Raw genomic sequence first — 56387 nt, forward strand, 5'->3', positions numbered from 1 at the left:
GCGAAAATGGTCGCGCTGCCGATAAAGTCGCTTTAAGGCGCGGGTGAGAGAAACCCCTGAGGATCAGTGCAAGCATGACTCTTCGCGTCGCGGTCCAGATGGACCCGCTCCATTCGATCAATATCAATGGCGATTCGAGCTTTGCGCTCATGCTGTCAGCGCAGGAGCGGGGGCACGAGGTTTACCACTATGACGTGGGTTCGCTCACGCTGGACGAGGACGACCGGCTGATCGCGCATGCCTCACCAGTGACGGTGCAGCGGGTTGTCGGCGATCACTACAAGGCGGGTGAGAAGCGCCGGCTGGACCTCGGGCGTGACATCGACGTCGTGCTGATGCGGCAGGACCCGCCGTTCGACATGGGATATATCACCGCCACACACCTGCTCGAGCGGATCGAGACCGAGACGCTGGTGGTTAACAACCCGCGAAGCGTGCGCAATGCACCAGAAAAGGTCATGGTGCTCGACTACCGGCGCTTCATGCCGCCGACGATCGTGACACGATCGGTCGAGGAAGTGCGTCTGTTCCAGAAGAAGCATGGTGCCATCGTGATCAAGCCGATCCACGGCAACGGCGGCAAGGCGATCTTCCGGGTGAGCGAGGAGGGCGAGAACCTCGGCGCACTGTTCGAGGTGTTCAACCAGACCTGGCCCGAACCGCACATGGTTCAGGCCTTCCTTCCCGAAGTGGCCAAGGGCGACAAGCGCATCGTGCTGGTCGATGGCGTGATTGCCGGCGCGATCAACCGAAAGCCGGGTGAGGGCGAGTTTCGCTCGAACCTTGCAGTCGGTGGCTATGCCGAGAAGACCGAACTGACGCCTGAGGAGCAGGAAATCTGCGCCGCGCTTGGGCCAGAGCTGAAGCGGCTGGGGCTGATATTCGTCGGCATCGACGTGATCGGCGGCAAGTACCTGACCGAAATCAACGTGACGTCGCCGACCGGGATCGTCGCCATCGACAAGTTCAATGGCACAGATACGCCTGGGATGATCTGGGACGCGATCGAGGGTCGGCTCTAGGTCGCATGAGGCGCGGTGCCTCCGCAAGGGCGGGGGCCTCGGTGTTGTTACGGAACGATAGGTGAATCCGCCTGAGGCCGCCGCCTGCGCGGGGTCGCAGGAGCTTTTGGCTGCTTGGAAGCGTTACCCTTCCCATGAACGACTGGATCATCCACCTCATCGAAGGGGGCGGCTATTGGGGCATCGCTTTCCTGATGGTCATCGAGAACGTCTTCCCGCCGATTCCATCGGAAGTGATCATGGGGCTGGGCGGAATAGCCGTGGCGCGGGGGCGCATGGAGTTCTGGCCGCTTATGCTGGCTGGGACTGTCGGATCCACTCTTGGCAATTACTGCTGGTATCTGCTCGGCCGCGCGCTGGGATATGAGCGCTTGCAACCTTTCGTGAACCGCTTCGGCCGTTGGTTGACGGTCGAGTGGGAAGACATCGAGCGCATCGTCGCGTTCTTCCGCCGCCACGGCCAGTGGGTCGTCTTTGCTGTGCGATTTGCGCCATTCATGCGCACGATGATCTCGCTACCGGCGGGGCTGACTCGCATGGGACACGTGCGTTTCCTCCTGTTCACTTTTGCGGGAGCGGCGATCTGGAACGCAATTCTGGCAGGGGCTGGATACTATCTTGGCCGAAATTTCAGCGATCTGGAGAAGTACACAGGCCCTGTAGCGACGGGCACGCTCGTGATCGTGCTCGTGGCTTATGTCTGGCGCGTGATCGTGTGGAAACCGCGCTCTTGACAGCAGGCTGCCGAGGCGCTGCATGAAACAGGCCCGTTTCGGGCATTTCTGTCAGACTATCAAATTAAGGTTCTATCATGGCTGTCAAAGCGATGTGCATCATTACAAGAAGTGAAGAAGGCCGTGGCGCCTATGCCGTGCGCATGGACAACGACGAGAACGTCTATTTCCCGCTTAGCGTCAGCGAGGCGCTGGAACTGGAGGAATTTGACGAGGTTGAGGCAATTCTCGTGAAGAATGACCGGCCTGAGCCTGCCTGGCGTGCAATCCGGGCAAGATTGCCTTTGGAAGAAGGCGACAGCTGATCCGACCACAAAAAAGCCCCCGCACTGCGGGGGCTTTTCCGTTTGATGTCGTGGAAGTCAGGCGTCTTTTGCCAGCCACTCTTCCAGCCACTTGATCGTATAGTCACCCGAGAGGAAATCCGGCTCGTTCAGCAGGCGCTGGTGGAGCGGGATCGAGGTCTTGGGACCTTCGATGACCATTTCTGCAAGCGCACGCTTGAGCCGCATGATGCAGCCTTCACGGGTGCGGCCATAGACGATCAGCTTGGCGATCATCGAGTCATAGTACGGCGGGATCTTGTATCCGGCGTAGAGCCCGGAATCGACGCGCACATGCATGCCGCCCGCTGCGTGATAGCTTTTCACCAGCCCCGGCGATGGGGCGAAGGTGAAGGGATCTTCCGCGTTGATGCGGCATTCGATCGCGTGGCCCTTGAACTCGATCTCTTCCTGCTTAACCGAGAGCGGCTTGCCATCGGCAATGCGGATCTGTTCGCGCACGAGATCGACGCCTGTGATCGCCTCAGTGACGGGATGCTCCACCTGCAGCCGGGTGTTCATCTCGATGAAGTAGAACTCGCCGTTTTCCCAAAGGAACTCGATCGTGCCCGCGCCGCGATAGCCCATGTCGGCCATCGCCTTGGCGACGATCCCGCCCATGCGATCGCGCTCTTCGGCCGAGATAACCGGCGATGGCGCTTCTTCGAGCACCTTCTGGTGGCGGCGCTGCAGCGAGCAGTCGCGTTCGCCGAGATGGATCGCGTTGCCGTTGCCATCGCCGAAGATCTGGAACTCGATATGGCGCGGGTTGCCGAGGTACTTCTCGATGTAGACCGTGGCATCGCCGAACGCGGCCTTGGCCTCGCTCCCGGCCTGCTGGATCAGCGTTTCGAGCTCTTCCGGCCCGTTGCAGACCTTCATGCCGCGACCGCCGCCGCCAGATGCGGCCTTGATGATCACCGGGTATCCAGCCTTCTCGGCAATGGCCCTGGCTTCGGCGATGTCGGAGACCGCGCCGTCTGATCCAGGGACAAGCGGCAGTCCCAGCGCGCCAGCGGTGCGCTTGGCCTCGATCTTGTCGCCCATCGTGCGGATGTGTTCAGGCTTGGGGCCGATCCAAGTGATGTCGTGCGCTTCGACGATCTCGGCGAACTTGGCGTTCTCCGAGAGGAAGCCGTAGCCGGGGTGGATTGCGTCAGCGTGGGTGATTTCGGCAGCCGAGATGATTGCCGCGACGTTCAGGTAGCTGTCACGCGCAGCGGGCGGACCGATGCAGACCGCGTGGTCGGCAAGACGCACGTGCATCGCGTCGGCATCGGCGGTGGAGTGCACCGCGACCGTCTCGATGCCCATTTCGTGCGCGGCGCGGTGAATGCGCAGCGCGATTTCGCCGCGGTTGGCGATCAGCAGGCGCTTGATGGCCATGTGCGGTCCTTACGCGATCACGACCAGCGGCTGGTCGAATTCGACCGGCTGCGCGTTCTCTACGAGGATCGCTTTCACGACACCGGCGGCAGGGGCGGTGATCGGGTTCATGACCTTCATCGCCTCGATGATCAGCACGGTATCGCCCGCCTTGACCGTCTGGCCGACAGAGACAAAGTTCGCAGCGCCGGGTTCGGCAGCAAGATAGCAGGTGCCGACCATCGGCGACTTGAGCGCGTTGGCGCTGTCATCTGCGGGAGCCGCGGCAGGTGCAGCGGCAGCAGGGGCGGTGACAGGAGCGGGAGCAGCAGCGGCAGGTGCCGGAACGGAAACTTGCGTCACCGGCGCTGCGGTGATCTGGCGGGCGACACGGATCTTGCGTTCGCCATCCTCGACTTCGATTTCGGACAGACCGGTCTCGGCGAGAAGTTCTGCCAGTTCGCGCACCAGCTTGCTGTCAATCGACATGTTTTCGGCCTTGTCGCCGCGTTCGTGACCCATGTGTTTCCTCGCGGGGTATGATTTTCAGGCCCGCGCCATGCCCCCTTGATGGCAGGCTTGCAAGTGTTCGCGGGCGTTGAAGGTGGAAAAACGGCGCGTTCAGAGGCGCGCGGCGGCGTCCAGAGCGACGAGATAGCTGTTCGCGCCGAAACCGCAGACTGTGCCGAGTGCGGCCATGCCGACATAGGAGTGGTGGCGGAAGTCTTCGCGCTTGTGGGGATTGGACAGGTGTACCTCGATCACCGGGACCTTGATCGACTTGATCGCATCATGAAGCGCGACAGACGTGTGGGTATAGGCTCCGGCGTTCAGCAGGACGGCTTTCGCGCCTTCGGCCTGCGCTTCGTGCAGCCAGTCGATCAGATGGCCTTCATGGTTGGACTGGCGCATGTCGATCTCGAAACCGAGTTCGCGGCCGCGATCTTCAAGCATCCCTGCAATGTCATCAAGCGTCTGCGACCCGTAGATCTCGGGCTCGCGCAGGCCGAGCAGGTTCAGGTTGGGGCCATTGAGCACGTAGACCGTCGTGCCTGGCTCGAGTGTTTGCGTCATGTGATCCCCCGATCGCGATTTGCCTGCCGTGATAGACGTTGCAGGCAAACGTGCAAGGGACGAGGGCGTGCGAGGGCGCGTCAGCCGCCCGGTGCGATGGCCGGGCCGGGCGGGGATTCCATGGTGTTGTCATAGATCGCACTGTCGGGGGAATCGTCGGTGACGCCACCATTGTCGGCAGCTTCGCCATAGATCGGCTCGCCACCACCTTCGGGTGCAGGAGCAGGATTGCCGGTCGCAGCCATGCTCAAGGCCTGGCGCGACCGCTGGTCAGCGGCATCGGCTTTGGCTTCAAGCGCGGCAAGACGCGCTTCCAGCTTCTCGTCGGTTGCCTTGCCGCAGCCGCCGAGGATGGCCGAAAGGGCCACGAGAGCGGGAACGGCAGCACGTAGAGTCCGCCTGCCATCGAGCAGCAGTTTCATGGAGGGTGTGGCCGACCTTGTTGTCATGGCCGTCTCAATAGCAGGCGGAAGTTACCAGAAACTAACCAAGAAGACTGGCGATCACCGGTCGCTGCCGCGCACCTTGCCCCACTGGCGGGCAGCGGTGTAGCCGAGGTAGCCGGTGCCGAAGAGGGCATAGAGCGGCTCGGGCAGGCCATTGAGATAGGCGGACATCCCGGCGGAAATGTCCTGCGCAGCCTGCGGGCGGAACGCCGCGATCAGGCCCATCGGCAGGGCCCAGAGAATCATGGCGTACATCACATAGAGAAAGCCGGGGCGGGCCCGACTGGTCCAGCGGTCGGCCGAACCGGCCTCGGCCAGAATTGCCGAAATGCGCGTCTGCAACTGCCTGAGTTCCTGCGTGCCATCGAGCTTGAGGAGTTCGAGCTTTGCCCGGTCGCGGGCGTCCTTGTCGGGGATCACCTTGTCGATGATGCCGGAGATGGGAGAGATCAGTGCTTCGAGAATACCCATTGCGTCGCCCTTTCGCAAAGTTGGACGCGCGATGAGGTAACCATGTCGGCCGATGTAGGAAAACGGTTTTCAGCAAAAAGGCCCGAAACGCGCGAAGCGTCGGGCCTTTTGAAAATTGGTCGGGACGAGAGGATTCGAACCTCCGACCCCCACACCCCCAGTGTGATGCGCTACCAGGCTGCGCTACGTCCCGACCGGAAGCGCGCCTATAGGCAGCACTTTCTTTGATGGCAAGCGCCTGATTGGCGAAAGGTTCGGAGTCCCCGCCGGTCTGTGCGCATGGCCCGCATTGCCGAGGCTCAGATTGCCTAGACTATTCCAAACTGCTAACCGCGCCGCTTGCAGCAGCCGAGGCCGCGTCTTGCAGGATATCTGCAGGCGGTGCGGTTGCAAAACCACTGTCGCGATCCCAGAAACGGACCCATGATGCTGAGCACTCTTTCCGCCGCCGCCGCGAATGCCGGACAACCGCCTGCCTGGATGAGCTTCCTGCCGCTGGTGGCGATGGGCTTCATCTTCTGGTTCCTGATCCTTCGCCCGCAAATGCGCCAGCAGAAGGAGCACAAGGCCAAGATCGCTGCGATGAAGAAGGGCGACATGGTCGTGACGGCCGGTGGCCTGATTGGCAAGGTCATCAAGCTCGACGATCATTATGCGGAACTGGAACTCGGGCCGAACGTCCGGGTGAAGGCCGTGCGCGCGACCATTGGCGACATCGTGCCGCCTGCAGGTTCCGCGCCCGCCAACGACTGATGGCTAACAACTGACTTCTTCCTTTCCTGAAAGCTGACCGCCCATGCTCGATTTTCCGCGCTGGAAGGTGATCTGGCTCTGGTTCATCACGCTGACCTGCGTGGCCGCCGCCATTCCCTCGCTCACCTCCACCATGGGCCTTTCGTGGCCGACCGCACTGCCCGAACCCAAGGTAAACCTCGGGCTCGACCTTGCCGGCGGCAGCCACATCCTGCTCGAGGCTGACCCTGCGCAGGTGCGCCAGCAGCGCATCGAGGGTATGGAGGAATCGGTCCGGAACAAGCTGAAGCAGGATGGAAAAGACATCCGCATCAGCGACATTTCGAACCGCGATGGCGCGCTGACTTTCGTCGTCGCCGATCCCTCGCAGGTCGATGCGGTGCGCGAGGCCGTGCTGCCGCTGACCAACGGGGCAGGGCTTACCGGTCAGCGTGACTGGGACATCAACGTCGTTGACGGCAACCGCTTCGTCCTCGCGCCGACCGAGGCCGGGGTGAATCAGGCCGTCACGCAGGCGATGGACACAGCGGTCGAAGTGGTGCGCAAGCGCATCGACGCGCTCGGCACCAAGGAGCCGACGATCATCCGCTCCGGCCCGACGCGCATCGTCGTGCAGGTGCCGGGCCTGCAGGACCCGCAGGCGCTCAAGAACCTGCTCGGCCAGACCGCCAAGCTCGAATTCAAGCTGGTCGATACATCGGCCCTGCCTTCGGACGTGGCGCGTGGCATCGCTCCTCCGGGCAGCGAGATCGTGCCGTTCATCAGCCCCGCCGAAGGTGGCGGCGTGCCATCGATCGCGGTCAAGCGCCTTGGTGGCATTCGCGGCGACCAGCTGACCAATGCGCAGCAGACGAACAACCAGCAGACCAACGAACCGGTCGTCAACATCACCTTCAACACCGATGGTGGCGCCAAGTTTGCCAAGCTGACCACGCAGAACGTAGGCAAGCAGTTCGCGATCATCCTTGATGGCAAGGTGCTGTCCGCGCCGACGATCAACGAACCCATCATGGGCGGCAGCGCAATCATCTCGGGCCGCTTCACCACCGAAAGCGCCAATGCGCTGGCGATCTCGCTGCGTTCCGGCGCACTGCCGGTGGACCTCAAGGTCGTGGAAGAGCGCACCGTCGGGCCCGATCTTGGCGCGGATTCGATCCGCAAGGGCATGATCGCGATGGGCGTCGGCACGCTCGCTCTCGCCGTGTTCATCCTTGTCACCTATGGCCGCTTCGGCGTCTATGCGAACCTCGCGGTGATCATAAACGTGCTGATGATCCTCGGTATCATGGGCATCATCGGCACCACGCTGACCCTTCCGGGCATCGCGGGTTTCGTGCTGACGATCGGCGCGGCAGTCGACGCCAACGTGCTGATCAACGAGCGTATCCGTGAAGAGCGCCATCGTGGCCGCAAGGTCACGCAGGCGGTCGAGCTCGGCTACAAGGAAGCCAGCCGCGCGATCTTCGATGCCAACATCACCAACGTCATCGCCGCCGTGCTGATGTTCGCGTTCGGCTCTGGCCCAGTGAAGGGCTTTGCGGTCGTTCTGATGATCGGCATCGCCACCTCGGTGTTCACGGCCGTGACGCTGACCCGCATGTGGGTTGCCCAGTGGCTGCGCCGCGCGCGTCCCACCGAAATCGCCCTGTAAGAGGAGGAAGAACCCATGAAACTCCTCAAGCTCGTTCCCGATCACACCAACATCCACTTTCTCAAGTGGCGCGTGCCGTTCTACATCATCAGCCTCGTGCTGATGGCGGCATCGTGGGGGCTGGTGCTGACCAAGGGCCTCAATCTCGGCGTCGATTTCATCGGCGGCCAGATGATCCGCGTCACCTTCGAACGCAGCGCCGAAGCGCCTGTCTCGACGCTGCGCGAGGAAGTTGGCAAGCTCGGCTATGGTGAGCCGATCATCCAGCGCTACGGCAAGCCGAACGAGATCTCGATCCGCATGAAGCTGCCCGAAGGCGCAGACCATGAAGCGGCGCTGGCCGACAAGATGGCGCGCACGATCACGGCTGACATCAAGAAGAACCACGCAGATGCGCGGATCGACGGCGTCGATTCGGTTTCGGGCAAGGTTTCGAAGGAGCTTGGCTGGGACGCGTTCAAGGCGCTGGGCCTCGCCTCGCTGGCAGTGGCGGCCTATATCTGGCTGCGCTTCGAATGGCAGTTCGGCGTGGGCGCGCTGTTCGCGCTGGTTCACGACGTGACGCTGACCCTGGGCCTGTTCGCGCTGACGGGGATGGAGTTCGATCTCAACATCGTCGCTGCGCTGCTGACGCTGATCGGCTATTCGCTGAATGACACCATCGTCGTCTATGACCGCATCCGCGAGAACATGAAGAAGTTCCGCAAGATGCCGATGCCCGAACTGCTCGACCTTTCGGTGAACGAAACGCTGGCCCGTACCATCGTGACCTCGCTCTCAATGCTGATCACGTTAGTGGCCCTGCTGCTGCTCGGCCCCGATGTGATCTTTGGCTTCACCGCGGCGATCACGCTGGGCATCTTCGTCGGTACCTACAGCTCGATCTACATGGCCGCGCCGATCCTGATCTGGCTCAAGGTCAATCCGAACAGCTTCGTGCCGACCGAGACGGCGCTCGAAAAGCAGGAGCGGCTTGCGCGCGACGGCGCCTGATCGTTCTCGAACCTGAAATGCCCGGAGCGGCGGTGGAACTTAGCGTTCTGCCGCCGCTTCGTCGTAGAAGGCCGCGAGCGACGCGGCATTGGCGTCCCAGCTGAACCGTTCGGCATTGGCGGCCACTGCCGCTTGACTCGGCGGATTGGCGAGGACTTCGGCAACGCCCTGCGCAATCGCCTCCGGCGTGCGATCGACGATGCGTCCCGCGCTGTCGTCGAGCACGACTTCGCGCGCGCCGCCAACGTCTGGAATCACCAATGGGGTCCCGCAGGCGAGCGCCTCGATCCATGCATTGGCAAGCCCTTCGCGCTCCGATGGCAGGACCATTGCATCGCCGGCCGAGAGCAGGTCGGGCAGAACGTCGTGCTCCACCGCGCCGAGGAACATCACGCGCGATTCAAGAGCGAGTTCCGTGACCAGTGCCCGCAGCATCGGCTCGTGCTCTCCGGTGCCAACGATTGCCAGCCTCACGTCCTCCGGCAGCAGTAGGAGGGCACGGATCGCCAGCGCCTGTCCCTTGATCGGCAGCAGCGCGCCCACGCAAAGCAGCAGTCGCCCGTCGGGCCAGAGACCCAGCCCGTGCTGTCCGGATACCTTCTGCCGAGCCTCGGCCCGCGCCATCGGATGGAACCGTGCGCGGTCGAGGCCGGTGTAGTGCACCCGGATGCGGTCCTCGGGCATGCCCAGATCGACCATGTCGCGGGCCAGAGCGCAGGAAACCGAGAGCAGCACCGACGATTGCCGTGCCGCTTCCAGCATCTGCCGTCGGGGCAGGGCGCGCATGCCCCACAGATGAATGTCCGAGCCGCGCCCCTTTATGGCGAGAGGCAAGCCCAACGAGCGCGCCACCTTTGCCGCAGCTGGCCCGTCGGGATAGAAAAACTGCGCATCGACCATGTCGAACGGTCGTTCGGCATGGAGCCGTTTTGCAAGCGGCAGGATGCCGTGGGCGATCAGCATCGGGTTGATCGGCCCTGAAAGCCCCGGCACCAGCAGAAATCGCGGATGGTGCACCGTGACCCCGCCCTGCTGCTCCACTTCGGGAATGGCCTTGAGCGCTGCGTAGCGCTTCATCGGGACAGGCGGGAGGCCGACCGGATTGACTACAGTTACGTCCCAGTCGCCACGCGCCGCAAGTGCCTGCATCTGTCGGCCAACGAAACGGCCGAAACCGGGACGGCCAGTGGCAGGATAAAGTGTCGAGATCGAGAGCAGCCGCCTCACGTCAGAGCTTGCGCACGAGCATCTCGGCAAGCCCGAGCCACGCCGGCCGGTCGATCACCACCTGTCTCTGGCCAGGGCCTGGCGGGAGCAGGGCGACGCGGCCGTCGCGCTGGTCGATCAGCCGACCGAAGGTGAAGCGGCCACCGGGACGGGGCGAGAGAACGTCGCGGTTGAAGGCGCGGGCGAAATCGTCCGGATCGATCTGACGAAGCCAGACCTGATCGCCCGCCCGGTATTCGCCCGCACTGGCATCGACCGCCATGGCCATGAGCCGTGCCGAGCCATCGAGTGCCACGGGCAGGATCGCATCCATCGGCTTGGCCAGCGCCTCTGCCCCCTGCGCCCCAAGTCGCGCGACGAGCCGTGCCGGGCTTTCCTCGTCGGCCTTGACCAGAAGTTGCGGTTCCACACCAAGCGCTGCGCCGATGCGGTTCATCCACACCAGCGACAGGCTGCGCGTGCCGGTTTCGAGACGGCCGATTGTCTGCGCCGTCGTCGGCGGATCGCAACGCGCGGCAACGTCGGCGAGCGTCATGCCTTTCTGGCGGCGGATATCGCGAATTCGGTTGATCATGATGCGACCTGAGCAAGCTCCGTGCTTAACCGCAACGGTGATTTTTGCTTACCTGTAAAGCTTGCGGCGTGGCAAGGCCTTTGCGCAGGTCCTAGGGCTAACCTTCCACCATCTCCGCCAGTTCCAGCCAGCGCTCCTCCGCCGCATCCTTGTCGGCGCGGACCTTTTCGAGCGCGGCCATCAGCGAATCGAACTTCTTCGGGTCCTTGGCGTATAGGTCCGGATCGGCCAACTGCGCCTCGCCGCGCGCGATGGCCGCGTCGAGTTCCTCGATCCGCTTGGGGAGCAATTCGTAGTCACGCTGGTCCTTGTAGGACAGCTTGCCCTTCCTGGGCAGCGCAGGTGGTGGAGATGATGCGGTGGCTTCGGCCTTCTCGCCGCCCCTTGCCACTGGCTTGCCCGCGAGACGCGCCTTGCGCATCTTTTCCCAGTCGGCATAGCCGCCCGCGACGATGTCCACGCGGCCCGATCCGTCCATGCCCAGCGTTATCGTCACCGTGCGATCAAGGAAGTCGCGGTCGTGGCTTACGATCAGGACGGTGCCGTCGTAGTCCGAGATCACTTCCTGCAGCAGATCGAGCGTTTCGAGATCGAGGTCGTTGGTCGGCTCGTCGAGCACCAGCAGGTTGGAAAACCGTGCGAATTCGCGCGCAAGCAGCAGGCGCGATCGCTCCCCGCCCGAAAGCGTGCCAACGCGCGCTTCGACCAGCCCCGGATCGAACAGGAAGTCCTTGAGATAGCCCTGGATGTGCTTGCGCACGCCGCGCACATCGATCCAGTCACTGCCGTCTGCCAGCACGTCGCGCACGCGCTTGTCGGGTGCCATCAGGCTGCGCTGCTGGTCGATCATCACGCCCTGGAGCGTCTTGGCGAGCGTGATCGTCCCGCTGTCGGGCTCAAGTTCTCCGGTCAGCAGCTTGAGCAGCGTCGTCTTGCCCGCCCCATTCGATCCGACCACGCCGATGCGGTCCTTGCGCGTGATGCGCAGGGTGAAGTCCTTCACGATCGGCCGCTCGCCAAACGACTTGTTCACGTGATCCGCCACGATCACCGCCTTGCTCTTGGCATCGTCGCTGGCGATGGCGAGCTTGGCCGTCCCCTGCGGGCTGAGCATGGCCGCGCGTTGCGCCCGCATTTCCCACAGCTTCTCGAGCCGCCCCTGGTTGCGCTTGCGCCGCGCGGTCACGCCGCGCTCCAGCCAGTGCGCCTCGATCTTCAGCTTGGCGTCGAGCTTGTCCGCCGCGCGGGCTTCCTCGGCATAGACCTGCTCCATCCAAGCCTCGTACCCGCCAAAGCCGATGTCCTTGCGGCGCAGGCTGCCCCGGTCGAGCCACAGCGTCGCCTTGGTCAGGCGCTCAAGGAATGTACGGTCGTGGCTGATCACCACAAAGGCACCCCGGTAGCGCTGCAGCCAGTCCTCAAGCCAGTCGATCGCGGCAAGATCAAGGTGGTTGGTCGGCTCGTCGAGCAGCAGGAGATCGGGCTCGCTCGCCAGCGCACGGGCCAGCGCGGCACGGCGACGCTCGCCCCCGCTGGCGCTGTCGGCCTTTCGCGTGAGGTCAATGCCGAGCTGCCCGGCGATGGCTTCCACTTCGTGCCGGGGCGGGGCGTCCTTGCCCGAAAGCGCGAAGTCCATCAGCGTGTCGTAGCCGGTGAAGAACGGGTCCTGCTCCAGGGTCACGATCTTCGTGCCGGGCTGGATCGAGCGGGTGCCCTTGTCCGCATCGACCTGACCGCCCAGCAACTTGAGCAGCGTCGTCTTGCCAGCGCCATTGCGTCCGATCAGCGCGAGCCGGTCGCGCTGCTGGATGTGGATGTCGAGGTCCTGAAAGAGCCAGCCATTGCCCTGGATCAGGCCAAGGCCTTCCCAGCTGAGTATCGGTGCCGCCATGTCGAGCCGCTTAGCCCCACCGTTGCGCAGGCGCAACGCCTGAGGCTGAACGATAGCGCCGCTTCGCATTCACGGCTTGTTCAATGCGCAAGTCTTATGCATGCGGACATCATGAACCGTGTCATTGCCATCATCGCCGCTTCGCTGGCTGTCCTGCCTGTATCGTCCCACGCGCAACAGCGCCCCGACGAGCAGAACGAGGCCCGCCGCGACCTGCGCGCGGGCAATGTTCGGTCGCTTCGGGACATCGAACGCCGCGTCCTGCCGACCAAGCCGGGGATGCAATACCTCGGCCCGGAGTACGATCCCTCGGCCATGGTCTATCGCCTCAAGTTCATCCGTGATGGCCGTGTATCGTTCGTCGATGTCGATGCGCGCACTGGTCAGGTGCTGGGCGAGAGTCGCTGAGCAGACGATCGGTGAACACAGGCTTTCTTGCCAGTTCCTTGACCGTTCAGGTTTCGCGCCCCATCTAGCCGTTCAGGTTATCGCGCCGCAAAAGCGCGCAGCAAGGGGCAAGTGATGCGCATTCTGATCGTCGAGGACGAACCCACGCTCGGCAAGCAGCTCAAGAACACGCTCGAACAGAACGGTTATGCGGTCGATCTTTCGGTCGATGGCGAGGACGGGCACTTCATGGGCTCGACCGAAGAATACGACGCGGTGATACTCGATCTCGGCCTGCCCGAGATCGATGGCCTGACCGTACTGGGCATGTGGCGCAAGGAAGGCCGCAAGTTCCCCGTTCTGGTTCTGACCGCGCGTGACAGCTGGTCCGATAAGGTCGCCGGCCTCGATGCCGGTGCCGACGATTACCTCGCCAAGCCTTTCCAGACCGAAGAACTGATCGCCCGCCTGCGTGCGCTGATCCGCCGTGCTTCGGGCAACTCCTCGTCGGAACTGATCGCTGGCGATGTCCGCCTCGATACGCGCTCAGGCCGTGTCACGCTCAACGGCGAGCCGGTGAAGTTGACGGCGCAGGAATACAAGCTCCTGTCCTACCTGCTGCACCACAAGGGCAAGGTCGTCAGCCGCACCGAGCTGATCGAGCACATCTATGATCAGGATTTTGATCGCGATTCGAACACGATCGAAGTCTTCGTCACGCGCATCCGCAAGAAGCTCGGGCCCGACGTGATCACCACGATCCGCGGCCTTGGCTATAGTCTCGACGATCCGGCCGAACCTGGCCGCGGCTGATAGGTGCCGGAGAAGGGCAGCAACGAAACGCCGCAGCCAGCGCCGCACACCGGCTCGCTGGCGCGGCGCATGCTGCTCATCGCGGCAGGCTGGATCACCGTCCTGCTGCTCGGCGGCGGCCTCGCTCTAGACCAGACGCTGACCGGGCTCGTCACCCGCAATTTTGACGAACAGCTCGGCTACATGCTGACCGCGATGGTCGCCTCGGCCGAGATTGGTCCCGATGGCGAAGTGTTCTTCAATCGCCCCTTGGGCGACCAGCGCTTCCTTGAACCCAACAGCGGCCTCTACTGGCAGATTTCGGGGCAGGGCCACGAGGACTTCCCCTCACGCTCCCTGTGGGATCGCTCGCTGCGCACCAATCCTGACAAAAATTATGTCGACCCGGTTATCGAGGACAGCGATCAGTTCGATGGCGAGCGTCTGCGCATCATCCAGCGCTCGGTGATCCTGCCCGGCAGCAATACGCTTTGGGAATTCCAGGTCGCCGCCAGCCGAGGCGAGATCGACGCGCAGATCCGCCGCATTCGCTCGATCCTGCTATGGTCGTTCCTCGCACTTGGCCTTGGCCTGTTCACCATGGCAGGGCTGCAGACGTTCTACGGTCTTGGCCCCTTGCGCCGTGTGCGCCTTGCGATCGCCCGAATGCGCGAGGGCGGGGCAAGCCGGGTGACCGATCCGCTGCCGCTTGAAGTCCAACCGCTTGTTGTCGAACTCAATGGGCTGCTCGAGCATTCCGAACGGCAGGCAGAGGAGGCGCGCACGCACGCAGGCAATCTTGCCCACGCGCTCAAGACGCCGCTGACCGTGGTGATGAACGCAGCCACCGCCAAGGCCGACGATCTTGCCGATACGGTGATCCGCGAAGCTGCGGTGATGCGCCGTCAGGTCGACCATCACCTCGCCCGCGCCCGCGCCGTCGGCCGTCGCGCGGTCGGCATGTCGCGCGCGCAGGTCTGGGACAGTGCCGAGGCGGTGGAGCGCGCGGTGGTCCGGCTCTACCCGCAGGTTCGCCTCGACATGGATGGCAACCGCACTGCCGAAGTCTCGATCGAACGACAGGACCTCGACGAAATCCTCGGCAACCTGATCGAGAATGCCGCCAAGTACGGTGGCGGTTCGGTGTTCATCACCATCGATGCCGTGCCGACCGACCCGAAGTTCTGTGAGATATGGGTCGAGGACGACGGCATGGGCATCCCCGAAGAAGCCCGCACCCGCATCTTCGATCGCGGTGCCCGCCTCGATACCGGCAAGCCCGGCACGGGCCTCGGCCTCGCCATTGTCCGCGATGTCGCGGAAATCTACGGCGGCAACGTGGAACTCAGGGAAAGCGAGGATCTAGGCGGCTTGCAGTCGGTCCTGCGCTTGCCTCGTTCCGTGACTGCCAAGTAGTAACCACACTGCTCCATCGGTCTTGCCAACCGCTCTGGAATCTCCGATCCAGACGCGGGAACAGATGGTCACGTAGCAAGCGTGGCCACCAACTTGGGTGGGGACTTATGAAGGCAGGATTGTATATCGGGATCGCGGCGCTGTGTCTTGGGCAGACGGGGCAAGCGATGGCGCAGGAGCAGGCCGCGCCGCCTGCTGCACCTGCGGCCTCGGCTGGGTCCACGTGCGAATTGCACGTCTTTCCGACCGAAAACTACATTGGCTTCAACAGCGGGCTGCTTTCAGGGTTCGGCATTGTCGGCGCGGTGGCCGATCAGGAAGCGCACAAGGGCAGGGTCGCCACGGTCAAGGACCTGATGAAGGACTACCTCGGCCCCGACATCCAGCTCGCCGAACTCGAGAAGATCAACTACCGCACGCGACTTGGCGTGCAGGATTGGCAGGTCATCATCGAGCCGCCGACGCCTTCGAACGAGGCGGTCAAGGCCGATCCCGTGCTCAAGGCCAAGATCAAGGCGCTCAACGCCGATCTCAAGGCAGGCAAGCGTATCACCTCGTCGACCAATCCCTGCTACGCCGAGTTCCTTCTCGTCAGCGTGTTCTATTTCAAGGCGATGATGTACGGCAGCAACCTGCTGGTCGGCACGCAATTCCGCGATTTCAGCAAGGGCGGCGCGCCGATCATCTCCATCGGCGCGGTAAAGAATCCTCTTGAAGTCTTCCCGCCGAAGACGCCGGACATGGTCGAACCAGCCAAGGCCGAACTGCGCGACGCCTTTGCCAAGGACTTCATCGAGTGGACCGAGAAGAAGCTCAAGGATGACAAGGCGGCCAGGAAGTAGTCACGCCGGCTCAGGCGCGCGGATGGGCGTTGCGATAGACATCGAGCAGCGTTGCCGCATCGACACGGGTGTAGATCTGCGTCGATGACAGGCTCGCGTGGCCAAGCAGTTCCTGCAGAGAGCGCAGATCCGCGCCTGCGCTGAGCAGGTGCGTTGCGAAGGAATGGCGCAGGGCGTGGGGCGTTGCCGTGGCGGGCAAGCCCAGCGCTATGCGCGCGCGGGCCACTGCGCGCTGGACCATGCCTTGTGCCAGGGGACCACCCTTGGCGCCGCGAAACAGAGGTTCGTTCCGGTCGAGTGGCCAGGGGCAAAGCCGGGCATATTCCGCCACGGCCTCGCGCACGATCGGCAGCAGCGGGACGACGCGCTGGCGTCCGCCCTTGCCGGTGATCACCACGCTTTCGCCAAGCGGCAGAGCAGACGCAGGCAGCGCCAGCGCTTCGGCAATGCGCATGCCCGCACCATAAAGCAGCAGCAGCACCGCCCGGTCGCGCGCGGCGATCCATGGCACGCTTGCGTCGTCGGCCACCGTTTCAGCGAGATTGACAGCTTCATCCGGCGTTACCGGGCGCGGCAGGCCTTTCTTGACGCGGGGCCCACGCAGGCGCGGGCGGCTGGTGTCGGCCTCGCCGGCCTGTTCGCGCGCAAAGGCGATGAACGTCTTGAGCGCCGATAGTTCACGCGCTGCCGAGACATTGCCGAGGCCATCGGCGCGGCGTTCAGCCAGATGGGTGCGCAAGGTTGCAGCATCGATCCGCGCTAGCGAGGTCCAGGATTGCCCCTCGGGCAGGGCATGCAGCAGGCGCGCTACCGTTGCGGCATAGGCGCGGACGGTGTGGGGTGAGCGGCGCCGTCCAAGGGCAAGGTAACTGTTCCACGCCTCAAGGATTTCTGCCGTGATCATGCGCTTACCAGCGCGTCGGGCACCAATTCGGCCAACAGCGCCTCAAGCATGGGCGCGCCCTGTTCGGTCACGCGCAGCAGGTCGCCCTCTTGTGCCAGATGGCCCAGATTCCGGTAGAACTCGCGCTTTGCCGGATCGATCACATCGTCTGCCGCGAAGCCGAAGCGCGCGGCGAGCGCGGCGGGTTCAATCCCTTCGCTAAGGCGCAGGCCCATCAATACAGCTTCCATGGCTTGGTCGGCTGGAGCGAGCGCTTTTTCCTCGGCAATGCCGTGGCCCTGCTCGTCCACCGAGCGCAGGAAGTTCTCCGGCTTCTTGTGCCGTACCGTCGCCGCACCCAGCCTGCGGCCATGCGCACCCGGGCCGATGCCGACATAGTCCTGATAGCGCCAGTACGTCAGGTTGTGGCGGCTTTCCTCGCCGGGGCGTGCGTGGTTGCTGGTCTCGTAGGCGGGGAGGCCGGCAGCGGCGGTCAGCTCACGAGTAAGAGTGAACAGGTCGGCCGCCTGATCGTCGTCGAGTGGGTGCAGCCTGCCTTCGCGGACCAGCGTGGCGAAGCGGGTGCCGGGTTCGATGGTCAGTTGGTAGAGCGAGAGGTGTCCGGTGCCGAAACCAAGAGCGCGCTTTAGCTCGGCCTCCCACAGTTCCGGCGTGTGATCGGGGCGCGCATAAATCAGATCGAAGCTCACCCGTCCGAAATGCGCTTGCGCAAGCTCCAGCGCGACAAGGCTTTCGCTGACGTCATGCAGTCGGCCAAGGAACTTCAGGGTTTTGTCGTCAAGCGCCTGAAGCCCGAGCGAGACGCGGTTGATCCCGGACCTGGCGAGCGCGGCGAAATTCGCGGCCTCGACCGAACTGGGATTGGCCTCCAGCGTGATCTCGATCCCCGGCGCAAAGCCCCACAGCGCCTCGGCCTCGCGCAGCAGCCGCTCGACCAGCGCAGGCGGCATCAGCGAGGGCGTCCCGCCGCCAAAGAAGATCGAGGACAGCGGCCTGCCGGGCGTCACCTGAGCTTCATGGCGCATGTCGGCCAGCAGCGCGGTTTCCCACGCGGTGATGTCTGTCCTCTCACGGACGTGGCTGTTGAAGTCGCAATAGGGGCACTTTGCGAGACAGAATGGCCAGTGGATGTAGAGGGCTAGCGCCATGGCCTGAGCCTTAGGCGGAAAACTGGTCCGCTACCAGCTTGGCGAAGGCATCGGCGCGGTGGCTGATCGCGTGCTTTTCGGCCGGATCGAGTTCGGCGAAAGTGCGCGTGTCGCCCAGAGGCACGAATACCGGGTCATAGCCAAAGCCCATTGTTCCGCGCGGCGGCCATGTCAGAGTGCCGTGGGCGCGGCCCTCATAGACCGCGTGGGCGCCGTCCGGCCAGGCGATAGCGAGCACGCAGGCGAAGTGGCAGGCTCTTTCCAACTCTCGCGGACTCTCCCCGGACTCTACCGCAACTCTCGCGAACTCTGCGGCAACTCCGGCGAGCTTACCCTCAACCTTGCCCATCGCCATGTACCAGTCACGACCTGGACCGCCCTCGAACACATCCGCCTCGGCCCAGTCCGCCGTGTAGACCCCAGGGGCGCCGCCGAGGGCATCGACACACAGGCCTGAATCGTCGGCCAGCGCCGGAATTTGGGAAGCCTCCGCCGCCGCCCGCGCCTTGATCAGCGCGTTCTCGATGAAGGTCGTCCCCGTCTCGGCAGGCTCAGGCAGGCCGAGCGCGCCTGCTGACAGGCACTCGATCCCATAGGGAGCAAGAAGAGCCTGAATTTCCTTGAGCTTTCCGGCGTTGTGTGTGGCGATCACCAGCTTGCCGGTGCCGAGACGGGGCGAAGCCATCAGCCTCGAACCGCCTTTTCCTGCGCCGCGAAGATCTCGTTGCAGCCGATGCGGGCGAGGCGGAGGAGGCGCAGGAGGCCTTCTTCGTCGTAGGTCGCGCCTTCAGCGGTGGCCTGTGCCTCGGCAATCTTGCCGCCTTCGATCAGGACGAAGTTCGCGTCGGCATCGGCCGAGGAATCCTCGATGTAATCAAGGTCGAGCACCGGCTGGCCATTGACGATGCCGCAGGAGATCGCGGCGACCTTTTCGGTCAGCGGGTCTTCCTTGATCGCGCCGCTGTCGAGCAGCTTCTGCACGGCAAGGCGCAGGGCGACCCATGCGCCCGAGATCGAGGCGGTGCGGGTGCCGCCATCGGCCTGAATCACGTCGCAGTCCAGGGTGATCTGGCGCTCGCCCAGCTTCTTGAGATCAGTGACGGCGCGCAGGGAGCGGCCGATCAGGCGCTGGATTTCCTGGGTGCGGCCCGACTGCTTGCCCTTGGCCGCCTCGCGGCTGCCGCGGGTGTGGGTGGCGCGGGGGAGCATCGAGTATTCCGCCGTGACCCAGCCTTCGCCCTTGCCGCGAAGGAACGGCGGCACGCGCTCTTCAACCGAGGCGGTGACGAGCACCTTGGTATCGCCGAAGCAGATCAGGACCGAACCTTCGGCATGCTTGGTAAAGGCGGTTTCGATGACGATTGGGCGCATTTCATCGGGCGCACGGCCGGAAGGTCTCATGGAATTTCCCTCGCAAGTTTGCATGGCCTCTGGCGCATTGGCCTTGAGCCTGCAAGAGCAGTAAATAGAATGGTGATGATGGATGCAAAATGGTAACTGGCCCCACCCTTACCGATCTGACCGACCGCGCTCGCGAGATTTTTCGTCTCGTGGTGGAGGGCTACATTGCCAGCGGGCAGCCGATGGGGTCGAAGGCGCTTGCCGGATCGGGGGGCGTGAACCTTTCGCCAGCGTCGATCCGCTCGGTGTTGCAGGAACTGCAGGACGCAGGACTTCTGGCCGCACCGCATACCAGCGCTGGGCGGATGCCGACCGAAGTGGGCCTCAGGCTTTTCGTTGACGGGATCATGCAGGTGGCCGAGCCCACCGTGGCCGAGCGCGCGCAGATCGAGCGCGGGCTGTCGCATGGCGGCACGATCGAGAATGCGCTTGCGGCAGCGAGTTCGGCGCTGTCGGAGCTTTCGGCGGGCGCGGCGGTGGTGATGGTGCCCAAGCGCGAGCCTAGGCTGGTGCAGATCAATTTCGTGCCGCTGTCTCCCGTTCGCGCGCTGGCCGTGCTGGTCAGTGAGGATGGCGGGATCGAGAACCGGGTGATCGATCTGCCCGAGCCTGTGGGTGCGAGCGTGCTGGAGCAGGCGGGCAATTATCTGACGAGCCGCTTGCAGGGGCGCACCTTGGGCGAGGCTTCCGGTGTGGTGCGCGCGGAAATCGCGGGCGGGCGCTCGGCGCTTGATGCTGCCAGCACCGATCTGGTGCAGCGCGGACTGGTGGTGTGGACGCAGGACGCGGCGGCGCGGCCGGTGATGGTTGTGCGCGGGCAGGCCAACCTGCTGGATGAGGCGGCGCTGAGCGACATCGAGCGTGTGCGCCAGTTGCTGGAAGAACTGGAGAGCGCCGAGGCGATTGCCCGCGTGCTCGACGCCGCGCGCGAGGCGCAGGCGACGCGGATTTTCATCGGTAGCGAGAACCGGCTGTTCTCGCTCTCGGGCTCCTCGGTGATCGCCTCGCCATGGCGTGACAGCGAGGGGCGGGTCGTCGGCGTGGTCGGCGTGATCGGGCCAACGCGGTTGAATTATGCGCGCGTCGTCCCCATGGTTGATTTCACCGCCCAGACGCTGGGCAGATTCATCGGACAAGACGGGTTTTCGAGAAAATGAGCGATAACGACACGCGCCCCACGGATGCAGAAGTTGAGGCGGAACTGAAGGGCGTGCCAGAGGACATGATCGATCAGCGTTCCGATAACGATGAACTGGCGAGGCTTCGCGAGGAGCTGGAGACCGCCAAGCAGGACGTGCTCTACGCCAAGGCGGAGACGCAGAACGTGCGCCGCCGCATGGAAAAGGACATCGCCGACGCCCGCGCCTATGCCGCGACCGGATTTGCCCGCGACATCCTTTCAGTGGCCGACAACCTTGCCCGCGCGCTCGAGACGATCCCCGCTGATCTGCGCGAGGACGACAAGTTCAAGAATCTCGTTGCGGGCCTTGAAGCTACGGGCCGCGAGATCGAGAAGGTGTTCGGCAGCCATGGCATCACCCGCATCGCGGCGATGGGCCTGCCGCTCGATCCGCACCAGCATCAGGCGATGATCGAAATGCCCTCGGCCGATGCAGAGCCGGGCACGGTGATTTCGGAATTGCAGGCCGGCTACATGATCAAGGACCGCCTGCTGCGGCCCGCGATGGTGGCGGTGGCGAAGAAGCCGGATTGATTTCTTCAAACGCTGTTGCGTCCCCGCGAAAGCGGGGACCTCAGGCCGGTTTTTGTGATGATCCGTTAGGACGCCGAGGCCCCTGCCTTCGCCGGGGGGGCAGGTGCTCTTCTTGTATTTGCGATAAACCGTCTGTCGCAAAATCAGGAACTTACGCGTGGTTAATTCGTCAGTCCCGGAAACGGAGACAGACTATGCGCAAGTTCATCATTGCATCGCTTATCATGGGTTCCGCCGTCACGTTGGGCGGCTGTGCACGCAACTACGCGGGCGAAGGTGCGGCGGTTGGTGCCGCTGTCGGCGCGGGCATCGGGGCGGCAACGGGCGGGGATATCGCGACGGGCGCTGCTATCGGCGGTGCCGTCGGCGCAGCCGGTGGTTCACAGATCAGGAAGCGTGACAATCGCTGCTATCAGGTCGACCGCTATGGCCGAGAGTACGAAGTGCGCTGCTGATCAGGCAAACGGCACCAGCGCTTCGAGCGCTGGCAACGACGGGGCGGCCGGTGACGGCGCGCCCCGTTTTGCCATGAACAGGTGGCGGACAAGTTCAGCCTGTTGTTCGATGCCGTAGCGGTTGAACGGACGGGCAGGGTCGTAGGTGTAGCTGTATCGGCAGAACGGGTGGCGCATCAGCGGGAGCCACCACTTGCCGCGCGTCTGGGTTTGCCAGACATGTGCCATTTCATGGACGAAGAGTGCCTGCGCACCGAGCGGGGCGGTGGCGAAATCGTCGCAATAAAGCGGGCTGGCCGGAGCGAAGTGGATGTGGCCCATTGGGGCCATGACGGTGCCGGTCGGCTGGAAGGGAAACCAGCGGCGACGACGGATGCGGACCGGTTCGCAATCGACCGCCGGGCCGAAAACTTCAGCGACCAGCGCACATTCGCCGGGCGTCAGGGGGCGCTCCCCGCCGGGGGGGCAGGGAGCGTCGTAAGACTTCACATCTTGCTCATGTCGTGGCCAGACATATCATGGCCTGAATGATCCATGCCCTCCATGGCATCGCTGCCGCCTCCGCCGATGGTTTCGATCCGGGCGGGCACGCTGACCTTGTCGCCATTGTCGAGCGTGATGGTCAGTTCGGTGGTGCTGCCAGCCTTGAGCGTGTCACCCACATCGAACAGCATCACGTGAAGGCCACCAGGCTTGAACTGGACGCTCTTGCCGGATTCGATCGGCACGTCCTTGACCTGCTCCATCTTCGAGACGCCGTTCACGTCCTTCGTCTCGTGCATTTCGGCGCGTTCGGCACCCTCGACATAGACCGACACGATCCTGCGCGGTGCGCCGGTGCCTTGCGAGACGGTGAAATAGGCTGCGCCCGGAGTTCCGGGAACGGCGGGCAAGCGGACCATCGCATCGGTCACCACCACGCCGGGGGCGGCGTCTGGCCCTGCCTGCGCGCTTTCGCTGGCGCCTGCGCCGGGGTTTTCCGTCTTTTGCCCACATGCGGCGAGCGAGATGGCGATTGCGGAAAGTCCAATGATTGCAAGCTTGCGCATCGGGGGCGACTCCTGTTGCCGTAATGTGTCCCGACCTAAGCATGTGGGGGCCTTGTGCCAAGAAGAACCCTACCTATATCGCCCTCAATCGAGCCGCACATGGCGGTCTGCCCGGCAGGGGGACCATCAATCCTCGCGGTGTCTTGAATGGAAGGAACTGGGGAACTCATGGCTAAAGTTATCGGTATCGACCTTGGCACGACCAACAGCTGCGTCGCAGTGATGGACGGGGGTACGCCCAAGGTCATTGAAAACTCGGAAGGTGCGCGCACCACGCCGTCGATCGTCGCTTTCACCAAGGACGGTGAGCGCCTGATCGGCCAGCCGGCCAAGCGCCAGGCTGTCACCAACCCGGACAACACGATTTTCGCGGTGAAGCGCCTTATCGGCCGCCGCTTTGACGATCCGCTGACCCAGAAGGACACGGAACTCGTCCCCTACACCATCACCAAGGGCAAGAACGGCGATGCCTGGGTCAAGGCCGGTGGGCAGGACTACAGCCCGTCGCAGATCTCGGCCTTCACCCTGCAGAAGATGAAGGAAACCGCCGAGGCCTATCTTGGCGAGACCGTGACGCAGGCGGTGATCACCGTTCCCGCTTACTTCAACGACGCGCAGCGCCAGGCGACCAAGGACGCCGGGCAGATCGCGGGCCTCGAAGTGCTGCGCATCATCAACGAGCCGACTGCTGCGGCGCTGGCCTATGGCCTCGACAAGCAGGACGGCAAGACGATCGCGGTCTATGACCTTGGCGGCGGCACGTTCGACATCTCGGTGCTGGAAATCGGCGACGGCGTGTTCGAGGTGAAGTCGACCAACGGCGACACGTTCCTCGGTGGCGAAGACTTTGACACGGTCGTGGTCGAGTACCTGGCCGACAAGTTCAAGGCCAAGGAAAACATGGACCTGCGCAGCGACAAGCTTGCGCTGCAGCGTCTGAAGGAAGCCGCGGAAAAGGCCAAGATCGAGCTGTCCTCTGCCCAGACGACCGAGATCAACCTGCCGTTCATCACCGCCCGCATGGAAGGTGGCGCAACCACCCCGCTCCATCTGGTGGAGACGATCACCCGCGCTGACCTCGAAAAGCTGGTCGCCGGCCTGATCCAGCGCACGCTCGATCCTTGCAAGAAGGCTCTGGCTGACGCGGGCGTGACCGCCAAGGACATCGACGAGGTCGTCCTCGTCGGCGGCATGACCCGCATGCCCAAGGTCCGCGAAGTGGTGAAGGACTTCTTCGGCAAGGACCCGCACACCGGCGTGAACCCGGACGAAGTCGTGGCCATGGGCGCTGCCATTCAGGCAGGCGTGCTGCAGGGCGACGTCAAGGACGTGCTGCTGCTCGACGTGACCCCGCTTTCGCTGGGCATCGAGACGCTGGGTGGCATCATGACCAAGATGATCGACCGCAACACCACGATCCCGACCAAGAAGAGCCAGGTCTATTCGACTGCCGAAGACAATCAGCAGGCGGTGACGATCCGGGTATTCCAGGGCGAGCGCGAAATGGCGCAGGACAACAAGCTCCTCGGCCAGTTCGACCTTGTCGGCATTCCGCCCGCACGGCGCGGCGTGCCGCAGATCGAGGTGACGTTCGACATCGACGCCAACGGCATCGTGAACGTGAGCGCGAAGGACAAGGGCACCGGCAAGGAGCAGCAGATCCGCATTCAGGCGTCTGGTGGTCTTTCTGATGCCGACATCGACCAGATGGTCCGCGATGCCGAGAAGTTCGCCGAAGAGGACAAGAAGCGTCGTGCCGAGGCGGAAGCCAAGAACAACGCCGAAAGCCTCATCCACGCGACCGAGCGTCAGCTTGAAGAGAACGGCGACAAGATCGACGCTTCGCTGAAGGCTGAGATCGAGGCGGCCATTGCCGAAGCCAAGACGGCTGTCGAAAGCGGCAACGCTGATGACATGACCGCCAAGACGCAGGCTCTGACCGACAAGGCCATGAAGATGGGCCAGGCGATCTACGAGAAGGAGCAGGCTGCTGCGGCTTCTCCGGGCGCCGAAGCCCCGAAGGCCGATGACGACGTGGTCGATGCCGAGTTCTCGGAAGTCGACGACAACAAGTGATGTTGCGATGAAACCGGCCCGCCGCTAGCTACTCGTGCTGGCGGCGGGTCGTCGCGTTAAGGAACCGCGATGTCGGCCGAGATCGATTTCTACGAACTGCTCGAAGTGGAGCGGACTGCGGACGAGAAAGTCCTTAAGTCTGCATACCGCAAACTCGCCATGAAGTTCCATCCGGACAAGAATCCGGGCTGTGCCGATAGCGAGGCCAGGTTCAAGCAGATCAACGAGGCCTATGCCTGCCTCTCCGACCCGCAGAAGCGGGCAGCCTATGACCGGTATGGGCATGCTGCATTCCAGCAAGGTGCCGGCGGCGGGCAGGGTGGCTTTGGCGGCGGGGACTTCGGCGATATCGGCGATATCTTCGAGACGATCTTCGGCGGTGCGTTCGGTGGCGGCGGACGTCAGCAGGCGCGCCGCGGCGCAGACTTGCGCTATGATCTGGAAATCACGCTCGAGGACGCGTTCCACGGCAAGGAAACCGAGATTGAGGTAGAGGTTTCGCAGAAGTGCGAACCTTGCGCCGGATCGGGTGCGACGCCCGGGACCTCGGCGCGGCGCTGCAACCTGTGCGGCGGGCACGGCAAGGTGCGGGCGCAGCAGGGCTTCTTCATGGTCGAGCGGGCTTGCCCGAACTGCCATGGCCGGGGCGAAGTGATCGAAAGCCCGTGCAAGGCGTGTCGTGGCGAAGGCCGCGTCGATGCCGAGCAGCGGCTGCAGGTGAACATCCCGGCTGGCGTCGATACCGGCACGCGCATCCGGCTTGCGGGCAAGGGTGAGGCAGGGCCTTTCGGCGCACCTCCGGGCGACCTTTACCTGTTCCTCCACATCCAGCGCCACAATGTGTTCGAGCGCGAGGGCACGACGCTGCTGACGCGCTGCCCCATCAGCTTTACCACGGCGGCGCTGGGCGGCGAGATCGAGATTCCGGGGCTGGACGGGAAAGTCCACGCCATCGAAATCCCTGCCGGCATCCAGTCGGGCAAGCAGCTGCGCAAGCGCGGGGCTGGCATGCCGGTGCTGCAGGGGCGCGGGATTGGCGATCTGGTCGTGGAAATTCACGTCGAGACGCCGACAAAGCTCTCGGCCCGTCAGAAGGAAATCCTGCGCGAGTTCCAGGCGACGGAAACAGGCGAGGAATGCCCGCAATCCAAGGGCTTCTTCGAACGCATCAAGGATGCCTGGACGGGGATTTAGTTTTCGGTATCACTGCGCCCCCGCGACGGCGGGGGCCGCAATCGTCCTCGCTGACGTTCTGTAACAACACTGAGGCCCCCGCCTGCGCGGGGGCGCATGCTGTGTTATTCGAACGCTTCAACCACCTCTGCGCGGACCCGTTCGATCAGTCCAGGCTCTGCAACCAGACGTCCCTGTTCCTCCTCCAGTATCGCCAAAAACGCATCGCGCTTGAACGCAGCGGTCACATTGCCAGGTAGCGGCTCCTCGACCGTCGAGCAGATCAGGTCGATCATGCGCTCGGCGCCGTGCAGGCGACCCCAGAGGTAGTCGTTCTCGCGATAGGCGCGGCTGAAGAAGGCGCCGAAGTTGAAGAACTCGACCCCGCGCAGGCAGGCGAAAGTGCCGCCCTTGCGGATCGAGGTGGCATCGTCTGGCGAGATGCGGTCGACCTTGACCGGATCAAACTCTCCCATGCCTTCGCCCTGCAGCAATGGCAGCGTGGCGATGTCGTAGAACGGGAAGCCGAGATAGGCGTGGAGGAAGCGGCGGCGCAGCGGCTTGTCCATGCTCTCGAGCGCGGCGACGAGCATGGCATCGACCTGCAGATCCAGCCCGACCAGATCGCGCCGCGTGGCGATGGCGTTGAGCACGGCAGCGGGATCGATGGTGGCAAGTGCGGCCGTTTCCGCAAAGCCGGGACCGAGCCCTTCGACCGTCTCGCGTCCCTGATAGAGCGCCTGTGCCCGATAGACTGCATCGCGCGCGGCTTCACGATCGGCAATGCTGACGCTTTCCCCTGCTTCCCAATCGTGGGTCAGGCGGCGGGCAAGAAGTTTGAGGCGGCGAATTCGGAAAGCCAGATCGTGGGTGCGGAAGAAGATGATGGCACTATCGGTCGCCCCGCCACCGCGCAGGGCCGACAGGCGGTCGAGACCGGCGGCAGTCAGGTGCTCCCACAGCGCAGCTTCGACCTTGGCCGCTGTCGCAGCTTCGGGCGCTGCTTCGTGGATCAGGGCGGCAAGATCCGCGACAATCCCGGCGAGCTTGGTCTGGGCATAGCCGTGGAAGGCAAAGCCTGCACGTTCGGCAGCCGCCTGCTGTGCCTTGTTGCGCCATGCAGTAAGGCGGCGCTGGTTGGGATGATCGAAAAACAGCGTGAGGCCAAACAGTCCCTCTACGGTCTGCTCGATTTCGGGGCGCAGCGCTTCAACGATTGTGCGCAGGCGCCTGCGCTGATCCGACTGGCGTTCGAGCGATTCGAGATTGTCGCGGATTGGCTGCTCGCGCGGGATTGACGAAAGAGAGCCGAAGATTGCCGAAAAAAATCCGATGGTGCGGCCGCCCTTGGGCGCGATGCGCATGTGATCGGGGCTGGGATCAACATAGACGAAGCGGCGATCCACCTCGCGGCGAGCGGGCCGGTCGCGCAATACGCTGATGGCTTGCGCGAAGGGACGGTTTACTAGCACCGCACCATCGACCAGCGCCACGGAATCGACATCGCCGCGCTTCCAATGGCTGGGCATGATGCGCTTAAGGAACTGGGCGCGACCGGGCCACTTCTGGCCACGCTCCGCAACGAGTCTGTCGATCTCGTCAATCAGCAACGGAGGGAATGCGCCGGGGAAGCTGGCGGTCGACCGGGCGGCGAGGACCAGTTCGGGGCAGGGAGCCAGATCGCGGTTGCCGATGCGGCTGGTGGCGCGGCGAAAACCGATGGACAGGCGGTGTTCGCTTTCCACAACCGTTTCCGGGCTATTGAGCCGCAATTCCTCAAGGTGGCCATTGAAGTCCGTCGCGGTGACCAGCAGGTCAATTGGATGGCCCTCGGGCAGAAGCGGATCGCCCATTGGCGTCTTTGCCATGGCATCGAGCGCATCGGCGATCATTCGCGAGAAGCCGATGCCGCTGAACGGTGGCGCAAACCAGCGCGCGCGGATCAGGCGCGACACCTTGCGGCGCACTTCCGAGCGGGTTTCGGGCGCGACGGTGCTGCTGACCACGTTGCCGGGACGCTTGAGCACGAACCACACCAGCGGCTGCGCCCAGAACTTGGCAAAGCGGCTCCAGGGCTTGGCATCGGGATCGAGCAGCACGTCGATGTCGGCGCGTTCGAGCCACATCGCAGTGAGAGGTTCGAGGCTCTGCCCAGTGGCGATGGCCTGGGCGAGGAACACACCGTTGATCCCGCCAGCGCTGGCACCAGAGATGATGTCCGGCAGCAGGCGCAGGCGCAAGTCGCGGGTGAGGGCGATTTCCTCGAACAGGCGGAGATAAACGGCCTCGACACCTTCGGAGAGCGGGCTTTCGGGGCAATGGAACGCACGGCTGGCGCGCGTTGCCCGCCACAGTTCCTTGGTCACGCCGTGCATGTAGACGGCAAGGCTGATGCCGCCGTAGCAGACAAGGGCAAGTCGCAGTTCTTTCTGCCGCATGACCGCACTTTGGCACGCAAGATTGCACACGACCAGCGTCTTTGCGGGAGCACCCTGCGAGGATGAATGGAACGTCATCTTCGTCAGGGCGTTGTTAGGCAAAATCCATTCGTGAGGACTTGTCATGGTTGAAGAACGTATCGTCGAAGTGCGGGAACCGGCTGGCACCACGCACACCCACACCACAGTCTATGAAGATCGCCCCCGCAGCGGTGGCAGCGGCTGGCTGATGGCAATCGTGTTGCTGGTTGCTCTCGTGGTTGGCGGCTACTTCTTGATGCAGATGTCTGACTCCCGCGCCAGCCGCGACAGCGCAATCGAGCGCGCTGCTGACAATGTCGGTGCTGCCGCCAAGGACATCGGCGACGCCGCAAAGGACGCTACTGACGGTAAGTGAGACAGCTCGGTTCCCGAGCAGAGAATGTAAACCCCGCCGACAGGATAAATCCTTCGGCGGGGTTTTTTATATATAAATCAGCGGCATAAGTTTAGTTGATATCTCTGCAATCATTGTCAGGGTAACCGACGCTTTACTGTTTGCGGTGTAAGGCACGAAGCCAAGGAGCCAATTCCGCGCTCCGATGGGTGCTTACACCGGACCAATGATCCGCCTGTTCAAACACTATATCCCGCATTCGGTCCTCTTGCTGGGCCTGCTGGATTTCGCCCTGCTGATCGGTGCGGGCGAGATTGGCTGGCAATTGCGAGCACACCAGATCGGCATCGATCCGGGCGTGGTACCGATGCGCGTGACCCCGCTGCTGCTTTTTGCGGTGCTGGTGCAGATGGCGATGATCGCGGTCGGCGTCTATGGCTCGGATGCGTTGCGCTCGATGCGCTATGCCACGGCGCGACTGCTGGTGGCAGTGAGCCTTGGCATCATCGCGCTCTCGGTCGTCTATTTCCTGCTGCCCGGACGCACCTTGTGGCGTTCGAACCTGTTCTACGCGATGTTCCTCGCAATGGCGTTCCTCGTCGGGATCCGGCTCTTGCTGGGCGGATTGCTGGGAACGTCGGCCTTCCGCCGTCGTGTTCTGGTGCTGGGGGCGGGCGCGCGGGCAGAGCGTCTTCGACAGTTGGGCGACAGGCCCGAGGCGGGCTTTGCCATCGTCGGCTACATCGGCATGAGCAGTGCCGCCCCCGTGGTCGTCGAGGCGATCCACCGCGATGCGATCAACAATCTCACTCGCTATGTCGAGAATCTCGGCGTGAGCGAAGTGGTTCTGGCGCTGGAGGAGCGGCGCAATGCCCTGCCGCTCAAGGATCTGCTGCGGATCAAGACCACCGGGGTCCACGTCAACGATTTCTCGACCTTCATGGAGCGCGAAACGGGGCGGGTTGACCTAGACACGGTCAACCCGAGCTGGCTGATCTTCTCGGACGGCTTTTCGTCAGGCCGCGCCTTGTCGAGCGCGGCGAAGCGCATCTTCGACATTACCGCGAGCCTGCTCCTGCTCAGCCTGACGTTGCCAGTGATCGTGCTGTTTGCGCTGCTGGTGAAGCTGGACAGCAAGGGCCCCGCGTTCTTCCGCCAGACCCGCGTCGGGCTTTTCGGCCAACCGTTTGACGTGATCAAGCTGCGCTCGATGCGTACCGATGCCGAAGTGAATGGTGCCCAGTTCGCTCAGGAGAACGATCCGCGCGTGACCCGCATCGGCCGCTTCATCCGCAAGGTGCGGATCGACGAACTGCCGCAGACCTGGAGCGTGCTCAAAGGTGAGATGAGCTTCGTCGGGCCGCGTCCTGAACGGCCGGAGTTCGTCGCCGAGCTGGAAGAGCAGTTGCCCTATTACGCCGAGCGCCACATGGTGAAGCCGGGGATCACCGGCTGGGCACAGATCAATTACCCTTATGGCGCTTCGTTGGCCGACTCCCGGCACAAGCTCGAATACGATCTCTATTACGCCAAGAACTACACGCCTTTCCTCGATCTGCTGATCCTCCTTCAGACCTTGCGCGTCGTGCTGTGGCACGAAGGCGCGCGGTAAGGCGGCCGCGATGCCAAGTCCCCTCACATGGGCAGGCTTCGGGCAGTGGACCTTTCTGGCTGCTGCCTTTGCCTTCCTGTTGCTGACTGGCTGGCGCTGGGAGCGGCGGCGGAGCGATCGCACCGGCTCTGCCCGCGCTGAAATCACGGCATTCACGCTGACTGCAGCCTGGGCGCTCATCATCGCCGGAACCGGGCATGAAACGCTTGTCGGCCAGCTGTTCGAGACCTTGCGGAGCCTTGCCTGGCTGAGCGTCGCTTTCGTCCTGTTCTCGCGCGATGGGCGGCACACCAGCGTTGCGCCGATCCGCCCGGTGCTGGCGGCGCTGGTCTTCGTGGAAATGCTGCAGCTCCTGCTGCTGATGATGAACCTGCGCTATGCCGGTAACGCGGTCGCGCAGGGAATGATCTTCCAGATCTCGGTGCTGTTCCGCCTGCTGGTGGCGACCGGCGCATTGGTGCTGGTGCACAACTTATATGCAGGCGCCATGGCGCAGCAGCGCGTGGCTCTGCGCTGGACTTGCATGGCGCTGGCGACGATCTGGGGCTACGACCTCAATCTCTACACCATCGCCTATCTGTCCCACAGCTTGCCGGTCGAACTTGAAGCGCTGCGCGGCGTTGCGCAGATCGCGGTGGCCGGCCTCCTGACCATCGGCGCGGTGCGCGGACGTTCCGCGCTGCGCTTCTCGCCTTCGCGCGCAGTGGCGTTCCAGTCGCTCTCGCTGCTGGTGATCGGGGCCTACATGATCCTGATGGTTGGCGCGGCGCAATCGCTGGCCTGGCTTGGCGGCAATGCCAGCCAGCTGGCGCAACTGGGCTTCGTGTTCGTGACCACGGTGCTGGTCGTTGCGATCCTGCCTTCGGGGCGCGTGCGTGGCTGGCTCAAGGTCATGCTGGCCAAGCACTTCTTTCAGCACCGCTACGACTATCGAGCCGAATGGCTGCGCTTTACCCGGACCATCGGCCGGGCCAGCACCAATGCGCCCTCGCTGCACGAACGCGTGGTGCAGGCCGTGGCCGACATTACCGACAGCGCGGCAGGCCTGCTTCTGACGCAGGCCGAAAGCGGCGAGATGGTACTGGCCGCGCGCTGGCAATGGCCCACTGCCGACGTTCCTGCCGAGGCAATGTCGCCCGAGAATGTTGCGTTCTTCGAGAAGCACGGCTTCATCGTTGATCTCGACGAATTGCGCGCTGGCGTCGATCACCAAGGCGAGCGCCATGCGGTGCCGCAGTGGCTCGTCGAGGAGCATTCGGCATGGGCGCTGGTGCCGCTTCTTCATTATGACCGGCTGGTCGGGCTCGTGGTGCTGGGCCGTCCGCCCGTGGCGCGCAAGCTGGACTGGGAGGACTTCGACCTGCTGCGCGTGGTGGGCATGCAGCTGGCGAGCTATCTTGCCGAACATGCCGGGCAAAGCGCGCTGCTCGAGGCGAGCCGGTTCGACGAGTTCAACCGGCGCATGGCCTTCGTCATGCACGACATCAAGAACCTTGCCAGCCAGCTGAGCCTGCTCTCGCGCAATGCCGAGAAGCATGCCGAGAACCCGGCATTCCGGGCCGACATGCTGATCACGCTGCGCAATTCCGCCGACAAGCTGAATGCGCTGCTGGCGCGCCTGTCGCGCTATGGCGGATCGGGCACCGAGCGCGTCGAGGACATCGATGCGAGCGAGGTGATCCGCACGGTGGCCGAGCGCTACAATGCGCCGGGGCTGATGCAGGTCCACGTAACGCATGACGCGCCCTGTCGCGTACTGGCGAGCCGCGAATTGCTCGAACAGGTCGTGCTTCATCTGGTGCAGAACGCGATCGACGCCAGCCCCGATGGCATGGCAGTGTTCCTCCAGGCCAATGTCGACGGCCTCTACGGCTCGATCGAGGTGATCGATACCGGTTGCGGGATGAGCGCGGAGTTCATCCGCAATCGCCTTTTCAAGCCGTTCGTGTCGACCAAGCCTGGGGGCTTCGGAATTGGCGCGTTCGAGGCGCGCGAGATGGTCCGTTCGATGCGCGGCAAGCTTGAAGTCGAGAGTCGCGAGGGGCTGGGCAGCCGGTTTACCGTGCGCCTGCCGCTGGCAGCGGCCCAGGGACTGATTGAATCCATCCAGGGAGACAGCGACTCCCCGGGCAAGAAGGTGGCATGATGAGCGAGTTGAAACCCGGCCAGCGGCCCGTGCTGTTGATCGTCGAGGACGATCCCGGCCTGCAGGCGCAGCTCAAATGGGCCTACGAGGACTTCGAGGTCGTGATCGCCGGAGACCGCGCGAGCGCGCTGACGTTGCTGCGCTCGGAGGAACCGGCGGTGGTCACGCTTGACCTTGGCCTGCCGCCTGATCCCGACGGCACGACCGAGGGCTTTGCCGTACTCGACGAGATCATGGCGCTGCGACCGCAGACCAAGGTGATCGTCGCCAGCGGCCACGGTGCGCGCGAGTCTGCGCTCAAGGCAATCGAGAAGGGCGCGTACGACTTCTACCAGAAGCCGGTAGACATCGATGCGCTCGGCCTGATCGTGCGCCGCGCGCTGCATCTGGCGCAGATCGAGGCGGAGAACCGATCGCTCGCCACGCGCGCTTCTTCGGACAACAAGGTGCTCGGCCGGATGATTACGGCAGCGCCCGAGATGATCAAGGTCGCACGCACGATCGAGCGCGTGGCCAACACAAATGTCTCGGTCATGCTGCTCGGCGCGAGCGGGACCGGCAAGGAACTGCTCGCGCGTGGCCTGCACGATTGCTCGAGCCGTGCACACGGGTCGTTCGTGGCGATAAACTGCGCCGCGATCCCCGAGAACCTGCTGGAAAGCGAGCTGTTCGGGCACGAAAAGGGCGCGTTTACCGGCGCGGTCAAGACCACCGAGGGCAAGATCGAACTGGCCAGCGGCGGAACGCTGTTCCTCGATGAGGTGGGCGACATTCCGCTGCAACTGCAGGTCAAGCTGCTGCGCTTCCTGCAGGAGCGCACGATCGAACGCATCGGCGGACGCCGCTCAATCGAGGTCGACACGCGCATCGTCTGTGCCACGCACCAGAACCTCGAGGCGATGATCTCGGACGGACGGTTCCGAGAGGACCTCTACTACCGTCTCGCCGAAATCGTCGTGAAGATCCCCGGGCTGGCCGAGCGTCCTGGTGATGCGACGCTGCTCGCCAAGACCTTCCTCATGCGCTTTGCCAAGGAAATGAACCCCTCGGTCAAGGGCTTTGCGCCCGATGCTCTGGCCGCTATCGATGGCTGGAACTGGCCGGGGAACGTGCGCGAGCTCGAGAACCGGGTGAAGCGCGCGGTGATCATGGCCGATGGCAAGCTGGTCAGCGCTGCCGACCTTGATCTGCCCGGCAATAATGCCGAGGAAAGCTCGCCGCTCAACCTCAAGACTGCGCGCGAGGTGACCGACCGCAAGGTAATCCGCCATGCGCTGGCCCGCAGCGAGGGCAATATCTCCAGCACGGCCCGCCTGCTCGGCATCAGCAGGCCCACGCTCTATGATCTGCTCAAGCAATACGATCTCCATAACTAGGCTCGTCGCCACGGCGCTGGCCGTGTTGGCACTTGGCGGCCCGGTGCGCGGCGACGTGCCGGGCGACCTGCTGGCCAAGGCACAGGCGGCGTTGTCCAAGCGCGATGGCATTGCTGCCGAGGCCCCGTTGCGAGCGGCGATGCGGCAAGGCGCTTCGGCAGACGACGTGCGGGTGGAACTGGGCGAGGCGCTGCTGCTGCAGGGTGACCGGCGTGAAGCGCGCAAGGTGCTCTACGGTGGTGATTTTCGTTCGGACAGCGCAGCCCACGGATGGCAGTTGCGTGGGCGGATCGAACTGATTGATGGGCAGCTTGCGGCGGCAGGACAGGCATTCGACCAGTCCTTCCGCCTTTCGCCGAACAACGCCTCGCTCTGGGTCGACATTGCCCGCCTGCGCTTCAGTGGCGGCGAGCAGGCGCAGGCCATCGAGGCGGCCGAACGTGCGGTGAAGCTTGATCCCAAAGACCCGCGCGCGCTCGAACTGCGCGGTTTGCTCGTGCGCGAGCAGTTCGGCCTGCAGGCCGCGCTGCCGTGGTTCGAGGCTGGCCTGCGCGTCGCTCCCGAAGATGCAGGCCTGCTGGGTGAGTATGCCGCGACACTGGGCGACATGGGGCAGTATCGCGCCATGCTGGTTGTCTGCCGCAAGCTTGCCAAGGTCGATCCTGGCAACGTGCGGGCGCTCTACCTTCAGGCAGTGCTGGCGGCGCGGGCGGGGCAGACCAACCTTGCCCGCAAGATCCTGCTCCAGACGGGTACCGCACTGCGCGACATGCCTGCCGCGATGCTTCTCAATGGCATTCTCGAATATCGCGCAGGCAACGCAAACCTTGCTGTGGGTCACTTCGACCGGCTGCTGCGCATCCAGCCCGACAATCTTCAGGCGCGGATGCTGATGGTTCGCGCACTGGAACGGCAGGCGCTGCATGCGCAAGCGGCAGACATTGCCGACGCCTGGGCGAAGCAGGCTTTTGCGCCGCCATATCTGCTGACGCTTGCAGGCGATGCGCACGCAGGCCTGAAGCAGAAGGCCGAAGCCGGGGCATATCTCCAGCGCGCCCAGATTGTCGGCATGCGCAATCCTGTCCCCATCGCGCCGGGCCAGCCGCTGGCGGTACTGGCGCTGGCCTATGGCGATGCACCGAATTTTGCCGCCAATGCCGTGCCTTACATTCGCGGATTGATCGCGGCGGGAGAGGCCGGGCAGGCTGTTGCCGTCGCTGACCGGCTGCGGCTTGCGAATCCTGGTGCTGCCGAAGCGTGGCTGCTGGCAGGCGATGCAAGGCTGATGGCGGGCGATCGGCTTGGCGCGCTGGATCAGTATGGCCGCGCAGCATTGATCCGTTTCAACCTGCCGACGTTGCAGCGAATCGACAACGTCCTGCGGCTTGTCGGGAAGAGCGCAGAAGCCAATTCCGTCGTCGCCCGTTATTTGCGCCAGAATCCGGGGAATCCACAGGGCCTCAAGCTGCTGGCCTCCGGACGTGCCTTTCTAGGCGACGTCGACGGGGCGCGACGCATCGAAGCGGTGCTGGCGGCGCGGGCCCTGCGCAATCCGACATGAACTCGTCTCTCGACACACCGCCACGCTCCGCTTAATCGGGATTCAACCGAACGATTAAATTGCGGAGGATATGATGGCAGGTGCGCTCGAAGGGCTGACCGTACTCGAATTTGCCGGGATCGGTCCCGGACCATTCGCCTGCATGATGCTGGCCGATCATGGCGCGCGAGTGATCCGCATCGACCGTCCGGTCAAGGGTGACCGCGTCGGTGACAGCGGCAACCGCGACATCCTCAACCGTAATCGCGAACGCATTGAACTCGACCTCAAGGATCCGGCTGCCATATCGAAGATTCGCGAACTGGTGAAGGATGCGGATGCCATCGTTGAAGGCTATCGCCCCGGGGTGATGGAGCGCCTCGGCCTTGGGCCGGACGTGCTGCTCGCCGACAATCCAAGGCTCGTCTATGGGCGCATGACGGGATGGGGTCAGGACGGCCCGATGGCACCACTCGCCGGCCATGACATCAACTACATTGCCCTTGCAGGCGCACTGCACAGCTTCGGGCAAGCTGGTGGCAAGCCGCAGTTCCCGGTCAATCTCGTAGGCGATTTTGGCGGGGGCGGGATGCTCATGGCGTTCGGCGTTATGTCGGCGGTGTTCTCGGCGCAGCGCACCGGGAAGGGCCAGGTCGTCGATTGCGCGATGGTAGATGGTGCGGCGATCCTCTCGGCTATGACCTATACATTCCTCGGCAACGGTAGCTGGAGGGACGAACGCGGCGTGAACCTGCTTGATGGCGGCGCACACTTTTACGACACGTACGAGACCAGCGACGGCAAATACGTCTCGATCGGCTCGATCGAACCGCAGTTCTATGCACTGCTGCTTGATAAGACCGGCCTCACGGACGATCCCGCCTTTGCCCCTCAGATGGACCCGGGCGTCTGGCCCCAACTCAAGGAGCGGCTGACCGCGCTGTTCCTCACGAAGACGCGTGACGAATGGTGCGCGATCATGGACGGCACGGACATCTGCTTCGCGCCTGTGCTCAGCCTCCGCGAGGCGCCGAAGCATCCGCATAACGTCGAGCGTGGCACATTCGTCGAGGACGACGGGATGGTCATGCCCGCGCCAGCGCCGCGCTTCCTCGGTACTCCCGCGCCGAGGCCGTCACTGGCGCCGCGCGGCTGAGGCTCAATCGGCGCGGACGGCAGCGTCCAGTTCCGCGTCGGGATACTTGCGCTTGTGGCGGATCGACCACCACAGCGACAGACCGATGAGCGCCGCGCCGATCAGGCCGGTGACTGTCTCGGGGATGTGGAACTTTGCCGAAAGCAGCATGATCGCGGCAAGGGCAATGATTGCCCAGAACGCGCCATGCTCGAGATAGCGGTATTCGGACAGCGTGCCCTTCTGCACCAGCATGATCGTCATCGAACGCACGAACATCGCGCCGATCGACAGGCCGAGTGCGATGATCACCATGTTGTTCGACAGGGCAAATGCGCCAATTACGCCGTCAAAGCTGAACGAGGCGTCGAGCACGTTAAGGTAAAGGAACCCGCCAAGGCCCGAACGAACGACCAGCCCGGCCGCCTTCTGTGCCTCGTCACGCATCTCGAGAATCGTGCCGAGTGCTTCCACGCCGATGAAGGTGACAAGCCCCAGAACGCCCGCGACGAGGAAGGTCATGCCTTCATCCTCGGGCAGGAGGAAGGTCATGCCGTAGAGCGCCAGCAGAAGAAGCGCGATCTCGGCGGCCTTGATGTTCGAGACGACGGCAAGCTTCTCTTCGATCCATTTGATCCAGTGGACCTCCTTCTCGCCATCGAAGAAGAACGACAGGCCGACCATGGCGAGGAACGCTCCGCCGAACCCGGCAATGCCAACGTGCGCGCTGCTGACGATTTCCTCGTAGCGCTTCGGATCGTTGAGCGAGAGCTTCATCGCTTCGACCGGGCCAAGCCCCGCCGCAATCGCCACGATGGCCAGAGGGAATACGATGCGCATTCCGAACACGGCGATGACCATGCCCCACGTAAGGAAGCGCTGCTGCCAGACGCCATCCATGTCTTCGAGCACGGCGGCGTTGACCACCGCGTTGTCAAACGAGAGCGAGACTTCGAGGATCGAGAGCACGAACACGATCCACACCAGCGACATCGTGCCGCTCGCCGTGCCCGTCTGCATCCAGCCATAGGCAACGGCCATGGCAAGGCAGGCCAGCGTGAAAAGGATCGAACCCTTGTAGAAGCGGAGCAAACGGAATTCCCCTGTTGTGCAATCTGGCCCGTTACTTGGGCTGGTAGGTCTGTTCAATACCGGGGAACGCACGAGAACGCACTTCGTCCGCATATCGCGCAGCGGCACCCGAAATAGTCTCTGCGATGTTCTCGTAGATCTTCACGAAGCGCGGCACCCGCTCGAACATGCCAAGCATGTCCTCGGTCACCAGCACCTGTCCGTCGCACTGTGCGGACGCGCCGATGCCGATGGTCGGGCAGGGCACGGCCTGTGTGATGGCAATGGCGATGGGTTCGACCACGCCCTCGATCACGATGGCAAAGGCTCCGGCATCGGCCAGAGCCTTTGCATCGCCGACGATCTTGGCGGCTTCGGCCTCGCTGCGCCCCCGCGCGTTGTAGCCGCCGAGCACGTTGACCGCCTGAGGTGTCAGGCCGACATGGCCCATCACCGGAATGCCTCGTGCGGTGAGGAATGCCACAGTTTCGGCCATGGCTTCGCCGCCTTCAAGCTTCACCGCCGCACAGCCGGTTTCCTTGAGCAAACGCGAGGCGCTTTCGAAGGCAGCCTGTGGGGAAGCTTCATAGGAGCCAAACGGCATGTCGACCACGACGGCCGCATGGTAGGACCCGCGCACCACTGCCGCGCCATGGGCCGCCATCATGTCGAGCGTGACAGGCACCGAAGAGGGCAGGCCGTAGATTACTTGCCCCAGTGAATCCCCCACGAGCAGGAGGTCGCAATGGGCGTCGAGCAACTGGGCCTGTCGCGCGGTATAGGCGGTGAGCATGACCACCGGCTGCGTCGTCACGCCGTCCTTCTTGCGCTGGCGGATCGCAGGGATCGTCAGCCGCTTCATCGGCGCGGGCGTGGGGTTGGCGCGGCTGGTTGCGGTGTCGAGCTGGAAGGTCGTGGACATCGTTGCGCATCCTTTGAGGCGGGCAGTCGCTTCTACTTGCTTGTCGAAAACCCGCAAGGTCACCCGATCCTCGGCGCAGCTTTGATGCAAGTCTGGGGAAAAATGGCTTGCGCGGAAGGCTGTTCCCGCTAGCTTCGCCGCCATTACCTGGTTTCCGGCGCAACCGTTTCGGTTTCAGCTGCCGGTCCAAGGCGGGAGAAATTCATGTTCGGTCGCGTCAAACCGCTCGACGCCATTCTTGCTACTGCAGAAAAGAAATCACTGCATCGCTCGCTGGGCGCCTTCCAGCTTACCATGCTCGGCGTCGGTGCCGTCATCGGTACCGGTATCTTCGTGCTCACGGCCGAGGCCGCGCAGAAGGCCGGTCCAGGCATGATGATCAGCTTCATCATTGCCGGATTCGTCTGCGCCGTAGCGGCACTGTGTTACGCCGAAATGGCGTCGATGGTGCCGGTTTCGGGCTCTGCCTACACCTACAGCTACGCCGTGATGGGCGAACTGATCGCGTGGATGGTCGGCTGGGCGCTCATTCTTGAGTATGCCGTGGCGGCAGGGGCGGTCAGCGTCGGCTGGTCGGGCTATGTCGTCGGCCTGATCGAGAACGCCTTCCACATAGATATACCCGACCTTCTGGTCCGCGGGCCCTATGATGGCGGCGTGGTGAACCTGCCAGCGATGCTGATCGCCGGGCTCGTCACCTGGCTGCTGGTCATCGGCACCAAGGAAAGCGCCTCGGTCAACGCGGTGCTGGTGGCGATCAAGGTTTCGGCGCTCACCCTGTTCATCATCCTTGCCGTACCGGTGATGAAGATGGAGAACTTCGAGCCCTTCGCACCGCTCGGCTTTGGCGGGATTGGCGCGGCTGCGGCCTCGATCTTCTTCGCCTACGTGGGCTTCGACGCGGTCTCGACCGCGGCTGAGGAGACGAAGAACCCGCAACGAAACATGCCGATCGGCCTGATCGGCAGCCTTGCGATCTGCACCGTGTTCTACCTGCTTGTGGCGGCTGGTGTGATCGGTTCGGTCGGCGCGCAGCCGGTGCTCGATGCCAATGGCCTCGGCATGGAGCCGGGGAGCCGTGAACTCGCGGCCCAGTGCCTTGCCATGGGCGATCAGGCGGTCGTCTGCTCGAAGGAAGCGTTGGCCTGGACGCTGCGTGAAATCGGTTGGCCCAAGATCGGCAACCTGATCGGCCTTGCCGCCGGTCTTGCCCTGCCATCGGTCATCCTGATGATGATGTTCGGCCAGACCCGCATCTTCTTCGTGATGAGCCGTGACGGCCTTCTGCCGGCGTCATTCTCGAAGATCCACCCTCGCTACAACACGCCTCACGTGATCACGATCCTTACCGGCATCTTCGTGGCGCTGTTCGCGGCGTTCTTCCCGGTCGGCCTGCTGGCGAACATCTCCAACTCGGGCACGCTGTTCGCCTTCGCCGCCGTGTCCATCGCGGTGTTGGTGATCCGCCGTCGTGAACCGGGCCGTCATCGCCCCTTCCGCACCCCGGCGATCTACCTGACATCGCCGCTGGCGTTCGCAGGTTGCCTCTACCTGTTCTACAAGCTCGACGTGAAGAGCCAGATGCTGTTCGTGGCTTGGGCCGCTGTCGGTCTGGTGGTCTATTATGCCTACAGCCGTAGCCGCAGCCATGTTGGTCGCGGTCTGGTCGAGGTGCATGAGGCTGACGCCGACGCACCCCCACAGCCGGTGCCGCCGATCAACTGATCGGACGCAGCGCGCAAAGAACAAGGGCCGCTCCTTTCGGGGCGGCCCTTTTTGTTGGTTGGCTACAGCACCGGCTCACAGCTTGGTGTCGGTGTAGCCACCCTTCACGTCGTTGGTCACGTCCATGCCCAGTGCCATCTTGGCTGTACCGATGATACCCAGTTCACCTGCCCAGATCGAAGCATCACCCAGATTCATGCGAAGGAACAGCAGATTGGGTGCATCCTTGCCGCCCGGAAACCATGCTTCCACGAAGTTGTTCCAGTGCGCATCCAGCACGGCGCGGTCGGTTTCCTCGACCAGCACGCCATGGAAGCGGGCGAAGACGTCATGTCCCTTGGATGAAAACGTGGCTGTGGCACCGCCCATCTTGGCAAAGCGATTGTCGCGGCTGGTGAAGAACCAGATGGCGCTGTTGGCATCCTTGTCGAGTTGCGCCGTCATCGGGGCTGCCGAATCCGGGTCGTCATCCAGCTGGAGCATGACGTAGGGCGACGAGGACATCGCCTTCCAGAATTTTTCGCGCAGCTCTTCGGGGTTGCCCTTATCATACTTCATGTCTGGAATGTCCTTTTCGTGTCGGCAGTTGCCCTATGAACGGGACGCGGCGGATGAAGTTCCCCTCAGGTTTTTCCCCAGAGCTGTGCACAAAGGGGAAACGCAGCACGGATTGCGCGTTCCGCAAAATAGAACATAATAAGAACAAAGGAACGAATCGCATGACTGAAAACGCCACCATCCGCGATCCCGTCGCGCTCACACCGGGCCTGGTCAGAGGTATCGGCGCCACGGCCCGCACTCCGCACTGGCAACCCGGCCTGGCGCTCGACTGCTTCCATGCCGAACTGTTCGCACCGGCGCGGGATGCCTCGGGAGCAGGCATGGCTCTCGCGCTGGCCCGCGATGCGCTTCGGATACAAAAGTCTACGCAAGGACCTGACCGTCGCCCCTTCCTATGGGTGCAGGACAAGGCAGCGCTGCGTCTTTCCGGTCGGCCTTATCTGCCGGGCCTGCCTGCAGACTTGCGCCATCGCCTGATCCATGTTGCCGCCACCACGCCCGAGGATGCCCTGTTTTCGCTGGAAGAGGGGTTGCGCTGCCGCGATCTTGCCTTCGTGATAGGCGAACTTGGCGGGAACCCGCGCGCGCTCGATTTCACCGCTTCGCGCCGTCTCAGCCTCGCGGCGGAAAAGCATGGCGTGCCGCTGTGGCTTGTCCGTCTCGATGCCCGGCGCGATCTGGGGGCGGCACGGATGCGCTGGGATGTGGCCAGCGCCCCTTCGTCGCGCCCGCGCTGGAATGAACACGCCCCGGGCAGACCCACTTGGCGTGCCGACTTGTTCCGCGCTCACACCTTCCACCCCGGACAATGGACCTTGCGCGATGACGATGCTTTCCTCGTCGCCGAACCTGCTACCTCCGCGCCGGATCATGGCGATCTGGTGCACGGATCTGGCGATCGATCGCTGGCGGCTGGCTGAAGGCCTGACGCCTGAAAAAGCGGCGCGGGGCGAGGGGGCCGACGCTGCCCCGCTCGCCCTGATCGAGGATACCGCACACGGCCCACGCATCGCTGCGGCCAACTCCGCCGCGCGTGCTGCCGGCGCCATGCCCGCGATGCGTCTTGCCGATGCGCGCACGCTCTGCCCTGCGCTCGCCGTGCGCCCGGCCGATGCGGCGGGCGATCTTGCCTTTCTCGAAAGCCTTGCCCTGTGGGCGCAACGCTGGGGACCATGGAGCGCGCTCGATCCACCCGACGGCCTGCTCGTCGACGTGACTGGCGTGGCCCATCTGTTCGGCGGCGAAACGGCGCTGATCGGCGATGCGATGCACCTTCTGGACAAGCGCGGCCTTGCCGCTCGCGCCGCGCTCGCGCCCACCGCAGGCGCCGCATGGGCGCTGGCCCATTTCGGCGCACAAGCCGCGATCCTCCCGCCCGAGGCCGATCCGCGCACGCATCTCGCCGATCTTCCGGTCGCTGCGCTGCGTCTCGATGCCGACGTGATCCTGCTGCTGCGCCGCCTCGGCCTCAAGCGACTGGGACAGATCCAGGGCCTGACGCGCGAAAACCTTGCCCGCCGCTTCCGCAACACCCGTTCCGCCGCTGCCAATCCGCTGCTCCGTCTGGACCAGCTCTTCGGCCTGCGCCCCGAGCCTCTGCTGCCCGTTGTCGGCGTGTCCGCGCCGCTCGTCCAGCGACGCCTGATGGAGCCGATCCGCCACCGCACCTTGCTCGATCAGGTCGTGGCCGATCTTGCCGCAGACATGGCGCGCCTGCTCGAAGGACTGGGGCAGGGCGCGCGTCGTCTCGAACTGGGGATGTGGAAAGTCGATGGTGAGGTGCTCGTTCGCCGTCTCGAGATGGCCGCCGCCTCGCGCGATCCGGCACATGTCTGCCGCCTCTTCGCCGCGCGGCTTGATGATCTCGATGCCGGGTTCGGCATAGAACTCGTGCGCCTGCGCGCGCCATGGACAGAGCCACTGCTGCTTGCCCAAGCCGATCTCGAGGCTGCTGCCGAAAGCCACGGCACCAGCCTTGCCGCCTGCATGGATCGTTTGACGGTGCGCCTGGGGCCGGATGCTGTGCGCCGTCCGGTCGCTCACGCCAGCCACCTGCCCGAGCGCGCCCAGCGCTGGCAGCCACCGCTCGCCGATCCTCCCTCTTCACAAGAGGAATTGCGTTTCCATCACAGACCTATGAAACTGTTGGATAAACCTGAGTCGATTGCGGTTATCTACGAAACTCCGGACGGTCTGCCCAGGCAGTTTCAATGGCGCGGCCAATTGCACAAGGTTGCGCGTGCCGAGGGTCCTGAACGCATCGCCCCCGAATGGTGGCGCGAACGCTCCACCGTGCGGCTGCGCGATTACTACAGGATCGAGGACGAAACCGGCCGCCGTTACTGGATCTACCGCCACGGCGTGATCGGAGATGGACGCGGTGGAGCCCCTGAATGGTTCATCCAGGGGCTCTTTGCTTGAGTATCAGAACGTTGGCGCCACGATCGTCTGCGCTGTCAGCCTGTCGATCACTTCTTGTGGCATCGTCTCGGCCGGGCGGCCCGAAACGAAATCAAGCAGGTCCTTGGTCAGCCGCTCGGTCTGCGTGGCGAAGACACCGTGCGGTTCGCCATCATACTCGATCAGCGTGGAATGCGGCACGGCCTTGGCCACGGCCCGCCCGGTCGCCTCGATCGGTACAGTCGCATCCGATGTGCCATGGATCACCAGCGTCGGCACGCGGAACGAGGCGAGGTCGCCCCGGAAGTCGGTCGTGGCAAAGGCCTTTGCGGCGAGCAGCGTCGGCCGCAGACCTGCCTGCATCGCGGTTGCCCACGAAAGCTTGAGCGTCTCGTCGCTCACCGGCCTGCTCAACATGCCCACGCCATAGAAATCACGGAAGAAGCCGGTGAAGAATTTCGCCCGGTCCTCCAGCATGCCCTCGGTCATCTCATCGAACGTCGATTGAGGCACACCCTCGGGATTGTCGTCGGTCTTGAGCATGTAGGGCACGACTGAGGACACCAGCGCCACCCGCGAAACGCCGCGCCCGCCATGGCGCGACATGTAGCGCGCGATCTCGCCGCCGCCCATCGAAAAGCCGACCAAGGCCGCGCCATCGCTCACACCCATTGCCGCCATGACGTCAGCCAGATCGTCTGCAAACGTGTCATAGTGATATCCGCCCGAGGGCTGGTCCGAGCGCCCGAAACCGCGCCGGTCATAGGCAATCGCGCGGAAGCCTTCTTCGGCCAATGCATGGCTCACCGGGTCCCAGCTGTCGCCCGAAAGCGGCCAGCCATGGATCAGCACCACAGGCGGGCCATCCCCCCACGACTTGGCATAAAGGCGAGTTCCGTCGCGGGTTTCGATCATCGGCATCAAACTGTCTCCTGAGCCCCGTCCGTGTGCTCCCTCAACGGCTCGTCCCGTTTCGCGTTCCGCTGCCCGGCCTGTCCACAGGTACGGGCTGGCGCATCAATCGGAAAGAACATATAAAGAACAAATGTCGCAGCTATCCGTTCTCGAACGCCTCGAAATCCTCGCTGATGCCGCCAAGTACGACGCCTCCTGCGCTTCGTCGGGCACCACCAAGCGCAACAGCAAAGGTGGAAAAGGCATCGGGTCGACCGAGGGCATGGGCATCTGCCATGCCTATGCGCCCGATGGTCGCTGCATCTCGCTGCTGAAGATCCTGCTGACCAACCACTGCGTTTTCGATTGCCATTACTGCGTGAACCGCAAGAGCTCGAACACCCGCCGCGCGCGCTTCAACCCGCAGGAGGTGGTGGACCTGACCCTGTCGTTCTACCGCCGCAACTATATCGAGGGTCTGTTCCTCTCCTCGGGCATCGTCAAAAGCTCCAGCCATACCATGGAGCAGTTGATAGAAGTCGCCCGTATCCTGCGGGAAGAGCATGATTTTCGCGGATACATTCACCTCAAGACCATCCCCGAGGCCGATCCCGAACTGGTCGCGCAGGCCGGGCTCTATGCCGATCGCGTCTCGATCAATGTCGAACTGCCGACGGTAGCCGGCCTCACCCGCCTCGCGCCAGACAAGTCCGCGCCGCAGATCGAAGGGGCGATGGGATCGCTGAAACAAGCCATCGTCGAGGCCAAGGACGCCCGCAAGCGCTTCCGTCACGCGCCGAAGTTCGCGCCCGCGGGCCAGTCCACCCAGATGATCGTCGGCGCTGACGCTGCGACCGATACCGATATCGTCGGCCGCGCCAGCACACTCTATGACCGCTTTCGCCTGCGCCGCGTCTATTACTCCGCGTTCAGTCCGATCCCGGATGCCAGCGCGGTCCTGCCGCTCAAGCGCCCGCCATTGATGCGCGAGCACCGGCTCTACCAGTCCGACTGGTTGATGCGCTTCTACGGCTATGCTCCGCACGAGGTTCAGCAGGCAGCCGGAGCTGACGGCATGCTCCCGCTCGACATCGATCCCAAGCTTGCCTGGGCTTTGCGCTTTCGCGGAGATTTCCCGATCGACGTCAACCGCGCGCCGCGCGAAAAGCTGTTGCGTGTGCCGGGCTTGGGGGTGAAAGCCGTCAATGCGCTTGTCGCCGTACGCCGCCAGCGTCGCTTGCGTCTGGCCGACGTCGGCAAGCTCACCGTCTCCATCGCCAAGGTGCGCCCTTTCATCGTTGCCGAAGACTGGCGCCCGGTGCTCCTGACCGATCGCGTCGATCTGCAGAGCCTGCTGGTGCCGAGCGTCAAGCCTACCCAGATGGAACTCTTCGCATGAAGCCGTTCCGCGACATGCGCCTGGCCGAGGCATTCCGCATCCAACTCGCCGCGCCGGACGATTTCGAAGACTGGCGCAATGCCGCCCGCCGGATGATCCGTGCCGACGTGCCGCCCGACCGGATCACCTGGGAATCGCCTGCTGACCAGAGCGCGGACCTCTTCGCGCATGGTGACCGCCGCTTGCCGCCGCCCCCTGCCGATGCGCCGCAGCCACGCGCTTCGCGAGACTTCCTGCAACTTGCACAGAGTGTGATCCTTCATTCTGATTCAAAGCGCTTTTCTCTGCTTTATCGCGTGCTGTGGCGGCTTCAATCATGCCCGCGCCTGATGGAGGACAAAGCAGATCCTGATGTCCGCTCGATGGAGGATCTGGCCCGGCAGGTGCGGCGTGACATCCACAAGATGCGCGCCTTCGTCCGCTTCCGCCTCGTTGAGAGCGTCAATAGCGAGCAGGTGGAGCACTACGTCGCCTGGTTCGAGCCCGAGCATCACATCCTCCGCGCCAATGCCGGGTTCTTCGTGCGCCGCTTCACCACCATGCGCTGGTCGATCCTCACCCCGCGCGGATGCCTGCACTGGGACGGGGAAACCCTTCAGGAAGGCCCGCCAGCCACGCGGGCCGATGCGCCTTCGGGCGATCCGGTCGAGGCGCTGTGGCGCGGTTATTATGCGTCGATCTTCAATCCTGCGCGTTTGAAGATCGGGGCCATGCTCAAGGAAATGCCCCGCAAGTACTGGAAAAACATGCCCGAAGCCGCGCTCATCCCCGAGCTGATCGCAGGGGCGCAGGCACGCGAGGCACGGATGGTGAAGGCGGGCGAACAGGACTTTGGCGAGCGGCCGCAGAGCCTCGATGCGATTGGCGATGCGATCCTTGCCTGCCGCCGCTGCGAGATTGGCTGCAATGGCACGCGCGCAGTCATGGGTGAGGGGGCCTCCACCGCCACGCTGATGATCGTGGGCGAACAGCCCGGCGATACCGAGGAAGAGCAGAGCCGCCCCTTCGTTGGCCCTGCAGGCCGTCTGTTGCGCACGCATCTAGAGGAAGCGGGTATCCCGGACAGGCGCACCTATGTGACCAACGCGGTCAAGCACTTCAAGTTCCTGCCACGTGGCAAGCGCCGCCTGCACCAGAACCCGACGGCCAAGGAAATCGACGTGTGCCGCTGGTGGCTCGATGGCGAGCGCGCGCTGGTCAAGCCCCGGCTCGTTCTGGCCCTCGGCGCCAGCGCGGCGCGGAGTCTGTTGGGCAAGACGGTCAGCGTGCAGAAGGTGCGCGGGGAGCCACATATGCTGGACGATGGCAGCGAACTGTGGATTACCACCCACCCCAGCTATCTGCTGCGTCTGCAAGATCACGGACGCGCTGAAGAAGAGATCAAATTTGCGAATGACTTGCGCAAGGTAGCTGCACGTCTTTCGGAACTTTTCGAGCGCGGAAGTCCTCAGGACTGATGCCCGAACCCGCGCTGACGCCCCCACGGCGCCACGTCACGCCGACTGAAGGGGAACCACCGCCGCGTGCGCCTTTCGTGGAACTGGGCCTTGCGACCTGCTTCTCCTTCCTGCGCGGCGCGTCCGAAGCATCCGCACTGGTCGAGACTGCGCGGGCGCTGGGCTATGACGCGCTCGGGATTGCCGATGCCAACACCATGGCGGGCGTGGTGCGCCTCCATACCGAGGCTGAATCTGCGCGCCTACGCCCGGTGATTGGCTGCCGCATCGAGACGGTCGAAGGCCTTGCATTGCTAGCCTACCCACAGGATCGCGCTGCCTATGGTCGCCTTTGCCGCCTGATTTCGGCAGGGCGCATGTCGACGCTCGATGGCGAATGGCAGGCCAAGGGCGTCTGCGAGATCGATCTGGCGATGCTGGCGGCCCATGCCGAAGGGGTCAGCTTGATCCTTATCCCCCCAAGCGATGTGGATCAGGTGTTTAGCGTAGAAATCGAAAGCAATGTCTATGCTTTTCCGGCAGGAGAGTCCCCAGCTTTTCCACCAGCTGTTCACAAGCAGTCCCTGCCTTTTCCCGACCTTCTCCCCCGGCTTGTCCACAGGCTGCCCACAATGCGTCATTTGGCCGCAAGCTACCTCTATGTGGGAGACGATATCGCCCGGATCGAACGTCTCGATGGCCTTGCGCGTGCTCATGGCCTCGGCCTGCTCGCCACCAACGAGGTTCTCTATGCCACGCCAGAGCGCCGCCCGCTGCAGGACGTGATGACGGCAATCCGCCACAAGACCACGGTGGCCGGGGCCGGGCACTTGCTCGAGCCCAATGCCGAGCGGCACCTGAAATCGCCCGACGAGATGGTCCGCCTGTTCCAGCGCTGGCCTCAAGCGATCACGGCGACGCGAGACGTGGCAGATGCCTGTCAGTTCAGCCTCAGGGAGCTAAGCTATGAATATCCCGAGGAAATCTGCCCGGAAGGCCATGATCCGCAATCATGGCTCGAAGTGCAGACCTGGCAAGGTGCGCAGGGGCGCTATCCGGACGGCGTGCCCGATAGCGTGGCTGACACGCTGCGCCGGGAACTTGACCTGATCGGCAAGCTGAACCTCGCAACCTACTTTCTGACCATCAAGGACATTGTTGATTTCGCGAGAAATTGCGATCCTCCCATCCTGTGCCAAGGGCGCGGCTCGGCGGCCAATTCGGCGGTCTGCTTCTGCCTTGGCATCACCGCCGTCGATCCCGCCAAACACGCTCTCCTGTTCGATCGCTTCATTTCCGAGGAGCGTAAGGAGCCGCCAGACATCGACGTCGATTTCGAGCATGAGCGGCGCGAGGAAGTGATCCAGTACATCTACCGCCGCTTCGGCCGGGCGAGGGCAGGTCTCTGCGCCACGGTGATCCACTATCGCCCCCGCATGGCGATCCGCGAGGTGGGCAAGGCCATGGGCCTGTCCGAGGACGTGACAGGCGCGCTCGCCCGCACCGTCTGGGGCAGTTGGGGCACCGAAGTGGGCGAGAAGAACGTCAACGAAAGCGGCCTCGACGGTACCGATCCATACCTCAGGCGCGTTATCGCAATTGCCCAGCAAATGATTGGCATGCCTCGCCATCTTTCGCAGCACGTCGGCGGCTTCATCCTAACCCAGGGCCCGCTCACCGAGACGATCCCGATTGGCAATGGCGCCATGGCCGATCGCAGTTTTATCGAATGGGACAAGGATGACATCGACGCACTCGGCATCCTCAAGGTCGATGTACTGGCGCTCGGCATGCTCACCTGCATCCGCAAGTGCCTCGACTTGCTGGGCGCCCACCATGGCCGCGAACTGACGCTGGCCACGGTCCCGCGCGAGGATCCGGCGGTTTACGACATGCTGTGCAAGGGTGATTCCCTCGGCGTGTTTCAGGTGGAAAGCCGCGCGCAGATGAACATGCTGCCGCGTCTGCGGCCGCGCTGCTTCTATGATCTGGTCATCGAAGTCGCCATCGTCCGCCCCGGCCCGATACAGGGTGACATGGTCCACCCCTACCTCAAGCGGCGGCGGGGTGAGGAGAAGGTCGAAATCCCCGCGCCTGGCCCGGAACATGGGCCCCCGGACGAGCTTTCCTCGATCCTTGCCCGCACACTAGGCGTGCCGATCTTCCAGGAGCAGGCAATGAAGATCGCGCTTGATGCGGCGAAATTCAGCAGCCTCGAAGCCAATCGCCTGCGAAAGGCTATGGCGACGTTCCGCTCGCGCGGGATGGTTCATGAGCTTGAGGACATGATGGTCGGCCGCATGGTTCAGCGCGGCTATGATCCCGATTTCGCAGCGCGCTGCTTCAACCAGATCAAGGGCTTCGGCGAATATGGCTTTCCCGAAAGCCACGCCGCCAGTTTTGCGCACCTCGTTTATGTCTCGTCATGGCTCAAGTGCCATTACCCGGCGGCCTTCGCCTGCGCGCTGCTCAATTCGCAGCCAATGGGTTTCTACGCCCCTGCGCAGATTGTCGGTGATGCGGCGCGGCATGGCGTGGTTGTGCTGCCGGTGGATGTGAACCATTCGGACTGGGACTGCACGCTGGAGCAGGAGGGCCATGCCCTGCGCCTCGGCCTCCGGCAGATCGATGGCTTCCCCGAGCACGCCGCTGCCATGCTTGTGGCAGCGAGGGAGCAGGGCGGGGGCTTCACCGATGCCATCAGCCTCAAGGAACGGGCAGGGCTCTCGCCTGCGCTGGTCGAGCGGCTTGCCGCGGCCGATGCCCTCGGCTCGCTCGGCCTCACGCGCAGGCAGGCGTTGTGGGATGCGCGCAGTCTCGTCGCGCCCAAGGAACTGCCTCTCTTTGCCGCCATGACGTCACGCTCCGAAGGTGAGGAACGCAGCCGGGCCATACTGCCGATGATGCCGCTGTCCGAAGAGGTTGTGGCCGATTACCAGACACATCGCCTGTCGTTGAAGGCCCACCCGATGGCGTTCCTGCGCCCCCTTCTGGGCGAACGAGGCTTCGTGCGGGCAGCGGACCTCAGGAACCACAAGTATCGCGCCACGGTGCAGGTGGCCGGCGTGGTGCTGGTGCGTCAGCGCCCCGGCAGCGCGAAGGGCGTCTGCTTCATCACGCTCGAGGACGAAACCGGCGTGGTCAATCTGGTGATCTGGCCCGACCTGATGGAGAAGCAGCGCAAGGTCATCATGGGGTCGCGGCTGATGGAAGTGCGCGGGCGGGTTGAATACGACGACGAGGTCATCCACGTCATCGCTACGCACCTGACCGATGCCAGCGCCAGTCTCGATGCCCTGTCCGATGCTGACCGGCTCAACCCGCCGATCGCGCGGGCCGATGAGTGCAACCGGCCGATCCCCGAACGAAGTGGGCCGGGTGCCCGCACGCACCCGCGCGACGTGCGGATCATCCCCAAGTCACGCGATTTCCATTAGCTACGCAGGCGCTCAATCCCCTGCGCGAGTGCGACATAGAGCTTGCCCATGTCGGAGGACAACAGCGTGACGCCAAGCGCGTTACCGTCACGCGTCGAAAGCAGCTGGCGCAGCATCGATTCGAAGTCGTGGATGTACCGGTTCACATGCTCGCGGAATTCGCTCTCAGCCTCGTAATGCGCCTGAACCGCCTTGGCCTCGGCGCTTTCCAGCAGCGATACGGCACGGCGCGTGAAGATGCCGCGGTCGCCGCGCAGGTATGAGGCCCATGCGGTTTCCGAGACATCGGTGGAAAGCGCCTTGGCGATGTCGATGGCCGAGGAGTTCAGCGATTCGGTGATCAGCGCGGCGCGACGGGCAAAGTCGTTATCAACCTGTTCCTCGGCCTTCTCGCGAACCCGGTTGACCCGGGCCTCCAGATTGCCGGCCAATTCGTCGACCTTCGTCAACTGGTCGCGCATCTGGATCGCGGTGTCGCGGCTTGCAGCAGCAGCGGCATCGATCGCCTCTTCAAGCCGTCCGACGAGTTCGGCCGCGCGCCCCTGCAGGACCCGCGCAATCGCTGCGCTGCTCTGTTCACCGAGTTGCTCGGAAAGCGCCTCGATCTCGCCCGCCGTGCTGGCGCGCAAATCATCACCTGCCTTGCCGGCTGCCTGCGTCAGCCGTTCGACCGCACCCGACAGCCGCGTTTCGATGTCCTGCGAGAGCGAATCGCTTTGCGCGCGCACTCCGGCAAGGACTTCACGCAGGGCGACGAGTTGCTGCTCGCGCTCAGCCGCCTGTTCGAGCAGCGTCTTCTGAGCCTTCTGCAAATCCTTGATCGTGGACGAAACTTCGCCACGTGCCGAACCGACCGTTTCCGACAGTGCGCGACCACCATCGCCAGCCTCGCGCAACGTATCGCGCAAAGTGAACACGCGGTCCTCCAGTCCCTTGAGCCCCGCTTCGGTGCTGCGCAGGGCTTCGGGGATCTGCGTGCGGGTATGGTCGCCTCCTGCCTGGATCAACTCAAGCAGGCGCACCGCGGAATCGGTGAGTTCCCCGATCTGCAGGTCAGTCCCGGCAAGCGCGTGGCGCATCTCGGAAAGGCGGGCGGTGAGATCGCCCATGGCCTTGTCGACTTGTGCAGCGGTCTGCGCACCTTGATCGCCTGAGTTGCGAAGAACTTCGGAAAAGGCACTGACCTTCTTGCCGATTTCCTCACACCGGGTTGCAAGCTTCTCCGCCTCCATCGCCTGCATTCGGCGCTGCGCCTCGATCGCCTGATCCAGATCGGCGAGCTTGCTGGCGAGCGTCTCCGCCGCCAAGGCTGCTGCTCGCTCCATCGCGGTCCGACGTTCGCCGACGGCCTCGTCGATCTCCGCAAGGCGCTGTTCGAGCGCGGAACGCTGTTCTGATGCGCTGGCTTCGGCAGATGCGCGGCGGCGGGCGAGTTGCTCGTCGAGGTCTCTCGCCTGCGCCTCAAGCATCGCGGTCAGGGACCGTGCCGCCTCCTCGAAGCGTGCCAGACGTCCTGCAGAGTCTGCCAAGAGTCCCTCCTGAGCCTCGCCGAGTTCCGCAAGAGTTGCGCGCAAGGCTTCCGCCTGCGCCTCGCTGCGCTTCCTCCATGCGGCAAGGGCTGCCTCCTCCGCCTGGGTGGTGGCGGCAGACTGGTCGGCCGTGCGCACAGCAAGGGCATCGAAGCGGCTTTCGGCAAGGTTGGCCAGATCATCGGAAGCCTTGGCAAAACCCGTAAGCGCGGCATCCACCCGTTCACGGAACGAGATGACCTGCCGTTCGCTGGCTAGGCCGAACTCGTTGAGCCGCTGGAAGCCTGAGACCAGTTCCTCAAGCTGCAGATGCGCTGTCCGCCCGGCATTACCGATGTTGTTGGTCACGTCCTTGGCGGCGTTGGCGATCACCGGCAACTGCCCACGCAGCTTGTCCATGTTGTCGAGCGCGGCAGATGAGACTTCGGCGATCCGGTCAATCTGTGCTCCATTCTTGCCCACTAGCGCGTCGAGCTGGGTCGCACTGCCCGAAAGCCGTTCCACCGCCATGCGGCCAAGCGCTTCAAGATCGCGGCTCTGTGCGGCAATGAAATCGCGAGCCAGGGCGAGTTCGGTGTTCATCGAGACGAGGCGCTGTTCCAGCAGCGCCGATTCCTGACCCAGAACCCGCGAAACATCGGCGAAGCGGCCCGCTTCCCGGCGGCTCGTGCGCATTGCCAAAAGCCAGAGGACCAGCACGAGCAATACGGGGACCGACCATTGCGTCACCCACCAGACCCACTGGTCAGGAGCTATCGGTTGCGACTGCCGCAGTATGACGGCCCAGATGAAGAATCCCGTCCAGCCGGCAATTGCAATAAGCGCGGCCGAGACACCGATCCAGCTCCGGTCTGGCGAAGCATGCGCAATCTCCTCCGCATCAAGAAGATCAAGCGTGGCCAGAGATCGTGGAGCCGCGGATTCAGGATCATGCGGCGCATACGCCATGGTGGCCTCAGTGGTGTCCTGTTCGGCACCGTCGATCGGAATGATCCGTCTTCCCCCGTTCATGTCCTGGCACATACCACGATTTGCGCAGAGGCATAAACCCCGCCTTAACGATTTGACCCGTAGCCCTTTCGCATGGCCTACGAAGGCGCCTCCCTCGATGCAAACCTCGCCGCTGCCGCCGGGCACGATCCCGATCTCGTGCGAGAATTGCGGGCAGCTTTCATCGAAAGTGCCGAACGGCAGGTCGATCTGCTGGGCCGATCGCGCTGTGATGGCAACTGGCATGTTGCGGCGATGCGGCTGAAGGGCCTCGCTGCCAGCTTCCATGCTGATGGCCTGCTCGGCCTTGCCGAGGAAGCGCTCGATACCGTTCCTGGTGATCCTGCTGTCCTTCGCCGTCTTCGCCAGATGCTCGACGATCTCGCCGTCGAACCCTGACGGGGGTCCTTTAACGCCTGACAAGTTGCTTGCCCGCCTTGGCAGCGCGGCCCCCAATCCCTACCATGGCGCGTCAGGAGGCCAATTCTTGCGGGTCGCAGTTCTATCGTTGATCGAAGCCGCCGGTGCCGAGCCGGGAGGCTTGCGCGGATATCTGCCGATCGGCGGACGCTCGCTGCTGCGCCATCAGATCGGCCTTGCGCTTTCCCTTGGTGCCAAGCGCATCGTGGTCATGGCTGAGGGCATCAGCGCCGAACTCGTCGCGCTCCAGCACGTCGCCGAAGCGGGCGGCGCGCAGTTCCATGTCGTGGCAACGGCGAGGGCGCTTGTCCCGCTACTGCCGCCCGAGGACGACGTGATCGTGCTGGGCGATGGCCTGCTCGCGATGCCCGAGGCCATGCACGAGCTGATCGAGGCAGGACCCGTCGTTCTGACGCTTCCGGTCGAAACCGGCCTGCCACTCGGATTCGAGCGGATCGACATCAACAACGCCTTTGCCGCCGCAATGCGCTTCCCGGGCCGGATCGCCGCTGGTCTTGCTGACTTGCCGCCCGAGTGGAACGCCCAGTCCGCGCTGCTGCGACTTGCCGTGCAAGGCCGCGTTGCGCAGCGGGGGATTCCTTCAGCCCTGCTTGACGATGGTCGCTGGAACATCGTGCGTTCCGAAGAAGAAGCCCACGTTGCCGAGCGGCAATGGCTGCGGCTTCACACCGATCTTTCCGCCGATGGCGCGGGGGCTGGTTCGCCCGGCGAACTGCTGGCCATGGCCGTGGTCCGGCGCTTCGGACCGGCGCTGCTTCACGCGGGCACGCGCCCGGCTCTGGTGGGCCTTGCTGCCGGGATCGTCGGCCTGCTCGGAGGGGGCCTTGGCTGGCTCGGCAACTATGCCGTCGGCTTCGTTCTTCTCGGCCTTGCGTGGCTGGTCGAGCGAGTTGCCAGCCTGCTCGGGCAGGTCGAACGCGATTCGCTTCTGGCTTCGGGCATCGCCCGGCGAAGCATTGGAATCTTTCATCTGCTGGTCGATCTGGGGCTGATCACTCTGGCAGGCTGGCGCAGCGAATTGCCGGCTTCTGTTGCCGTGCCGTTCGGTCTGAATTTCTTCGCGCCCGTGCTGCTCGTCGGCGGAGCGCGGTTGGTCAGTCTGGCGCTGCCTGCCAGAATCGCCAGTGGCTGGCTTTCCGACCGTGCGGTGCTGGGTCTCACGCTCGCCCTCTACAGCGCATTGCTGCCGTTCGATGTCTCGATCGGCCTGTCGGTTCTGGCCCTTTTCGGTTCATGCCTGCTGGCTTTGCAGTTCGCCGCAAGCGACCGCCCGGCCAGTTCGCCTAACCCGCAGTTAACCAGTCGGCCTTAAGAGCGTCGCATGGCATTGACCGCATCCATCGACCGCGATCCCGCAGAGATCGAGGCACTCCTGCGCGACGACCTGACCCACGCGGATCAGGCGCTCATTCACATGGGCCCGATCCTCAGGCACCTCCTCCAGAACGATGACAGTTCGATCTTCAGCGACGAGGTGATCGCGCGCGTGCGCGGCATGCTCGCCGACATCGCCCGCCAACTCGTCCAGGCGCTGGGCGAGGCTGCCGGGCACGATGACGCCGCGAGCTGGGCGCGCGAGGCCGGGCCGGGCCTTGCCGCGATGCTCTCGGGCAATCAGGCGCTGCTCAATCACCTGCACATGCTCGCCGTCGAATGGCAATTGACCGAAAAACTTCAAGGCAGGCTCGGGCTCGATCCCGTGCTGACGCCGCTGGTGCAGGACCTTATCGCCTCGCCTGATCCCGACGTGGCCGCGCGCGGCATGAACCTGCTGGCGGCGCAGGCACGCTTCGGTCAGTCCTTGCGGCGGATGCAGATTCCGCTGGCAGAACTGCCGGGCGATCTGCACCATCTTTCGCTGATGACCATGCAGTCCTACATTGCCGAGGATCCGTCGGGGACGGCAGCGGCAGGCAGTGCCGAAGTGGCATTGCGCAAGGCCCGCTCGACCTCGGTTTCGCGGCTCGAACTGCTCGAACATCTGACCGGCCTTCTTTCCGCAGACCTCTCCCGCGTGCTCCAGATCGAGAACGCGGGCGTAGCGCTGTTCCTTTCGGCGCTGAGCTTCGGTGCAGGACTGTCGCGCGAGACGGCCATCATGTGCACGACCGAGAGCCAGCTTGCGCGCCTTGCGTTGTCGCTTTCGGCGTCGGGGGCCGGTCGCGACGCCATTATCGCCGCTTTTGTTGCGCTCCATCCCGAAGTCGCCCTGCCTGATGGGCTCGAGCGCCTCGAGCCCGACCGCGCCGCTGCGCTGCTCGCGCACTCGCTTGGCGGGCAGGCGCACTGACATGACGGCCGCGGGGCCGATTCTTGCCCGTTGCGATGGCTCGGACCGTCTTGTCGAGGCGGACGAGGCGCTTGCCGCGCTGCAGGTTCGGCTTGGCGGGGCGTTTCCCGGCGCGCTGGCCATGCCCAGCCTCCTGGCCCTCGTGCGTCGTTCGCGCACGGCGCGCCTACCGCTGTCTGGCAAGCTCACGATTGCCGACTCAGAGCAGCCCCTGTCCTTCCGTGCCCGTGCCACGCCCGAGGGGGAGGGCACGCGGATCGAGATCACCGAATGGCGCGTGTCCGCCGAGGCATGGGCCGGGCAGGATGGCGCGGGAACAGATCAGGCGCTGCTGCGCCAGCTGGCCGAGGCCCACGTCGTTCTCGATGCCGAACAGCGCGTCGTTTCAGGCATGGTCGAAGCAGCCGATCTCGGGGAGTTCGCCAACGCATTGCGCCAAGGCTTCGGCCGCTACTGGACCGATCTTGTCGAGATTGAAGGCAGCGCCCATAGGCAGCCATTGCACTGGCGGCTTCTCGATGGGGCACGGCTCAGGGTTCATGGCTCTGTGCGTGACTGGAAGGCCAGCGTCCTGCCGTTGCGCAGCGGTGGCTTCGAACTGCTTCTCGTTGCCGAGACGGTTCTTCCGACGGCTTCCCCTGCACAAGCTGAAACGGTCCCTGCCGCTGACAGGACGGTGCCGGACTGGAAAGGCCTGCTCGGTCGCAAGCTGGCTCCAGCGCTGCGCCAGCCGATCAACCGCATCATCGCCAATGCCGAGACGATCCGCACCCGGCTTGCGGGGCCGC

General features: G+C 64.0%; 51 protein-coding genes and 1 tRNA gene (1 of these 52 cut by a window edge). 31 read left to right on the plus strand and 21 right to left on the minus strand.

The window, feature by feature from the left end:
- The first annotated feature begins 74 nt into the window (after positions 1-74).
- The 3 genes from gshB (at position 75) to IQ25_RS15460 (ending at position 2061) form a co-directional block, all read left to right on the plus strand.
- Positions 75-1022 carry a glutathione synthase gene (gene gshB, locus IQ25_RS15450; protein WP_144907177.1) on the plus strand — a complete coding sequence of 316 codons (948 nt, stop codon included), beginning with the start codon at positions 75-77 and terminating at the stop codon, positions 1020-1022.
- Between the two features lie 134 nt (positions 1023-1156).
- Complete coding sequence (locus IQ25_RS15455; RefSeq protein WP_144907178.1) at positions 1157-1756, plus strand: DedA family protein; 600 nt, start codon at positions 1157-1159, stop codon at positions 1754-1756.
- Positions 1757-1833: 77 nt separating this feature from the next.
- Positions 1834-2061, plus strand: a complete 228-nt coding sequence (locus tag IQ25_RS15460) for a hypothetical protein (protein ID WP_144907179.1) — start codon at positions 1834-1836, stop codon at positions 2059-2061.
- 57 nt (positions 2062-2118) lie between these two features.
- On the opposite strand, the gene accC is transcribed toward IQ25_RS15460, so the two are convergent.
- The 6 genes from accC to IQ25_RS15490 form a co-directional block, all read right to left on the minus strand.
- On the minus strand, positions 2119-3465 hold the full coding sequence (accC, locus tag IQ25_RS15465) for an acetyl-CoA carboxylase biotin carboxylase subunit (RefSeq protein WP_144907180.1): 1347 nt from the start codon (positions 3463-3465) through the stop codon (positions 2119-2121).
- Between the two features lie 9 nt (positions 3466-3474).
- On the minus strand, positions 3475-3966 hold the full coding sequence (accB, locus tag IQ25_RS15470) for an acetyl-CoA carboxylase biotin carboxyl carrier protein (RefSeq protein WP_144907181.1): 492 nt from the start codon (positions 3964-3966) through the stop codon (positions 3475-3477).
- Between the two features lie 99 nt (positions 3967-4065).
- Positions 4066-4518, minus strand: coding sequence for a type II 3-dehydroquinate dehydratase (gene aroQ / locus IQ25_RS15475; RefSeq protein WP_144907182.1), 453 nt, complete (start codon positions 4516-4518; stop codon positions 4066-4068).
- An 80-nt stretch (positions 4519-4598) separates the two neighbouring features.
- Positions 4599-4967 (minus strand): hypothetical protein, encoded by a 369-nt coding sequence (locus tag IQ25_RS15480; protein WP_158637762.1) that lies wholly within the window; start codon positions 4965-4967, stop codon positions 4599-4601.
- A 54-nt stretch (positions 4968-5021) separates the two neighbouring features.
- Positions 5022-5435 carry a holin family protein gene (locus tag IQ25_RS15485; protein WP_144907184.1) on the minus strand — a complete coding sequence of 138 codons (414 nt, stop codon included), beginning with the start codon at positions 5433-5435 and terminating at the stop codon, positions 5022-5024.
- A 116-nt stretch (positions 5436-5551) separates the two neighbouring features.
- Positions 5552-5628 (minus strand) — tRNA-Pro (locus IQ25_RS15490).
- Positions 5629-5858: 230 nt separating this feature from the next.
- Between IQ25_RS15490 and yajC the strand changes: the two genes are divergently transcribed.
- From yajC to secF, 3 genes are read left to right on the plus strand one after another with little or no spacing between them, the layout of a single operon-like run.
- Complete coding sequence (gene yajC, locus IQ25_RS15495) at positions 5859-6188, plus strand: preprotein translocase subunit YajC (protein WP_144907185.1); 330 nt, start codon at positions 5859-5861, stop codon at positions 6186-6188.
- 43 nt (positions 6189-6231) lie between these two features.
- Positions 6232-7839: a protein translocase subunit SecD gene (secD, locus tag IQ25_RS15500; protein ID WP_144907186.1), complete on the plus strand. Its 1608-nt coding sequence runs from the start codon at positions 6232-6234 to the stop codon at positions 7837-7839.
- A 15-nt stretch (positions 7840-7854) separates the two neighbouring features.
- Positions 7855-8832 carry a protein translocase subunit SecF gene (gene secF / locus IQ25_RS15505; RefSeq protein WP_144907187.1) on the plus strand — a complete coding sequence of 326 codons (978 nt, stop codon included), beginning with the start codon at positions 7855-7857 and terminating at the stop codon, positions 8830-8832.
- A gap of 39 nt (positions 8833-8871) precedes the next feature.
- Here secF and IQ25_RS15510 read toward each other — a convergent pair whose 3' ends face one another.
- The 3 genes from IQ25_RS15510 to IQ25_RS15520 all read right to left on the minus strand — a co-directional run bounded on the left by IQ25_RS15510 (position 8872) and on the right by IQ25_RS15520 (position 12524).
- Positions 8872-10059, minus strand: a complete 1188-nt coding sequence (locus IQ25_RS15510; RefSeq protein ID WP_144907188.1) for a glycosyltransferase — start codon at positions 10057-10059, stop codon at positions 8872-8874.
- A 1-nt stretch (position 10060) separates the two neighbouring features.
- Positions 10061-10633, minus strand: a complete 573-nt coding sequence (locus IQ25_RS15515; protein ID WP_144907189.1) for a helix-turn-helix domain-containing protein — start codon at positions 10631-10633, stop codon at positions 10061-10063.
- Positions 10634-10730: 97 nt separating this feature from the next.
- The gene (locus IQ25_RS15520) at positions 10731-12524 is read right to left on the minus strand and encodes an ABC-F family ATP-binding cassette domain-containing protein (protein ID WP_144907267.1); all 1794 of its coding nucleotides are present in this window, start codon (positions 12522-12524) and stop codon (positions 10731-10733) included.
- A 111-nt stretch (positions 12525-12635) separates the two neighbouring features.
- Between IQ25_RS15520 and IQ25_RS15525 the strand changes: the two genes are divergently transcribed.
- The 4 genes from IQ25_RS15525 (at position 12636) to IQ25_RS15540 (ending at position 15961) form a co-directional block, all read left to right on the plus strand.
- Entirely contained in the window at positions 12636-12932 is a 297-nt protein-coding gene (locus IQ25_RS15525) for a PepSY domain-containing protein (protein ID WP_144907190.1), read from the plus strand.
- 114 nt (positions 12933-13046) lie between these two features.
- On the plus strand, positions 13047-13724 hold the full coding sequence (locus tag IQ25_RS15530; RefSeq protein WP_144907191.1) for a response regulator transcription factor: 678 nt from the start codon (positions 13047-13049) through the stop codon (positions 13722-13724).
- A 69-nt stretch (positions 13725-13793) separates the two neighbouring features.
- On the plus strand, positions 13794-15119 hold the full coding sequence (locus tag IQ25_RS15535; protein ID WP_221236795.1) for a sensor histidine kinase: 1326 nt from the start codon (positions 13794-13796) through the stop codon (positions 15117-15119).
- 107 nt (positions 15120-15226) lie between these two features.
- A complete protein-coding gene (locus IQ25_RS15540) occupies positions 15227-15961 on the plus strand; it encodes a hypothetical protein (protein WP_144907193.1) in 735 nt (244 codons plus the stop codon).
- 10 nt (positions 15962-15971) lie between these two features.
- On the opposite strand, the gene IQ25_RS15545 is transcribed toward IQ25_RS15540, so the two are convergent.
- The 4 genes from IQ25_RS15545 to rph are packed head-to-tail and all read right to left on the minus strand — an operon-like array spanning position 15972 to position 19414.
- Positions 15972-16865 (minus strand): tyrosine recombinase XerC, encoded by an 894-nt coding sequence (locus tag IQ25_RS15545; RefSeq protein WP_144907194.1) that lies wholly within the window; start codon positions 16863-16865, stop codon positions 15972-15974.
- Positions 16862-18013 (minus strand): radical SAM family heme chaperone HemW, encoded by a 1152-nt coding sequence (hemW, locus tag IQ25_RS15550; RefSeq protein WP_144907195.1) that lies wholly within the window; start codon positions 18011-18013, stop codon positions 16862-16864. The genes IQ25_RS15545 and hemW overlap by 4 nt, the downstream gene beginning before the upstream one ends.
- A gap of 10 nt (positions 18014-18023) precedes the next feature.
- The gene (gene rdgB / locus IQ25_RS15555; RefSeq protein WP_144907196.1) at positions 18024-18698 is read right to left on the minus strand and encodes an RdgB/HAM1 family non-canonical purine NTP pyrophosphatase; all 675 of its coding nucleotides are present in this window, start codon (positions 18696-18698) and stop codon (positions 18024-18026) included.
- Entirely contained in the window at positions 18698-19414 is a 717-nt protein-coding gene (rph, locus tag IQ25_RS15560; protein ID WP_144907197.1) for a ribonuclease PH, read from the minus strand. Before rph ends, rdgB begins: the two co-directional genes overlap by 1 nt.
- Positions 19415-19503: 89 nt before the next feature.
- On the opposite strand from rph, the gene hrcA reads away from it, so the two are divergent.
- The 3 genes from hrcA (at position 19504) to IQ25_RS15575 (ending at position 21583) form a co-directional block, all read left to right on the plus strand.
- On the plus strand, positions 19504-20571 hold the full coding sequence (gene hrcA / locus IQ25_RS15565; RefSeq protein WP_144907198.1) for a heat-inducible transcriptional repressor HrcA: 1068 nt from the start codon (positions 19504-19506) through the stop codon (positions 20569-20571).
- Positions 20568-21128: a nucleotide exchange factor GrpE gene (locus tag IQ25_RS15570; RefSeq protein ID WP_144907199.1), complete on the plus strand. Its 561-nt coding sequence runs from the start codon at positions 20568-20570 to the stop codon at positions 21126-21128. Before hrcA ends, IQ25_RS15570 begins: the two co-directional genes overlap by 4 nt.
- 194 nt (positions 21129-21322) lie before the next feature.
- Positions 21323-21583, plus strand: a complete 261-nt coding sequence (locus tag IQ25_RS15575; RefSeq protein ID WP_144907200.1) for a YMGG-like glycine zipper-containing protein — start codon at positions 21323-21325, stop codon at positions 21581-21583.
- On the opposite strand, the gene IQ25_RS15580 is transcribed toward IQ25_RS15575, so the two are convergent.
- A complete protein-coding gene (locus IQ25_RS15580; protein WP_144907201.1) occupies positions 21584-22072 on the minus strand; it encodes a vgr related protein in 489 nt (162 codons plus the stop codon).
- Entirely contained in the window at positions 22069-22632 is a 564-nt protein-coding gene (locus IQ25_RS15585; protein WP_144907202.1) for a copper chaperone PCu(A)C, read from the minus strand. The genes IQ25_RS15580 and IQ25_RS15585 overlap by 4 nt, the downstream gene beginning before the upstream one ends.
- A gap of 168 nt (positions 22633-22800) precedes the next feature.
- On the opposite strand from IQ25_RS15585, the gene dnaK reads away from it, so the two are divergent.
- Positions 22801-24708, plus strand: a complete 1908-nt coding sequence (dnaK, locus tag IQ25_RS15590) for a molecular chaperone DnaK (RefSeq protein WP_144907203.1) — start codon at positions 22801-22803, stop codon at positions 24706-24708.
- 69 nt (positions 24709-24777) lie between these two features.
- Complete coding sequence (dnaJ, locus tag IQ25_RS15595; protein ID WP_144907204.1) at positions 24778-25902, plus strand: molecular chaperone DnaJ; 1125 nt, start codon at positions 24778-24780, stop codon at positions 25900-25902.
- A gap of 104 nt (positions 25903-26006) precedes the next feature.
- Here the strand turns inward: dnaJ and IQ25_RS15600 are convergent, their stop codons facing one another.
- The gene (locus IQ25_RS15600) at positions 26007-28319 is read right to left on the minus strand and encodes a patatin-like protein (protein WP_144907205.1); all 2313 of its coding nucleotides are present in this window, start codon (positions 28317-28319) and stop codon (positions 26007-26009) included.
- Between the two features lie 124 nt (positions 28320-28443).
- Between IQ25_RS15600 and IQ25_RS15605 the strand changes: the two genes are divergently transcribed.
- The 6 genes from IQ25_RS15605 (at position 28444) to IQ25_RS15630 (ending at position 36525) form a co-directional block, all read left to right on the plus strand.
- Entirely contained in the window at positions 28444-28716 is a 273-nt protein-coding gene (locus IQ25_RS15605; protein WP_144907206.1) for a hypothetical protein, read from the plus strand.
- 205 nt (positions 28717-28921) lie between these two features.
- A complete protein-coding gene (locus IQ25_RS15610; protein ID WP_144907268.1) occupies positions 28922-30307 on the plus strand; it encodes a TIGR03013 family XrtA/PEP-CTERM system glycosyltransferase in 1386 nt (461 codons plus the stop codon).
- Positions 30308-30317: 10 nt separating this feature from the next.
- A complete protein-coding gene (prsK, locus tag IQ25_RS15615; RefSeq protein ID WP_144907207.1) occupies positions 30318-32453 on the plus strand; it encodes an XrtA/PEP-CTERM system histidine kinase PrsK in 2136 nt (711 codons plus the stop codon).
- On the plus strand, positions 32453-33829 hold the full coding sequence (prsR, locus tag IQ25_RS15620; protein ID WP_144907208.1) for a PEP-CTERM-box response regulator transcription factor: 1377 nt from the start codon (positions 32453-32455) through the stop codon (positions 33827-33829). The genes prsK and prsR overlap by 1 nt, the downstream gene beginning before the upstream one ends.
- Positions 33795-35390, plus strand: coding sequence for a tetratricopeptide repeat protein (locus IQ25_RS15625; RefSeq protein ID WP_158637763.1), 1596 nt, complete (start codon positions 33795-33797; stop codon positions 35388-35390). The genes prsR and IQ25_RS15625 overlap by 35 nt, the downstream gene beginning before the upstream one ends.
- Before the next feature lie 73 nt (positions 35391-35463).
- Complete coding sequence (locus IQ25_RS15630; protein ID WP_144907210.1) at positions 35464-36525, plus strand: CaiB/BaiF CoA transferase family protein; 1062 nt, start codon at positions 35464-35466, stop codon at positions 36523-36525.
- A 3-nt stretch (positions 36526-36528) separates the two neighbouring features.
- Here the strand turns inward: IQ25_RS15630 and IQ25_RS15635 are convergent, their stop codons facing one another.
- The gene (locus IQ25_RS15635) at positions 36529-37596 is read right to left on the minus strand and encodes a DUF475 domain-containing protein (protein WP_144907211.1); all 1068 of its coding nucleotides are present in this window, start codon (positions 37594-37596) and stop codon (positions 36529-36531) included.
- A gap of 31 nt (positions 37597-37627) precedes the next feature.
- Entirely contained in the window at positions 37628-38497 is an 870-nt protein-coding gene (gene panB / locus IQ25_RS15640; RefSeq protein WP_144907212.1) for a 3-methyl-2-oxobutanoate hydroxymethyltransferase, read from the minus strand.
- Between the two features lie 204 nt (positions 38498-38701).
- On the opposite strand from panB, the gene IQ25_RS15645 reads away from it, so the two are divergent.
- Positions 38702-40222, plus strand: coding sequence for an amino acid permease (locus tag IQ25_RS15645; RefSeq protein ID WP_144907213.1), 1521 nt, complete (start codon positions 38702-38704; stop codon positions 40220-40222).
- A gap of 75 nt (positions 40223-40297) precedes the next feature.
- Here the strand turns inward: IQ25_RS15645 and IQ25_RS15650 are convergent, their stop codons facing one another.
- Positions 40298-40780: a pyridoxamine 5'-phosphate oxidase family protein gene (locus tag IQ25_RS15650; protein ID WP_144907214.1), complete on the minus strand. Its 483-nt coding sequence runs from the start codon at positions 40778-40780 to the stop codon at positions 40298-40300.
- Positions 40781-40941: 161 nt separating this feature from the next.
- Here IQ25_RS15650 and IQ25_RS15655 point away from each other — a divergent pair, with 161 nt between their 5' ends.
- Both IQ25_RS15655 and IQ25_RS15660 read left to right on the plus strand, forming a co-directional pair.
- On the plus strand, positions 40942-41703 hold the full coding sequence (locus tag IQ25_RS15655) for a hypothetical protein (protein ID WP_246415822.1): 762 nt from the start codon (positions 40942-40944) through the stop codon (positions 41701-41703).
- Positions 41606-43204, plus strand: a complete 1599-nt coding sequence (locus IQ25_RS15660; protein WP_246415823.1) for a DNA polymerase Y family protein — start codon at positions 41606-41608, stop codon at positions 43202-43204. The genes IQ25_RS15655 and IQ25_RS15660 overlap by 98 nt, the downstream gene beginning before the upstream one ends.
- A 3-nt stretch (positions 43205-43207) precedes the next feature.
- Here the strand turns inward: IQ25_RS15660 and IQ25_RS15665 are convergent, their stop codons facing one another.
- Positions 43208-44104, minus strand: a complete 897-nt coding sequence (locus tag IQ25_RS15665) for an alpha/beta fold hydrolase (RefSeq protein WP_144907215.1) — start codon at positions 44102-44104, stop codon at positions 43208-43210.
- 124 nt (positions 44105-44228) lie between these two features.
- On the opposite strand from IQ25_RS15665, the gene IQ25_RS15670 reads away from it, so the two are divergent.
- From IQ25_RS15670 to IQ25_RS15680, 3 genes are read left to right on the plus strand one after another with little or no spacing between them, the layout of a single operon-like run.
- Complete coding sequence (locus IQ25_RS15670) at positions 44229-45476, plus strand: putative DNA modification/repair radical SAM protein (RefSeq protein ID WP_144907216.1); 1248 nt, start codon at positions 44229-44231, stop codon at positions 45474-45476.
- Complete coding sequence (locus tag IQ25_RS15675; RefSeq protein WP_181447260.1) at positions 45473-46933, plus strand: UdgX family uracil-DNA binding protein; 1461 nt, start codon at positions 45473-45475, stop codon at positions 46931-46933. The genes IQ25_RS15670 and IQ25_RS15675 overlap by 4 nt, the downstream gene beginning before the upstream one ends.
- Complete coding sequence (locus IQ25_RS15680; protein WP_144907217.1) at positions 46933-50349, plus strand: error-prone DNA polymerase; 3417 nt, start codon at positions 46933-46935, stop codon at positions 50347-50349. Before IQ25_RS15675 ends, IQ25_RS15680 begins: the two co-directional genes overlap by 1 nt.
- Here the strand turns inward: IQ25_RS15680 and IQ25_RS15685 are convergent.
- On the minus strand, positions 50346-52889 hold the full coding sequence (locus IQ25_RS15685; RefSeq protein ID WP_144907218.1) for a coiled-coil domain-containing protein: 2544 nt from the start codon (positions 52887-52889) through the stop codon (positions 50346-50348). The two genes, IQ25_RS15680 and IQ25_RS15685, sit on opposite strands and share 4 nt — an antisense overlap.
- A 72-nt stretch (positions 52890-52961) precedes the next feature.
- Here IQ25_RS15685 and IQ25_RS15690 point away from each other — a divergent pair, with 72 nt between their 5' ends.
- The 4 genes from IQ25_RS15690 to IQ25_RS15705 form a co-directional block, all read left to right on the plus strand.
- Positions 52962-53267, plus strand: a complete 306-nt coding sequence (locus tag IQ25_RS15690) for an Hpt domain-containing protein (protein ID WP_144907219.1) — start codon at positions 52962-52964, stop codon at positions 53265-53267.
- An 88-nt stretch (positions 53268-53355) separates the two neighbouring features.
- Positions 53356-54621: a glycosyltransferase family protein gene (locus tag IQ25_RS15695; protein WP_144907220.1), complete on the plus strand. Its 1266-nt coding sequence runs from the start codon at positions 53356-53358 to the stop codon at positions 54619-54621.
- Between the two features lie 9 nt (positions 54622-54630).
- The gene (locus tag IQ25_RS15700) at positions 54631-55599 is read left to right on the plus strand and encodes a hypothetical protein (protein WP_144907221.1); all 969 of its coding nucleotides are present in this window, start codon (positions 54631-54633) and stop codon (positions 55597-55599) included.
- A 1-nt stretch (position 55600) separates the two neighbouring features.
- Positions 55601-56387: the 5' portion of a sensor histidine kinase gene (locus tag IQ25_RS15705; RefSeq protein ID WP_144907222.1), read on the plus strand. It continues 596 nt past the right edge of the window; only the first 787 of its 1383 coding nucleotides appear in the window; its start codon is at positions 55601-55603; its stop codon lies off the right edge, out of view.

It is taken from the genome of Novosphingobium taihuense (assembly GCF_007830315.1).
Classification (GTDB): domain Bacteria; phylum Pseudomonadota; class Alphaproteobacteria; order Sphingomonadales; family Sphingomonadaceae; genus Novosphingobium; species Novosphingobium taihuense.

Coding starts and splice junctions, on each gene's coding strand:
- dnaK (WP_144907203.1), top strand. CDS start 22,801: ATGGCTAAAGTTATCGGTATCGACCTTGGCACGACCAACAGCTGCGTC.
- IQ25_RS15535 (WP_221236795.1), top strand. CDS start 13,794: ATGCTGCTCATCGCGGCAGGCTGGATCACCGTCCTGCTGCTCGGCGGC.
- hrcA (WP_144907198.1), top strand. CDS start 19,504: ATGGTAACTGGCCCCACCCTTACCGATCTGACCGACCGCGCTCGCGAG.
- IQ25_RS15685 (WP_144907218.1), bottom strand. CDS start 52,889: ATGAACGGGGGAAGACGGATCATTCCGATCGACGGTGCCGAACAGGAC.
- secF (WP_144907187.1), top strand. CDS start 7,855: ATGAAACTCCTCAAGCTCGTTCCCGATCACACCAACATCCACTTTCTC.
- IQ25_RS15545 (WP_144907194.1), bottom strand. CDS start 16,865: ATGATCACGGCAGAAATCCTTGAGGCGTGGAACAGTTACCTTGCCCTT.
- rdgB (WP_144907196.1), bottom strand. CDS start 18,698: ATGGCTTCGCCCCGTCTCGGCACCGGCAAGCTGGTGATCGCCACACAC.
- IQ25_RS15690 (WP_144907219.1), top strand. CDS start 52,962: ATGGCCTACGAAGGCGCCTCCCTCGATGCAAACCTCGCCGCTGCCGCC.
- IQ25_RS15610 (WP_144907268.1), top strand. CDS start 28,922: ATGATCCGCCTGTTCAAACACTATATCCCGCATTCGGTCCTCTTGCTG.
- IQ25_RS15670 (WP_144907216.1), top strand. CDS start 44,229: ATGTCGCAGCTATCCGTTCTCGAACGCCTCGAAATCCTCGCTGATGCC.
- IQ25_RS15480 (WP_158637762.1), bottom strand. CDS start 4,967: ATGACAACAAGGTCGGCCACACCCTCCATGAAACTGCTGCTCGATGGC.
- IQ25_RS15660 (WP_246415823.1), top strand. CDS start 41,606: ATGACGATGCTTTCCTCGTCGCCGAACCTGCTACCTCCGCGCCGGATC.
- IQ25_RS15520 (WP_144907267.1), bottom strand. CDS start 12,524: ATGGCGGCACCGATACTCAGCTGGGAAGGCCTTGGCCTGATCCAGGGC.
- prsK (WP_144907207.1), top strand. CDS start 30,318: ATGCCAAGTCCCCTCACATGGGCAGGCTTCGGGCAGTGGACCTTTCTG.
- IQ25_RS15585 (WP_144907202.1), bottom strand. CDS start 22,632: ATGCGCAAGCTTGCAATCATTGGACTTTCCGCAATCGCCATCTCGCTC.
- IQ25_RS15655 (WP_246415822.1), top strand. CDS start 40,942: ATGACTGAAAACGCCACCATCCGCGATCCCGTCGCGCTCACACCGGGC.
- IQ25_RS15700 (WP_144907221.1), top strand. CDS start 54,631: ATGGCATTGACCGCATCCATCGACCGCGATCCCGCAGAGATCGAGGCA.
- IQ25_RS15645 (WP_144907213.1), top strand. CDS start 38,702: ATGTTCGGTCGCGTCAAACCGCTCGACGCCATTCTTGCTACTGCAGAA.
- accC (WP_144907180.1), bottom strand. CDS start 3,465: ATGGCCATCAAGCGCCTGCTGATCGCCAACCGCGGCGAAATCGCGCTG.
- IQ25_RS15680 (WP_144907217.1), top strand. CDS start 46,933: ATGCCCGAACCCGCGCTGACGCCCCCACGGCGCCACGTCACGCCGACT.
- IQ25_RS15605 (WP_144907206.1), top strand. CDS start 28,444: ATGGTTGAAGAACGTATCGTCGAAGTGCGGGAACCGGCTGGCACCACG.
- IQ25_RS15675 (WP_181447260.1), top strand. CDS start 45,473: ATGAAGCCGTTCCGCGACATGCGCCTGGCCGAGGCATTCCGCATCCAA.
- IQ25_RS15540 (WP_144907193.1), top strand. CDS start 15,227: ATGAAGGCAGGATTGTATATCGGGATCGCGGCGCTGTGTCTTGGGCAG.
- secD (WP_144907186.1), top strand. CDS start 6,232: ATGCTCGATTTTCCGCGCTGGAAGGTGATCTGGCTCTGGTTCATCACG.
- prsR (WP_144907208.1), top strand. CDS start 32,453: ATGAGCGAGTTGAAACCCGGCCAGCGGCCCGTGCTGTTGATCGTCGAG.
- hemW (WP_144907195.1), bottom strand. CDS start 18,013: ATGGCGCTAGCCCTCTACATCCACTGGCCATTCTGTCTCGCAAAGTGC.
- panB (WP_144907212.1), bottom strand. CDS start 38,497: ATGTCCACGACCTTCCAGCTCGACACCGCAACCAGCCGCGCCAACCCC.
- IQ25_RS15650 (WP_144907214.1), bottom strand. CDS start 40,780: ATGAAGTATGATAAGGGCAACCCCGAAGAGCTGCGCGAAAAATTCTGG.
- IQ25_RS15525 (WP_144907190.1), top strand. CDS start 12,636: ATGAACCGTGTCATTGCCATCATCGCCGCTTCGCTGGCTGTCCTGCCT.
- dnaJ (WP_144907204.1), top strand. CDS start 24,778: ATGTCGGCCGAGATCGATTTCTACGAACTGCTCGAAGTGGAGCGGACT.
- IQ25_RS15600 (WP_144907205.1), bottom strand. CDS start 28,319: ATGCGGCAGAAAGAACTGCGACTTGCCCTTGTCTGCTACGGCGGCATC.
- IQ25_RS15630 (WP_144907210.1), top strand. CDS start 35,464: ATGGCAGGTGCGCTCGAAGGGCTGACCGTACTCGAATTTGCCGGGATC.
- IQ25_RS15665 (WP_144907215.1), bottom strand. CDS start 44,104: ATGCCGATGATCGAAACCCGCGACGGAACTCGCCTTTATGCCAAGTCG.
- IQ25_RS15575 (WP_144907200.1), top strand. CDS start 21,323: ATGCGCAAGTTCATCATTGCATCGCTTATCATGGGTTCCGCCGTCACG.
- accB (WP_144907181.1), bottom strand. CDS start 3,966: ATGGGTCACGAACGCGGCGACAAGGCCGAAAACATGTCGATTGACAGC.
- IQ25_RS15625 (WP_158637763.1), top strand. CDS start 33,795: ATGATCTGCTCAAGCAATACGATCTCCATAACTAGGCTCGTCGCCACG.
- IQ25_RS15485 (WP_144907184.1), bottom strand. CDS start 5,435: ATGGGTATTCTCGAAGCACTGATCTCTCCCATCTCCGGCATCATCGAC.
- IQ25_RS15570 (WP_144907199.1), top strand. CDS start 20,568: ATGAGCGATAACGACACGCGCCCCACGGATGCAGAAGTTGAGGCGGAA.
- yajC (WP_144907185.1), top strand. CDS start 5,859: ATGATGCTGAGCACTCTTTCCGCCGCCGCCGCGAATGCCGGACAACCG.
- IQ25_RS15455 (WP_144907178.1), top strand. CDS start 1,157: ATGAACGACTGGATCATCCACCTCATCGAAGGGGGCGGCTATTGGGGC.
- gshB (WP_144907177.1), top strand. CDS start 75: ATGACTCTTCGCGTCGCGGTCCAGATGGACCCGCTCCATTCGATCAAT.
- aroQ (WP_144907182.1), bottom strand. CDS start 4,518: ATGACGCAAACACTCGAGCCAGGCACGACGGTCTACGTGCTCAATGGC.
- IQ25_RS15530 (WP_144907191.1), top strand. CDS start 13,047: ATGCGCATTCTGATCGTCGAGGACGAACCCACGCTCGGCAAGCAGCTC.
- rph (WP_144907197.1), bottom strand. CDS start 19,414: ATGAGACCTTCCGGCCGTGCGCCCGATGAAATGCGCCCAATCGTCATC.
- IQ25_RS15460 (WP_144907179.1), top strand. CDS start 1,834: ATGGCTGTCAAAGCGATGTGCATCATTACAAGAAGTGAAGAAGGCCGT.
- IQ25_RS15515 (WP_144907189.1), bottom strand. CDS start 10,633: ATGATCAACCGAATTCGCGATATCCGCCGCCAGAAAGGCATGACGCTC.